Below are 55,494 nucleotides of genomic sequence, written 5' to 3' on the forward strand. Positions count from 1 at the left end.
ATCGGATGGCATAACCTCCCGCGGCGGCCGGAAACGGCTGCGGTAGCCGTTGCTCGGCCAAGACGGGAAAGAATGGAAATGGACCAAGGTTTCGATATCGCCGAACTGGATGCGGCCGAACTGGATGCGGCAAGACCGGACAGCCAGCCGGAAACTGGCCTGGCAATCGTTGATGCGCTCGTGGAGGCCGCTCACGGCTCCGGAAGGCGCGCGCACAGCCAGGTGCTGACGGGCGCCGACTTTGCCCGGCAGGGGCAACCCGGTGAGCGGCTCGATACCGTCTTCGAAGAGCTCGCCGAGACATTTGCCGCGTTGCCGGCGGTGATCTCCGACGGGCGTGTCTGGACCTATCAGGAGATCAATAACCGGGCCAACCAGTTCGCCCGCCTGCTGGTCAAGCGAGGCGTGCGAAGGGGTGACCGGGTCGGGCTCATTCTCGACCGGTCGGCGGAGACCTATGTTGCCGTGCTGGCCGTGATGAAGGCGGGCGCGGCCTTCGTGCCGCTGGCCACCGCGTTTCCCCAGGAGCGGATGACGCTCATCATCGAAGACGCCAGCGTCAGCCTGGTCGTCACCATCGCCGCATACGCGTCGCGAGCCGATCAACTGCCCGTTCCCCACCTGTTGATCGACAGCGCCGCCACCGAGATCTCCAAACAGTCGAGCGCGCCGCTGAAGCCGGACGCGAAGACCGCTGTATCGGACGACACCTGCTACATCCTCTACACCTCGGGCACCACCGGCAAACCCAAGGGCGTGGTCATCAAGCACCAGAGCTTCGTCAACTTCATTCGCGTCGCCGCCGCCTCCTACGGATACCGGCCGGGCGATCGTGTCTATCAGGGCATGACCATCGCCTTCGACTTTTCCTCCGAAGAGATCTGGGTGCCGTTTGTCGCCGGCGCGACGGTCGTGCCGGCGCCGGGCCAACTGCCTCTCGTCGGCGAGGAGCTGGCGGATTTCCTGCGGCTCCATGACATCACCTGCATGGCCTGCAGCCCGACCCTGTTGTCGTCCATGGCGAGCGACGTGCCCAGCCTGCGCACCCTGCTGGTGGGCGGCGAGGCCTGCCCGCACAATCTGGTGGTGCGCTGGTCGAAGCCGGGGCGGCAGATCCTCAACACCTATGGCCCGACCGAAGCGACCGTCACCGCAACCATGGGCGCGCTGACGCCCGACAGTCCGGTGACGATCGGCGCGCCGTTGCCGACCTACTCGATCGTCATTCTCGACGCTTCGCTGCCGCAGCTTGCCGAGCCGGGTGAACTGGGTGAGATCGGCATCGCCGGCATCGGGCTCGCGGTCGGCTATCTCAACCGGCCGGACCTGACGCACCAGAAATTCATCGCCGATTTCCTCGGCCTGCCCAACAACCCGTCGCAGCGCATCTACCGGACGGGCGATCTTGGCCGCATCAACGACAGGGGCGAGATCGAGTATAACGGGCGCATCGATACCCAGGTGAAGATCCGCGGCTACCGCATCGAACTCGGCGAGATCGAGGCGGTGCTGCTGGACCAGCCGGAGATCGCGCAGGCTGCCGTCACCACCTGGGAGATCGAGCCCGGCCGCGTCGAACTCGTTGCCTACTACGCGCCGAAACCCGGCCTGCCGGCGATCTCCCGCGCCGATCTCGCCCAGGTGATGAAGCGACGCCTGCCCGATTACATGGTGCCCTCCTATCTGGAGGAACTGCCGGCGATCCCGATGACGGTCTCCAACAAGGTCGACCTTCGCCAGCTGCCGAAACCGACAAGCCTTCGGCTGTCGGCCGATCGCACGCTGGTGCCGCCCGGCAATGACGACGAGCGTTTCCTGGCCGACGCGCTGGCCGCGGTGCTGAAATTCGACGAAGTGTCCGTCGAGGACAATTTCTTCGACGATCTCGGCGCCAACTCGCTGCTGATGGCCCATTTCTGCGCGCGCGTGCGCACCAGGAAGGAATGGGCGACGACGTCGATGCGCGACATCTATCTCTATCCGACCGTGGCGCGGCTGGCCAAGCACCTGAGCGTGGCGGAAGAGATGACCACGGCCACCAATGAGCGTGCCCTCACCCGCCAGGCATCGAATTTCGCCTATTGGACCTGTGGCGCCGCGCAGCTCGTGTTTTACGGGCTCTACAGCTATGTGGCGCTGTGGGCGATCAATGACGGCCTCAACTGGATGTATGACGCGCTCGACAATCCGCTGCAGCTCTATTTGCGCTGCGTGGCGCTGTCGGCCGCCGTGTTCTTCGGCATGTCGGGCTTTGCCGTCATCGCGAAATGGGTTCTCATCGGCCGCTGGAAGGCGGAGGCGTTTCCGATCTGGGGCCTGCGCTACTTCCGCTTCTGGGTCGTCAAGACATTGATCCGCACGGCACCCGTCGTGCTGTTCCGGGGCAGCCCGCTCTACAGCTTCTATTTGAAGCTGCTCGGCACCAAACTCGGGAAAAACGCCGTCATCGAATCGAAATCGGTGCCCGTCTGCACGGATCTCATTTCAATCGGCGCCAACACCATCCTGCGCAAGGAATCGATGATCCTCGGCTTCAGGGCCCAGTCCGGCTACATCCACACCGGCCCGCTGACCATCGGCCGCGATGCCTTCGTCGGCGTCGGCTCCACGCTCGACATCGACACCAGGATCGGCGACGGCGCCCAGCTCGGCCATTCGTCCTCTCTGCACCGTGGGCAAAGCATCCCGGACGGTGAGCGCTGGCATGGATCGCCAGCCGTGCCGACCACCGCGGACTATTGCAAGGTGCGCAACGTCGATCCTTCCAACATCCGGCGCTTCCTCTTCGAAGCGGTCCAGCTGATTGGCCTGTTTGCCATCGTCACTCCGCTTCCGCTGCTGTTCCACAGCTATTGGGAGAACGTCGGCGACGACTATCAGGAGACCATCGGCATTGTCGCGATCGGCACCACGGTCACGCTTTTCGGCTACATCGCCGTCGCCTTTCTCGCGGCAACGCTGGTGCCGCGCCTGTTCAGCCTGATCCTGAAGCCCGGCCGCACCTATACCCTTTACGGCTTCCGCTACTGGCTGCAGACCGTTGCAGAATTCTCGAGCAACTCCCGCGTGCTCGGCCTCCTGTTCGGCGACAGTTCGGCAATCGTGCACTACATGCGCGCCATCGGCTGGAACCTCAACAAGGTGGTACAGACCGGTTCCAATTTCGGCAGCAACCAGCAGCACGAAAACCCGTTGTTGTGCGAGATCGGCACCGAGACCATGGTGTCGGACGGACTTTTCATGATCAACATGCACAAGTCCGCCTCCGCATTCAGGCTCGAGCCGACGCGGATAGGCGAGCGCAACTATCTCGGCAACAACATCTATTACCCGCCGGATGGACGCACGGGCGACAACGTCCTGCTCGGCACCAAGGTGATGATCCCAATCGACGGGCCGTTGCGCGAGAATGTCGGCCTTCTCGGTTCGCCGTCCTTTGAAATCCCCCGCATGGTCAACCGCGACAAGGAACTCATCGCCGGCGTCGACGAGGACGACCGCCGCCGGCGCATCCCGCTCAAGAACCGCCACAACATGGTGACGATCCTGCTGTTCGTCGCAACACAATGGGTCATGCTGTTCGCCACCCTGGCGATCTGGGACCGCGCGCTGAACTACTATACCGAATGGGCCGAGGTCGCCCTCTTCGTCGCCGTGCTTTTGACATCCGCGATCACCATTCCGTTCTACATCCTTGTCGAGCGGGCAAGCCTTGGTTTTCGCAGGCTGAAGCCGCAGATGACGACGATCTACGACGTCGCCTTCTGGCGCCACGAACGCCACTGGAAGCTTGCGGATTCGCCGATCGTGCGCCTGTTTGCCGGCACGCCGTTCCGACCGATGATCCTGCGCATGCTGGGCGTCAAGGTCGGCAAGCGGGTCTATGACGGCGGTAGCAACCTGACCGAGCGTTCGCTGGTCGAGATCGGCGATGACGTCACGCTCAATGAAGGCTGCGTCATCCAGGCCCATTCGCTGGAAGAAGGCGCGTTCAAGTCCGATTACATCCGCATCGGCAACGGCTGCACGCTTGGACCTTCCGCATTCGTCCATTACGGCGTCGTCATGGGCGAAGGATCGGTGGTCGATGTCGACTCCTTCGTGATGAAGGGCGAAGAGCTGGAGCCCTACTCAATATGGCGGGGCAACCCGGCCAAGCTGCACCGGTTCGTGGAGCCGGTCACGGACGATGCCTCCACGGCATCGGCTTGAAGACCGGAGAAATCCGCCTCGCCTCCCTGACCAAGGCCAACCAGGCCTTGGTGGCGTCCCTGGAACTGGCCCCCGACCAGATGGATTTCGTTGCCAGCAATGCGGAGTCCCTGGACGAAGCCGCGTCTGACGGGGACGCGCGGCCGCGCGTCGTGATGGCTGGGGATCGTATGGTCGGTTTCCTGATGTACGAGGCGCCGCAGGATGACGACGAAGCACGGATCTACCGTTTCATGATCGACCGGACCTGGCAGGGCAGAGGCTACGGCAAGGCTGCGTTGCGCGAAGTGCTGGACGAAATCAGGAGGCTCGGCCACATCAGGCACGTTTCAATCTGCTACGAACCGCACAATGAAGCAGCACGACAGCTCTATCGTGCCGCTGGTTTCGTGGAACAAGGGCTCGACGAGGATGGAGAAATGATCGCCGACCTCGCCTTCGCGGCGGATGATCGTTGACGCGGCCGCCCTCCCCTGAAAGCGCGCTTGCGCAAGCGTCCCTGCTGCAGGCCATGGTCGCCATTGCGCCCAAAAGTGTCCGGGTCGGATGCCGGGTCATACAAGACGGCGACGAGGCTCATCTGCTGCCCGAGGAAGCACGCTCGATCCTCGCGCGCCAGCCGGCCATGCGGCGCGCAAGCGGAGCGGCGCGCTGGATCGCCCACGGGCTGCTGGCGGATGTCGGCGTCAACGATTTCGCCATCCTGCGCGCGCCATCCGGCACGCCGGTCTGGCCCGACGGGATAACCGGTTCGCTCGCTCATGACGACGAAATGGCCGTGGCGGCGGTTGCGCCCGTTGCCGACATCGGCTCCCTCGGCATCGACGTCGAGCCCGCCCAACCCTTGCCCGACGACATCCTCGCGCTCGTTGCAACCCGTTCGGATCGGACAGACGCGGCGGACCGGCGTCTTGCCGGTCGCGTGCTGTTTTGCGCCAAGGAAGCGGTCTACAAGGCGGTCTATCCGCTCGATCGCGAGATCCTGGGCTACGAGGACATTGAAGTGGACCTCAATGCAGGCCGAGCGATGACGAAAGGGGGCCGCAAGGTCAGCCTCGCCTACTGCGTTGCCCCGCGCGTGGTCGTCCTGGCGTTTGTTGACGGGGGGCGGTTTAGATCTCGTGCGGATGGTGGAAACGGGTGACGGCCGTGACCTACCGCCCCCTCAATGCCGCTTGAAATACTGCACCTCGCGCTCATGCTTTTCGGCCGCCTCGCGTGTATCGAAAGTCCCGAGATTCCGCCGCTTGCCGGTCTTTTCGTCCTTCTTGCCCGAATAGAGGCGGTATTTTCCGTCCTTGAGTTTCCGGATCATCTGGCTCTCCTGATCAGGACCGCCGCTTGCCCGTGAGGTTGCGCGCGGCCTGCTCGACCGCCGCGCGGTCGTGGCCCAGCCTGTCGATCAGTTCCTGCGCCTCGTCACCCGATATGCCGGTGCGCATTGCCAGCGCCTCGACCGCCAGGACATCGGAACTGGCGATCTCGCTTGTTTCCGGCAGCGCGTCGCCGGCCGTCAACGGCAGCGCCGCCTCCCTGTCGATCTCGGCCGCGGCCTGGTGCCAGTGCTGTTCGGGATCGCCGCCGCCTTCGCGTTCCCAGATCTCGTATGCGCGCTGCTGGATTTTTTCGTGCCGATCGTCGCCCATGGTCAGTTCCTCCGTTGCGTCAGGGAAGAACGCCGAACCGATCCGAACGATCCAAAAAAAATCTGCGCGATCGTTGGTCCGTTTCTGGGACTGCGCGAGGCGCTGGGTAGCCGCCCTGCGCAGGCCCCTACTGGCACTGCCGCCTCGGACCGCCGGCGTATGGTTGGTAGCTGTTGTCCTCCGGGCGGTAGGAGCGGTAACGGCTGAAGCAATAGTCGACATGGTCGGCGTCCGTGCTTGCTTGGATGCCCAACCCTGCGCCCTCGACATAGCTGGCCTCGACAGGTCCAGCGGTGCCGTCGGCGCCGCCATAGGGCGAGATGCAGGGGCGCTGCTGCCCGCTATAGGAGATGTAGCTGTTGTCGTCGGGCCGGTAGGAACGGTAGCGGCTCGCGCACCACGCCAGATGCGGAGGCGGCAGGTCGACAGCGCGCGCCGCGGGCGCAATGGCGCCGGTGACGGTGGCATCGCTCGCCTGGCGGACCCTTGGCGCACTGGTGCCGATATCGGGCGCCGCGGGTTGCTCACCTGGCACGCGCTCGAAGCTCTGCGCCGCCTTGTTCACCGGCTGCGCCTTCCTGGTCCACAGCTCCGCCACGCTGAGGGTGGCCCTTGCCTGCTGCGCCGGCTTGGCGGCGAGCAACCAGGCCGCGAAGGCCAGTCCACTGCCGAAAACCGCAAGGGTCAGCACGAAGCCGCAGACCAGTCCCATCACCGCTTTCATGCCACTCTCCTTAAGCCCCTGCTTGTAGAATGCAGAGCCTCGAGGCTGGTTCCAGCGAAACGCCCGCACGACGGGCCTGGTCAGCGAATTCCTCTCTGAACCCTACTCCCCAACCACTTCCTGATACCCCTTCACCTCGCCATCCAGGCCGCGAAGCCGCCAGCTCTCCCCGTCGCGTCCCTCGATATAGCAAGGCCCGATCGGCACCTTGCCGCCGCCTTCCGGCAGGTCGAGAACATAGACCGGGTTACAGATACCCGACAGGCGGGCGCGCAGCGCGGCGGCCAGCGCCTGGCCTTGCGCGATGGTTGTGCGGCGGTGCGCCATGCCGCGCGCGAGGTCGCCATGGTGCAGGTAATAGGGTTTGACGCCGAGCCGGTACATCAGCTCGCGGCAGAGCTCCTCCAGCACCTCGACCGTGTCGTTGACGCCTTTCAAGAGAACGCTCTGGTTGAGCAGCACGAAGCCGGCTTGCCGCAAGGTACGGCAGGCCGCTTCGGTGGCGTCGGTGATCTCCCGCGCGTGGTTGAAATGGGTGACGACCGTGACCATCAGCCGGCCCTGCAGGGCCGCGACCAGCCCCGGCGTGATCCGCGAAGGTAGCGCCACCGGCACGCGCGTGTGGATGCGCAACAGCCGCACATGCGCGATCGCCTCGATGCGGGCCCGGATTTCGGCCAGAGCCTTGTCCGGCAGCGAGAGCGGATCGCCGCCGGTCAGGATCACTTCACGGATTTCCGGGTGATCGGCGATATAGGCGAGCGCTGGCTCCAACGCCTCGCGCGTATAGCCGCGGCCGATCGAGGTCAGCGATTCCTTGCGAAAGCAGAACCGGCAATAGACCGCGCATTGATAGGTCGGGAACAACAGCACCCGGTCGGCATGGCGATGCGTCAGCCTCGGCGCCGGGCTGAACGCGTGGTCGGCGATCGGATCGTCGAGCTCGCCGTCCTGCTCCAGCAATTCGTCCGGCGACGGGATGACCTGCGCCCGGATCGGGTCGGCGGGATCGTTCCAGTCGATCAGGTCGAGATAGGCTTTCGGGATGCGCACCTTGTGGTTCGCGGCCGCGGCTTGCGCCGCCGCGCGCTCGCCCGGTGACAGCGGCAGGAACGCGAGATCGCGCACATGGCGCACGCCGGCGCGGACATCGGTCTGCCAAGTGGCGTCGGAGGTGTCGATGCGCTCGCTCGCATCGGAGAAGTTGGCGTCTGAAGTCATCTGATGTCTCGGGGGCAATTTCTGGCGGAGCTATCGGCCGGATGGCCAGGCGGGTCAACCACCTGCATGGCGCAGACCCGTCGACGCGAGCCCATAGGTATTTAAGCAAAATGGCACTATTCTGCGCAGTCCAGGAGTTTCAGGGAAAACGGATGGATTTCAGCACAGGCCATGGCTACCTGCTCATCGGCGGCCTCATCCTCGTTGGCGCCGGCCTGCTGATCCTTTCGCTGATCGTCAATCTGCGCGTCGCCCACAGCGTGCGCGACGATGTACGCCACCGCGAAAAACTGCTGGAATACTACCGCAACATCTTTTCGCAGCTGGGCGTGATCCTGATCGGCATAGGCGTGTCGCTGTTCATCTTCTTTTTCCAGCAGAACTACCAGGACCAGCGCAGACGCGAAGCGGAACTGCAGCAGGTCCTGGCCAAGCTGGCGGCGCGCATCGCCCACGGCGCCCCCATCGTCGGGTCGCTTGGCCAATTCGACGCACTGCTGGATGAAGGCGGGGCCTATGTCAGCCCCGAACTTGGTGGAACCAACGCCGCGATCGGCGCGCAGGGGGCGGAGCTCGGCAAGCAGGTCGGCGAGATCGCGCTGGTCGAGCGCGACATCGACGTCCGCGACTTCGACGTCCTCAACCTGTCGCGCGATTTCGAATCGTCATTCGTCGTCAACGAGCTCGATCCCACACTGTGGTTCGACATCGTGCGCGACGAGAGCGAGATCAAATATGCCACTACCCAGCTCGCCCTCGACTACAAGGACCTGCAGGATGCGATCGGCGGCCAGCCGGTCGAGCTTGCGATCGCCAATCCTGAAACGGGGCGCAAGATCAAGCACGAGGTGCTTGACGTCTTCTACGATGCCGATCTCCTGCGCCAGCGCAGCAGGCGGTTTCTCGGCCGTGCATGCTGGCTCTTCAGCCACGGGCGCAGCTTTGTCAGCCTTGCACCGGTCGATGCAATCGAAGCCGATGCGAGGTCGCATCAGGAATGGATCGACCGGTCGAAACCCTTCCTGACGCAGGCGAAGTCGGGCAACGGCGATTGCTTCAAACTGCTCCAGTACGGCCCGTCGCCTTGAGCTGCCGCCGGCACTGTTCGATTTGACGCTCAGTTGCCCACACGTTGCAGCGTGCCGAGATGATTGTCGTCGAGAAAACCTATGGTCATGGCCGACGCCTTGCCGTCCGGGCCGACGACGAAGCTCACGCCGGTTGGCCTGTCCGGGGTCTCGGCATCTGGAAAGGTCAGGAAAATGTCGCCGTCGAAATGGGTCAATGAATAGGACCGGGCTGCAGCCGGGCCTACCCTAAGCACGAGGTCGTCTCCCACTTTCGACACGATTGCGTCGCCGATGAAGTCGTTGGCGTAGCGGCCGGCATAGGCACTTGCCGGCCCGGCCGGCCTCGTCGGAGATGGTGGCGCTGCATAGGTAGCCTTGGCTGCCGCAACGGCCGGGCCGAACAGGCCTGCATAGATATCGTCCCACGCCTTGACCCAGTCCTTCTCGACCGTGCCGTCGAAGACGAGATCGGCGAAGCTGTCGGACAATCCCTCCGGCAGGCCCGTCGGAAAGGCGTTGGTGATGATGACGATGCCAAGCTTCTCCTTCGGGAAGACTGTCACCAGGGTGCGCGCACCGACGCTGAAGGCGCCGGCGTGGCCCCAGCTCAGGCCGTGCCGGCCGAATTCGACATTCCAGCCGAGGCCGTAGAACGAGGCACCGCCGGAGACGGGGTTGTTGCCGCGCGCCATCAGCGGAACATGCGTCTGGTCCCGCGCATCGGCGGCAATCAGTGTCTTGCCGGCGTAGACGCCGTTGCCGATGATGAGGCGCACCCATTGCGAAAGGTCACGCGCCGTGGAACTGACGCCGCCGGCAGGCGCCTGCGCATCCGGATCGCGCTCTATCTTCGCGGCCCAGGCGCCATCGACCCTGACGTGAAGCGCGGCGCGGTTGGTGTGCTTGACGAAGTCCGAATGGCGCGAACTGGTCGAGGTCATGCCAAGCGGACGGTAGAGCTTTTCCTCGGCCACCTCCTCCCATGGCTTGCCTGTCGGCGTCGCGGCCGCCACGGCACCCTCCGTCAATCCGAAATTGCTGTAGGAATACCCGGCGCGAAAGCTCGACGATGGCGGCACGAACCGCAGGCGATGCAGGATTTCGGCGCGGTCGTAGCCAATGTCCTCGAGGTCGTCGCCGGCGGTGCCGGGAAGCCCGCTGCGATGCGAAAACAGGTCGCGGACGGTGAGCTGGCTTGCCGGATAGGGATCGGCCAGCCGGAAGGCCGGATCGAGGTCGGCGATCTTCGAATCCCAGGACACGATGCCGTCGCTGACCAGCGCCGCCACGACGGTTGCGGAGACGGGCTTGGAAAGCGATGCGATCTGGAACACCGTGTCGGCGTCGACGACCTCGGGCTTGCCGGCCTCGCGATGCCCGAACCCCTTAAGGAAGATCACCTCGTCATCATGCACGACGGCGATGGCGAGACCGGGTACCGCACCCTCCGCGACGGCGGCTTCGGCGAGCGCTTCAAGCTTGGGCAGGGCAGCCGTGATCCGCTCCGGCGTGATGCCGTCGGCCGGCGCCGTCTGCGGCCAAAGCACCATGGTAGCGATGAGGGCCCAGATCCTCCAATGCCAAATTCTCCAATGACGGAGATTCCGATTCAGCCGCATGAGCGAGCCTCCTCTATGTGCATTCACCTTACGATCATACAGACCCGCGCGGGTGAGGCCAGCCCACGCGCCATCCGTCATGGGGCGAGTAATCGGGTCCTGCAGTCAACCCTCGGGGCCCATGCGGGCAAGGCAGCGGGCCTGGTCGCGCGGGCGGCCGAGCTCCTGATAGCGCGAGGCCGCCTCGTCGAAGGCGGCGAGCGCGCGGATCTCGTGGTTCTGCGCCCGCCGCTGCACACCGCGCGCTTCCCAAAGGGCGGCCGCCCAGGGGCCACCATGCCACATGCCGGCGATGCGCTCGGCGTCGTTCAGGCGGCGGTCGACCTGGTCCAGTTCGCCCGCCTCGGCAAGCGCGATCGCAGAGGCCGTGCGCAGCGCCATCGAACAGGGCTGGCAGGCGCCATGCGTCAACAGCCGGTCGCCGGCGAGGATCTCCTGCGCCACCATCTTGGGTGTCGCCGCCGCCCGCACGGCCAGCGCCTGCATGCGCATGATCAGGTGCGGCGACAGCCATGAGCGTTCGGCGTCGGTGAGACCGCGTTGGATGAGCCGGCTGGCGCGCCATTTCTGGCCGCGCTCCAGCGCGATCTCGGCCAGCCGCTCTATGGCGAGCACGCGGCCGGCCACCGCGTCCGCCTCAAGCAGCAGCCGCTCGGCCTCGGTCAGGTGGCGCTCGGCCTCGTCGAGGTCGCCCGAAAACAGCGCCGCCTCGCCCAGAAGCAGGCAGGCAAGTCCGCGACCGGCATTCGATCCGGCCTCCTCGGCCACGGTGAGCAGTTCGCGGGCAAGGCCTGCGACTTCGGCATGGCCCGAGGCGCTGCAGAGGCAAAATTCGGATAGGCAAAGGTGGCCATCGAAGACATGCTGCACGAAGGCCGGTTTGGCGCGAACCCATTCGATGAATTCGGAGCGGAACAGTTGCGGCCACTGCGCCCGCATCATCGAGGCGATGCCGAGCAGCGCGCTCGCCTCGCCGACTTCGCGCGGCAGGTCGGCGCCGAGCGCCAGGTCGCGGGTGTGCCTGGCGATCTCGCTTGCCTTGTCGAACTCGCCGCTTTGCAAATGCACCAGGCCCCAGGCGAGCGAGGTGCGGATGTGCTCCGACGGGTTGACGGTCGCGGCGCCGGAGAGTGCGAGCGCCTTCTCGTAAAGGGCAATGGTCGCCGCACTCGGCCCAACGCCGAGTTCGGCGTGCAGGTTGTCGCGCAGCTGGTTGAACTGGCGGATGGCCTCGACACGGTTGCCGGCATCGAGTGCCGCCTGCATCAGCGCGCACTGGGCCTGCTCGTCGGCAGGGTCGAGCGCGATCAGGCGCTGCCATAGGCCGCCGGCGCGCAAAAGATCGCTGTAGCGCTGCTGCAATTGCGCGCGCGGTGTGTCGAGCCACTCGACGAAAAGATCGTCCGGCAAAAGCCTGCCACCATAAAGGTCGGCGGCGCACTCATAGGCGCTCCGGTCACCACCGCGCAGCGCCGCCTTGGCGGCGGCCTCGAAGCTTTCGGCGTCGATCTCGAGCTCGGCATGCGGGGCAAGCGAGACGATGTCGTTGCTCACCTCGATCAGGTCGTGGGCCCCAAGTGCGCGGCGCGCGAAATGAATGGCCTTGCGCAGATTGGCGCCGGCCGCCTCGGGATCGGCGTCGGGCCAGAAAATTTCCATGGCCTGCTCGCGGTGGATACGGTGCGCAGACCTGAGCGCCAGCAGCTTGACCAGGGCCGAGGCGCGGTCGCGTCGCCAGTCGGCCGCCGGGATCGGGCGGCCATCGACGCTGACGGCGAAGCGGCCGAGCAGATGGATCGAAACGCGCATGCAGGCACCATCACGAAAGCCAGGCCCTGGGCGCGCTAGAGCCGTCACCAGCCAGGGAGCGTCGGGGAACGCTGGCGGAACATAGATTTCCTAATTTGCCCTCGCAATCGAATTCCAACAGGAAAGGAAAGCAACCATGTCACTCCGTATCGCAGACATCGCCCCCGACTTCACCGCCGAGACCACCGAAGGCACGATCAGCTTCCACGAATGGCTGGGCAAGGGCTGGGGCATCCTGTTCTCCCACCCCAAGGACTACACGCCCGTGTGCACGACCGAACTCGGCTATATGGCGCGCCTCAAGCCCGAGTTCGACAAGCGCGGCGTCAAGGTGATCGGCCTCTCCGTCGACCCGGTCGAGAAGCACGCCGGCTGGGCCAAGGACATCGCCGAGACGCAAGGCATGGCGCCGAACTTCCCGATGATCGGCGACCCGACGCTCGCCATCTCGCAGCTCTACGACATGTTGCCGGCGTCGGCCGGCAACAGCGCCGACGGACGCACCGCCGCCGACAACCAGACGGTGCGCAATGTCTATGTCATCGGCCCGGACAAGAAGATTAAGCTGGTGATATCCTACCCGATGACGACGGGCCGCAACTTCGACGAGGTGCTGCGCGTGATGGACTCCCTGCAACTGACTGCCAAGCACCGCCTGGCGACGCCGGTCAACTGGAAGCCAGGCGACGACGTCATCATCGCGGGATCGGTGTCGAACGACGAAGCGAAGCAACTCTACCCGCAAGGTTGGAAGGAGCCGAAGCCCTACATCCGCATCGTGCCGCAGCCAGTCCTGACCTGATATCGACCAGCCTACCTGGACTTGGACGGCCAACACTTTGGCGGCGAGGACAAGGGAAGTCCCGCCGCCACGACGGGAATGATCGATTAACTGGGAAACATTGGTGGGGAACAAAGATGAACACCGCAAGCAAACCGCGTATCGTCGTGCTGGGAGCTGGTTTCGGCGGCCTGGAACTGACGACGCTGCTTTCCGAAGCGATGGGCGACAGCATCGACGTGACGCTGATCGACCAGAGCGATTGCTTTGTATTCGGCTTTTCCAAGCTGGACGTGATGTTCGGCCTGAAGACGCCGCAGGCCGTGCGCCTCCCCTACAAAAACTACGCCAAGGCCGGCGTCAGGATGCTGAAGCGCACCATAACCTCGATCGACCCCGAAAGGCGCCGGGTGACCACCAATGACGGCGTGTTCGACGCCGACCACCTCGTCGTCGCGCTGGGGGCCGAATATGATTTCGACGCCACGCCAGGGCTTTCGGGAACCAACGAGTTCTACACCGTGGCCGGAGCGGAGCGGCTGCGCGACGTGCTGCCGACCTTCAGAAAAGGCAAGGCGATGGTCGCCGTCTGCGGGGCGCCCTACAAGTGCCCACCCGCGCCCAGCGAATGTGTGTTGATGCTGCACGACTATCTGGTCAGGCTGGGCGTGCGCGAGGCCTGCGAGATCGCCCTGGTGCTGCCGTTGGGCAGCCCGGTACCACCCTCGCCCGACACCTCGCGAGCGCTGCTGGTGGCCTTTGCCGAACGCGATATCAAGTTCGTCCCCGGCAGGCGCGTCGCCTCCGTCGACAATGCCCGCAATGTGGCGGTGCTCGACGACGGCACGGAAATGCCGTTCGATCTCTTCCTCGGTGTTCCCAAGCATCAGGTGCCGCCGGTGGTGCTGGAAAGCGGCATGGCCGAGAACGGCTGGATCCCGGTCAATCCGCGTACGCTCGAAACAAGATACGAGAACGTCTATGCCGTCGGCGACGGCGCCAACACCGGCACGCCCAAGGCCGGCGTGTTCGCCGAGGGTGCGGCGCGCGCCGTTGCTACCGGCCTCATCGCAAAACTGCGTCAGAGCGGCAGCGGCTCGCTCTATGACGGCTTCGGCACCTGCTATATCGAGTTCGGCGGCGGCCGCATCGGCAAGGTCGAGGTCGACTTCTTCTCAGGCCCAGCACCGACCGGCACCTACTACGAGCCCTCGGTGGCGCTGCGCGCTGACAAGGAGACTTTTGGATCGAGCCGCCGCTCGCGCTGGTTCGGCCTCTAAGGCCAGAGGATGAAGAGCGCTTGGGGGCCGGATACCCTCCGGCGCGGTCATGATGCCCGAAGCGTGCAGGCGAGCCCCTACGCCGATTTCACCAAGCCTCCCGGCGATCACCTCATCGACCATGAGTGCGATTTTGACTATCCTGTCGGCAATCACGATGGTCCACGAGGACGCCGCCACGGAGGGGTGCTGCAATGGTTGGAGCTTCGGCCGGCTTGCCGCGCTATGCGGATGCCGTTCAGCGCTTTCGCATCGAGGATGAAGTCGCGCGCCTTCGCGGCGACCCCTCGACCGGCATCAATGCCTGCGTCGAATGCTGCGATCGCCACGCCGGGCAAAACCGGCTGGCGTTGCGCGCCATCTCCGCCAATGGCGAGCTGCGGGAATTCAGCTTCGATGATCTTCGCGACATGTCGGCGCGCGTCGGCAATATGCTGAAGGTGGCCGGCGTCGGCCCAGGTGATGTCGTCGCCGGCATGCTGCCGCGCATCCCCGAACTGGTGGCGCTTATCCTCGGTACTTGGCGGATCGGCTCGGTCTACCAGCCGCTGTTCACCGCCTTTGGCCCGAAGGCCATCGAGCACCGGCTGAAGACCAGCGGTGCAAAACTCGTCGTCACCAACATGGCCAATCGCGGCAAGCTCACCGAGGTGGAGGATTGCCCCCGCGTGGCGACCATCCTTGCCCCTGCCGAGACCTTGCCGGCGGGCGACATCGATTTCCGCGCTGCGTTGGAAGCCGCCTCGACGTCCTGCGAGCCGGTCATGCGCAAGGGCGACGACCTGTTCATGATGATGTCGACCTCGGGCACGACAGGCCTGCCCAAGGGCGTGCCGGTACCGCTGCGAGCGCTGCTGGCCTTCGGCGCCTATATGCGCGATGCGATCGGGCTCACGCCCGACGACGTCTTCTGGAACATCGCCGATCCGGGCTGGGCCTATGGCCTCTACTACGCCATCACCGGCCCCTTGCTGCTCGGCATCGCCACGACCTTCTACGAGGGCGCCTTCACCGCCAAAAGCACCTACGACATAATCGAGCGCCTCGGCGTCACCAGCCTCGCGGGTTCGCCGACCGCCTTCCGCCTGCTGCTGGCCGAAGGCGCGGCGCCCGCCGCCCGCATCAAGGGTCGGCTGCGCGTCGTGAGCAGCGCCGGCGAGCCGCTCAACCCGGAAGTCATCCGCTGGTTCGACGCCCATCTTGGCGTACCGATCCATGACCATTACGGCCAGACCGAAAACGGCATGTTGGTCAACAACCATCACGGCCTGTCGCACCCGGTGCGCCCGGGCTCGGCCGGCTTTGCCATGCCGGGCTACCGCATCGTCGTGCTGGACGAGGCCGGCCAGGAGCTCGGCCCCAAGCAGCCCGGCATCCTCGCCGTCGACATCGCCAACTCGCCGCTGCGCTGGTTCGACGGTTATCACCAGGCGGAAACTCCGGCGATTTCGTGCGGCTATTACCGCAGCGGCGACACGGTCGAGTTCGAGCCGGACGGCTCGATCAGCTTCATCGGCCGCGCCGACGACGTCATCACCTCGTCGGGCTATCGCATCGGCCCGTTCGACGTCGAAAGCGCGCTCATCGAACACCCGGCGGTCAACGAGGCAGCGGTTGTCGGCGTGCCCGACCCGCAGCGCACCGAGATCGTCAAGGCTTTCGTCATCCTGGCATCTTCGTTTCGCGGCAGCCCGGAACTGGCCGAGGAACTGGCGCAGCACGTCCGCAAGCGGCTCTCGGCCCACGCCTATCCGCGCGAAATCGACTTCGTTAGCGAATTGCCGAAGACGCCGAGCGGCAAGATCCAGCGCTTCTTGCTGAGGAAGGCGGAGGTGGAGAAGCGGAAGGGGTAAGGCGTGCCGCGCAATAGCCGCAAAGCTGCTTGATGGCTCCCAATCTGTCGATCGCCATAAGGGGGGCTATGTCATGCGGTTGGTCTGGATGATCGTTTTCGCACTCGCGACCGGAGCGGCTTTCGCGGCCTCGCCGGAGGACGACTATATCGCCGCACGCGTTAAGGCGATTTCCGCTATCGCAGCGCTGGAAGGCGCGAACGAACCCGTGGAAACGCTCGATGCCGCCGGGACGAAAGCGCTGGCCGATCTCGAAAAGCGGCTTTCAGCCCTTCTCGGCCCCTTGGCGGTTTCAGGTTTTCCGGCAACCGGCACGATCAATCTCGAAAGCCTGAGCGATGCCGATATCGGGTTCGGCATGCTGGACGGGTTGCGCTACACCAATGGCGACGACGGCCCGAGCCTGGTGGCAACGACGCGGGGGCTTCTCGCGCGCTGGCTCCAGTCCAAAGCCGCCGAGATGGACGCGAGCTTCAGACTGCCCATAGGTATCGACGCGGCACTGAAGCTCGATGCCTTCTACACCCAGGCGATCAACAGCGATGCCGCGTTCACGGGGACGCTCGACTTTCCGCTGAAGAAGCCTGAAGGCGCCGACATCGCCTTTGCGCGGCTCGGCGGCTGGGCGCAGGACATAGGACCGAACCCCGACCAGCAGGTCATCGTCACGCTCGTCAGGGGCAACAGCGTCATGATCGCCTCGGCACCCGCGGCACCGCCTGTTCCAAAGATCGCGGCGTGCGACGCCTTGTGGGCCTCGGCGGACGCCGCCGCCCAGAAATTCCAGGAGGCCTACCAAGCCTCGGACCTCAAGGACCAAACGGCGTATGATGCCGCCAATGCCGCCTGGGAAAACGGTGACACCGACTATCGCGCCTGCATGGGCGAGCACCTGCCAAGCGAGCCGGTCTTCCCGGCGCTTCTCGCCCAGGCCCAGCAGCTTGCCGATCATATGGCCGGCAAGTAGGCCTGCCCCGGCGCGTAGGGGGCGCCGCGCTTCCTCAGCCCCGCCGGCCAAGGCAAGGCTCGGTTCGGACGCTACTCCTTGGCGCGATAGGCCTCCGGCACGACGAAGACTTCGTCGGCACGGCCATAGCCGCCGTCGGCGACCTCCTCCACCAGCACCATCGTGTAGGGCCGGACGCCTTCGCCGAAAAAGTCGACGAACATTGCCGTGGTTCGATGGATGAGGTCTTCCTTCTGCGCCTTGGAGAGAGCCGCTTGCGGCATCTTGATGTTGGCGAATGGCATGATCGTTTTCCTTGGTCTTTGAGGTTGGGTTCAGGCAGTCGGATGAAGCAGGTCGGCAAGGCCGATCCGTTCCATGAGTTGCGCGCGGACGCGATCGGCGACGCCATTGACGACCGCCGCACCATCGTCCGCGGGGTCGATGTGCACGCGCAGCGGACGCCTTCCGTGCGGCATCGCCACAAGGTCGACGATGGCCGCCGCGATATCAGCCGGGTCGGCATCCGCCGGCTCAAGTGCGGTCAGCCCCTTCAGCACCTGCTGATCGACGCCGGCGTATGGGCCAGACCAGTAGAGGGCGGTGCGTTCGACATCGGCAGGCGCTGCGGCATGGTGAAAATGCTCGGTGCCCTTGGTGAAAGCGCCCGGCACGACGATGGTCGTCTCGATGCCGAAGCGGGCAAGTTCCAGCGCATAGCTCTGCGCCAGCGCATCCATGCCGGCCTTGGCCGCGAAATAGGCCGCGAGGAAGGGCGGGGTGCCGCCGCGGGTGCTGCTCGAGCCGACCCAGATCATCTGGCCCCGGCCAAGAGAGCGCATATGTGGCAAGGCCGCACGGTTGACACGCTGCGTGCCGACGACGTTGACGTCATAGAGCTGAGCCAGCTGTTCGGGCGCGAAAGCCTCGGTCGGTCCGAACCCCATGTGCCCGGCATTGTGGATCAGCACGTCGAGCCGGCCGGCCTCGCTGACGATCAGCCGGACCGCCGCCTCGGCCGAGGCGTCCAAGGTCACATCGAGCGCAATGGGCTTGAGCGCCACGCCCTCGTCGCTCGCGAATTTTTCCATCTCGGTTGCCGCAGCACCGCCGCGCGCCGGCGGATCGCGCATCGAGGCATAAACCTTGTGGCCCGCCCTTGCGAGCGCCCGCGCCGTCATCGCGCCGAAGCCGCTGGAAGCGCCTGTGATCAAGATTGTCTGCTGCATGATTATCTCCTCAGACCACACCGCCATTGGCGCGGATGATTTGTCCGTTGACCCAACCGCTATCTGGCCCGGCCAGGAACGACACCAGCCCTGCAATGTCGTCGGGCTGGCCGAGGCGGCCGAGCGGGATCATTTTGCCGATGGCCTCGATTTGCGCCTGGCTCTTGCCGTCCGTGAACAGGGCGGTCTCGATCGGTCCGGGCGCCACGGCGTTGACTGTGACGCGGCGCGCGCCAAGTTCCTTGGCCAGGATGTGGGTCATCGCCTCGACGCCCGCCTTGGTGGCGGCGTAGACGCCGTAGCCCGGCTGGTAGAGGCCGACGACGCTGCTCGAGAAGTTGATGATGCGGCCACCATCGCGAAGCCGGCGCGCGCCTTCCCGCATGCCGCGGAACACACCACCGAGATTGATCGCAAGCTGCATGTCGAACGAGGCGTCATCGGTCTGCGCGATCGGCGAAAGCTTCATGATGCCGGCATTGTTGACGAGGATGTCGACGCCACCGAATGCCTTCTCGCCGGCATCGAAAAGCATGGCGAGGCCGGCCGGATCGGCGATATCGGCCTGCACGGCAATGGCCTTGCCGCCGCCGGTTTCGATCGCCCGGACAAGGTCTTCGGCCTCAGCGCGTCCCCGTGCGTAGTTGACGACGACGGCCACGCCGTCGCGGGCGAGCCGACGCGCGATGGCGGCGCCGATGCCCTTGGAGGCGCCGGTCACGATCGCCGTTCTGGTTTGAGTATCTGTCATGGACAGTGATCTCCGCTGGTTGGTGAAATGAATATAGGCCAAGCACCATTCCGGATAATCAGCCGTCTCTTGACATCACTATTCGGAAACTGCGAACAAAGAGAATGGACCGTCTAGACACCATGCGGCTCTTCGTTCGCATTCTGGAGCGGCGCAGCTTCACCGCCGCCGCGGCAGATCTCGGCCTCCCGCGCTCAACCGCGACGGAAGCGATCCGGCGGCTCGAAGAGCATCTCGGCGCGCGCCTGCTGGAGCGAACGACGCGGCAGGTCAACGCCACGCAGGATGGCGAAGCCTATTATCGGCGCTGCCTGTCCATCCTTGCCGAGATCGAGGATGCCGAGGCCGCCTTCCGCAATGCCGAGCCCTACGGGCTGCTGCGCATCGACGCCAGCACGCTGCTCACCCGCACATTCCTGTTGCCGCGACTGCCCGAGTTTCTCGCCCGCTATTCTCGCATCGACTTGCAGATCGGCCAGAGCGACCGGCTGGTCGATCTCGTGCGCGAGGGGGTCGACTGCGTGATACGCGTCGGCGAACCGCCCGACAGCGGCATGATCATGCGGCGCCTGGCGATGATCCGCGAGATCACCTGCGCCAGTCCCGCTTATCTCGAACGCCACGGCATGCCGATCTCCCCCGATGCATTGGATGGTCACCAGGCAGTGGGTTTCGTCTCGTCGCGCACCGGCGAGACCCTGCCCTTCGAATTCACCGTGGCCGGCAAGACCCGCGAGATCCGGTTGCCGGGCCGCGTTGCGGCCAACAATTCAGACACCGCCGCCGATCTGGCACGGCTTGGGCTTGGCCTCATCCAGGCGCCACGCTATCGCTTCGAGAAGGACCTTGCCGATGGGACGCTCGTCGAAGTGCTGGCCGACTACCCGCCCTCGCCGACGCCACTATCAGCGCTATACCCGCAGAATAGGCAGCTCTCGCCGCGGCTTCGCGTCTTCCTCGACTGGGCATCGCGCATCTTCGCAAAGGCGAACCTCTAGCCTTTAGCGGCCGGCAATTCAGCCTGCGAGCCGAAATGCCGGCATAGGCACGATGCTGAAACTTCAGGCTGGCTTGGAAGGTTAAATTTAAGCGTTTGGCAGTAGGATCGACCGACGAGCTATTGTCCAGGAAAGGTACCCGGGTCGAATTGGCCACTACGCGATACAGTCTCGGCCGCTTGAGACAAGCCGTTTTTTCTTCCGCCAACTTGCCGGCGGCGATAGCTTTTGTTGTGCTCATGGTCTGCGCCGTCGTTGCCGACCAGCAGAACAGAAGGGTCTCCGATCAGCTGGCGCGCGCCGATGTACTGGCCAAGGTCAACGTCATCCGCGCCAAGCTCGAAGGTAATGTAAACGGCAATCTCCAGCTTGTTCAGGGGCTCGTCTCAGCCATTGTTACGGAGCCCTATATGGGCCAGCAGAGATTTGCGTCGCTGGCAGGCAATCTGTTCGCGCAGAAATCGCAATTGCACAACATCGCCGGCGCGCCCGACCTGGTTATCTCGCTGATGTACCCGATGGAAGGCAACGAGAAGGCAATCGGGCTCGATTACCGCAAGAACGAGGAGCAGCGCCTGGCAGCGCTTCGGGCGCGCGACCAGCGCGTGCTGGTATTTGCCGGACCGGTCAAGCTGGCGCAAGGCGGGCGCGGCTTCATCGGTCGCATCCCGGTCTTCGTGCCGACGGCGGGAGGCGGCGACCGCTTCTGGGGCATTGTCTCGGCAGTCGTCGATGTCGACCGGCTCTACGCGGCGAGCGGATTGGCCGACCCCGATCTCGACATCGATGTCGCGCTCACCGGCAAGGATGCGTTGGGCGGCGGGGGCGAACGTTTTTTTGGCAACGCCACTGTCGTTGCCGGCAATCCCGTTGCGGCCGATGTGCAGCTGCCTTCGGGTTCCTGGGAGATTTCGGCAATCCCCAAGGGTGGCTGGCCAGCGGCTCCGAAAAATCAATGGACCTTGCGGGCGCTCATGGCACTTGCCGGCGCGCTGGTGGTGGTGCCGATCCTGGTGGCCGGGCGGCTGTTCGGCGAAAGGCAAAGGAACTACGCCGAGTTGAGGCGCCTGTCCGGCCGCCTGGAGCTGGCCCTGGAAGCCTCGGGCATCGGCGTTTGGGAGCATGATCTCGTCACCAACGAACTGCTGTGGGACGAACGCGTCAACGAAATCTATGGCAAGCCCGCCGACGGCAAGCCGCGCGGCTATAGCGATTGGGCGCTGGCGATCCACCCCGAGGACATCGAGCGGGCAAAGCAGGACTTCGATTCGGCAGCGGCGACAAAAGGCCCCTACTTCTCGCAATACCGGCTCCTTCGCCCCGACGGGGCCGTCCGTCATGTGCGCACGCGCGCAAGCTTCTTCCAGGACATCGGCGGCACGCCCAAGCTGATCGGCGCCGAATGGGACGTGACCAGCGACGTCCTGCTCAACGAGAACCTCATTCGCGAGCGCCAGCTGTCGGAATCGAAGAACGCCGAGCTGAAGCTCGCCAAGGCGCGTATCGAGCATGTGGCGCTGCACGATTCGCTCACCGGCCTGCCCAACCGCCGCTATCTCGACGAGATGCTGGCCGAAACCGGCCAACACGACCGCATGGCGCTGCTGCATCTCGACCTCGACCGCTTCAAGCAGATCAATGACACGCTCGGCCACGCAGCGGGCGACGCCATGCTGATGCATGCCTCGAGGGTCATCACAGCCAATGCCGGCTCTGCGGATTTCGTTGCGCGCATCGGCGGCGACGAGTTCATTGTGGTGAGCCATGGGCGTGACGATGACGAGCTCGCGGCACTCGCCGACCGCATCATCGAGGAGATGCGCCAGCCTGTGTATTATCGAGGCCATCAGTGCCGGTTCGGAGTCAGCATCGGCATTGCCGCCAACAGCGGCGTCGACGCAAAGCAGTTGCTCGTCAACGCCGATCTCGCGCTTTACCGGGCGAAGGGCCATGGCCGCAACCGTTACGAGTTCTTCAACGAGGAACTGCAGAGCGAGATCGTGCGGACCAAGCAGATCGCCGACGAGATCCTGGGCGGGCTGGAGCGGGATGAATTCATCGCCTACTACCAACCGCAATTCGACGCCAAGACGCTCGAGATCGTCGGTGTCGAAGCCTTGTCGCGCTGGAAGCATCCGCGACGCGGCATCCTGGCCCCCGACGCCTATCTCAAGGTGGCCGACGAGCTCAATGTCGTGGCGCTGATCGACCGCATCGTACTCAAAGATGCGCTGGAGAATTTCGAGCGCTGGTCGCACAGCCATCTCAACATCCCGCGCGTCTCGGTCAACGTCTCGGCCAGGCGCCTGGAGGACAAGGACCTGATCAAGGGTTTGCGCGAGCTCGCCATCAAGGAAGGAACCGTGTCGTTCGAGCTGGTGGAGTCCATCTTCCTTGACGAGAACGACGATCTGGTCACCTGGAACATCGAGCACATCAAGGAGCTCGGGATCGACATCGAGATCGACGATTTTGGCACCGGCTATGCCTCGATCGTCTCCCTGCTCAAGCTGCGGCCGCGTCGCCTCAAGATCGACCGCCAACTGGTCACGCCCATCACCGGCTCAATGGCGCAGCGACAGCTGGTGTCGTCGATCATCGAAATCGGCAAATCGCTAAGCATCGAAGTGGTTGCCGAGGGCGTCGAGACGATGGAGCATGCGCGCATCCTGAAGGAGCTTGGCTGCGATATCCTGCAAGGCTACTTTCTTGGCCGCCCGATGGAGGCGAAGGCCTTCAAGACCTTCGCCCAGTCGCGCAAATGGCTGGCCGTGGGGTAGTGCCCAGGGGCCCCTTAACCTCACAACCGCTCTGCGACCGCAGCCTCAGGCAGGCCTGCGAAAGCCGACCATCAGCCTCAAACGGGTGGTCTATTCACGACCAGCCTTTTGGCTGCATCGGCCGCGGCGGTGCAATAGTTTCGGTCGCCATGGATCAGGATCATGACCATCGCCCCCTCGACCAGCAAGAACAACTCGCGTGCCCGCTCGCGCGGCGATGCCACCTTCGCCTCAGCGAGAAGGGTTGCCAGATGCTGTTCCATCAAGGCTTTGTGCCGACGCGCCATCGAGCGTGCTGGATGCCCCGAGAGATCGGCAAGCTCGATTGCCAGCCGGGTAAATCCCGACCCCGCCCAGCGCGGCTTGGCCGACCATTTGGCCAGTCCACCGAAGAGCTTGTCGACCAGTTGCTCCGGCCCCCCCGACAGATCAATGCCGTAGGTCTGAAACTCGGCGAAGGCCCGTTCATGCTGTGATGCAAGCACCGCGGTCAGCAACGCGTCCTTGCTGTCGAAATGATAGTAGAGCGTGCGCTTGGTGACGCCTGCGGCACTCGAGATCTCATCCATGCCGACGCGAAAGAATCCCCGACGGCGAAACAGCTTGTAAGCCGCCTGCAATATGTCTGGCCGTGTCTGGTCGGACGATCTGGGCACGGAGCGACGCTCACACCGATGGATGAATGTATACTCGCTAGTGAATTTACATCCGCGCGGCGGCGACATTCAATCGATCAGTCACAATATTCATCAGGGAGCCGACGATGGACAGGCTGGTCTCCGCAGTACCTGATCTTGGACAATCCACCAATGCTGCGGCGTTTCGCGCCCAAGCCAAGGCTTCACCGGCGCTCTTGCGCCTGAAAAACATGACCTGCATCGAGGATCTTCGGCAGGCGGCCCGCCGCCGCGTTCCCAAACCCTTTTTCGACTATGTCGAGGCAGGCGCCTATTCCGAACAGACCTTGCGCGCCAACAGCGCGGATCTGGGGCGCATCACGTTTCGCCAGCGCGTACTGGTCGACGTTTCGCAACGCGACACCGGGACAACGATCCTCGGCGAGAAGGCCTCGCTTCCGATAGCACTGGCACCGATCGGCATTGGCGGGATGCAGTGGGCCGATGGGGAGATTCTCGCTTGCCGCGCCGCGCAGGCGGCCGGTGTCCCCTACACGCTCGCAACGATGTCGATCTGCTCGATCGAGGACGTTGCCCAGGCGGTTGAGAAGCCGTTCTGGTTCCAGCTCTACGTGATGAAGGACCGCGGCTTCGTGCGCTCGCTTGTCGAGCGCGCCGCGGCGGCCCGCTGCAGCGCATTGGTGCTCACCGTCGACCTGCAGGTGCTGGGACAGCGCCACGTCGACGTAAAGAACGGGCTCTCGGTTCCGCCGTCGCTGAACGCGCGCAACCTTCTCGCATTGGCGACCAAACCCGCCTGGGCCTGGCGGATGCTCACCGCCAAGCGCTGGACCTTCGGCAATCTCGCAGGCCATGTGAAAGGCGAGCAAGGCGTCAAGGAGCTCGCGGATTGGGTATCGCATCAGTTCGATCCCACGCTCAACTGGAACGACGTCGAGTGGATCAGGAGCATCTGGCCGGGCAAGCTCATCATCAAGGGAATTCTCGACGTGGACGATGCGCGCACCGCCAGCAACGCCGGCGCAACCGCGATCGTGGTGTCCAATCATGGCGGCCGGCAGCTGGATGGTGCGCCATCAACGATCTCCGTGCTGCCGAAAATCGTTGAAGCGGTGGGCTCCGAAACCGAAGTGCTGTTCGATGGCGGCGTGCGGTCCGGTCAGGATGTGATGCGTGCGCTGGCACTTGGCGCCAGAGGCTGCCTGGTCGGCCGGGCCTACATATACGGCCTTGGCGCCGGTGGAGAGGCCGGTGTGGCGACGGCCATTGAGATCCTTCGCAAGGAACTGTCCGTCACGATGGCGCTGACCGGCACAAGAAGCATCGACGAGGTCGGCGAGCGGGTGCTGAACTAGCCAAGGCTGGTTGGGCGCCGCTGTCCGATGTCGCAGCGCCGGTCGCTGACGGAAGGCACGGATGAGAAGGCCCGTGCCGTCCGAACAATTGCGCACGAGCCTACGCGCCGCGCGTCCGCTTGCCACCCGTCGTCCACGAGAAGAAGCGCGCGCTCTATATCGAGGGACTGCGGGTCGCCGGGCTCGACTAATCGACAAGCCGCCGGAACAGGAAAAAGCCTGAGCGCCGCCAGGCGCCCAGGCCGTTCACCTCGATCATGCGGGTTCAGTTCTTGCTGGTGGCCGCCTGTTCGATGAGCTTGGCGACGGCTCCCGGATTGGAGACGTAGACGGCGTGGCTGCCGGCCACTTCAACGACCGTCGCCTTGGCGCGCGTTGCCATCTGGCGCTGTGCCGGCGGTGGGATCATCTTGTCGTCGGTGGCGACAAGATACCAGCTGGGCTTCACCTTCCAGGCCGGAGCGGTGACCTTGCCTTCGAGCGCCGCCACACCCCACGGCACCTGCGAATCCGCCATGAAGGAGGCGAGCGAGGGACGAACGTCGGCCGCAAACGAGGCGGCGAACTTGTCCTTGTCGAGCATCAGGAAGCCGTCGACAGGCGGCAGGATCGGCGGCACCGCTGCTCCGGGAGGCGGGTTGGCGATCAGGGTCGAAACCGATTCGCCGGCATCCGCAGCGAAGGCCGCGATATAGACGACACCAGCCACCTTGGGATCCGTGCCGGCTTCCGACACCACGACGCCGCCATAGGAATGGCCGACCAGGATGACGTTGCCGGGGGCGGCGGCGATGGCGCGCTTGGTGACCGCTACATCGTCGGCCAGCGAGGTCGTCGGGTTCTGGACGATGGTCACGTCATAGCCGTCCTTCTTGAGGATCTGGTAGACCCCGTCCCAGCCGGAGCCATCGACGAAGCCGCCATGCACGAGGACGACGGACTTTGCTGAAGTGTTCGACATGTGAGTTCTCCTTCTCAAATCGTTGTTTGCCGTTGGTTGCAGGAGGACTATGCGACAGAGCCGGCGGGCGCGCTTTGAGGCGACCTTCAGGCCCCCTTGATTTTACCTTGAGATCACTTTGATTTTGAGTCCACGACGCGGCTAGAGTGTTCAAGGTCGTTGTTTCCCGCGGTCAGGAGCCAGCAATTTGCCGTATCTTTTCGAGGATTTCGCTCTGGACGGCGATCGGCGCGAATTGCGGCGTGGCGACGACCTGATCCCCGTAGAGCCGCAGGTGTTCGACCTCTTGCAATATCTGATCCGCAACCGCGAGCGGGTGGTCAGCAAGGACGATCTGGTCGATGCGGTCTGGCAGGGGCGTATTGTCTCCGACGCGACGCTCGCCAGCCGCATCAACGCCGCCCGCAATGCGCTCCAGGACAGCGGCGAGCAGCAGCGGCTCATCCGCACCATCCTGCGCAGGGGCCTTCGCTTCGTCGGCACCGTGCGCGAGGAGGTCGAGACGACGGCACCGTTGGAAAAGCCGAAGCCTGCCCTGGGCATTCCCGCCCGACCGTCCATCGCCGTGCTGCCCTTCGTGAACCTGAGCGGCGATCCGGATCAGGACTATTTCGCCGACGGCATGGTCGAGGACATCATTACCGGCCTGTCGCGCATCCGCTGGCTGTTCGTGATCGCGCGCAATTCCTCCTTCACCTACAAGGGCCGCGCAGTGGACGTGAAGCAGGTCGGCCATGAGCTCGGCGTGCGCTACGTGCTGGAAGGCAGCGTGCGCAAGGTGGGAAGCCGAGTGCGCATCAGCGGCCAGCTCATCGACGCCGAAGACGGCAGCCATTTGTGGGCCGAACGCTACGACCGCGAGCTGACCGACGTGTTCGCGCTGCAGGACGAGATCACCATCAGCGTGGTCGCGGCAATCGAGCCCAATCTGCGCCGGGCCGAGATCGAACGCGTCCGGCGCGATCGTCCCGACAGTCTAGACGCCTATGACCTGTTGCTGCGCTCACTGCCCGATGTCTACACCTTCATGCCGCAGGGTGCCGCCAAGGGTTTGCCGCTGCTTGACCAGGCGCTCGCCATCGAGCCGACCTATGCGCTTGCACACGGTTTTGCCGCCTGGGCGCACCAGACGCTGTTTGTGCGCGGCGGCATGCAGCCGGAGAACCGCGAGAAGTCGATCCGCCATGCCCATGCGGCGATCGAGAATGGTTCGGGCGACGCGATGGCGCTCGCTCTGGCCGGGTTCACTATTGGCCTGGTGGAGCATGACCGCAGGCTGGCGGACGAGGCGTTTGCGCAGGCTTTGGCGCTCAGTGCATCCTGCGCCTTCGTCTATACCTTCGGCTGCGTGCCGCTGGCTTATGGCGGCGACTGGGCGCGGGCAATCGACTGGTGCGAGCAGGCGATGCGGCTCAGCCCCCTCGACGCCATGAGCTGTGTGCCGCAAGGCATCATCGGCCTCGGTAATTTTCTCGCCGGCCGGCACGAGCAGGCCGTCGCGGCCGGCCGGCGGGCGGTAGAGATGAACCCCGGCTTCAGCATCCTGCACGGATGGCTGGCGGCGCCGCTTGCCAGGCTCGGGCGGCTCGACGAGGCAAAAGGAGCGGCGACTCGGCTCTTGTCGCTCGACCCGTACTTCAGCATCGGCCGCTGGTCCGCCGTCGTGGGACTTGCGCCAGAGATTGTCGACGACGTCACCGACGCGATGCGAATGGCGGGATTGCCGGAATAACGCTGCGCGCCCATTTGGCTTGGGCTAACCGGATGAGTGGCATGGGTCTCGATGTGGTAGTTTTCAAAAGTACTTCGACCATGGAGCGGGAATTCTCCGGCTATTGCTTTCAGCGGGAACCGGCAACGGGCGAATGCGAGGTGATCGATCCCGAGGGCGTGAATCTCACCTGGGAGGTTGTCACGGCGTGCGACCGGCGCGTCGGAAACATCGCCCACGTCGCCACGCTTCGCGAGACGACCGCCGGCTATCTCGGCGAAGGATCGGCTTTGGATTTGCTAATGGACTGTCGGAATTGATCGGCACGGCACGGCAGGATCGGAACCCGATCGTATTTGTGTAAGCCGAAGTGCGGTGGGCAGCCCTAGCTCCTTAGCCCCGGCGCCTCATGCCCCGTTCGTTCGACATACTCCGTATAGCCACCGCCATAGGTGTGGATGCCTTCGGGCGTCAGTTCCAGCACGCGGTTGGAAAGTGCCGCCAGGAAATGCCGGTCGTGCGACACGAACAGCATGGTGCCTTCGTACTGCGAGAGTGCCGTGATCAGCATCTCCTTGGTGGCGATGTCGAGGTGGTTGGTCGGCTCGTCCAGCACCAACAGATTGGGCGGATCGAACAGCATCAAAGCCATCACCAGCCGCGCCTTCTCGCCACCCGACAGCACCCGGCATTTCTTCTCGATCTCGTCGCCGGAAAAGCCGAAGCAGCCGGCGAGTGCCCTGAGCGGCGCCTGGCCGGCCTGCGGGAACGCGTCCTCCAGCGTCTGGAACACGGTGCGCTCGCCTTCCAGCAATTCCATGGCGTGCTGGGCGAAATAGCCCATCTTGACGCTTGGACCGCGCGCCACCGTGCCGGCGTCGGGCTCGGAGGCACCGGCGACCAGCTTCAGCAGGGTCGACTTGCCGGCACCGTTGACGCCCATGATGCACCAGCGCTCGCGGCGACGGACCTGGAAATCGAGCCCCTCATAGATGCTGCGGCTCCCATAGCCCTTGTGGACGTTCTTCAGCGTCACGACATCCTCGCCGCAACGCGGCGCCGGCTGGAAATCGAAGGACACCGTCTGGCGGCGCTTGGGTGGCTCGACGCGGTCGATCTTGTCGAGCTTCTTCACCCGGCTCTGCACCTGGGCGGCGTGCGAGGCGCGCGCCTTGAAGCGCTCGATGAAGGCGATTTCCTTTGCCAGCATCGCCTGTTGGCGCTCGAACTGCGCCTGCTGTTGCTTGTCGGCGATCGCCCGCTGCTGCTGGTAGAATTCGTAATTGCCGGAATAGGCGGTCAGCGAACCGGCGTCGATCTCGACCACCTTGTTGACGATGCGGTTCATGAACTCGCGGTCGTGCGAGGTCATCAGCAACGCGCCGTCATAGTTCTTCAGGAAGGACTCCAGCCAGATGAGACTTTCAAGGTCGAGATGGTTGCTCGGCTCGTCGAGCAGCATGGCGTCGGGCCGCATCAGAAGGATGCGGGCCAGCGCCACGCGCATCTTCCATCCGCCGGAGAGTTTTCCGACATCGCCGTCCATCATCTCCTGGCTGAAACCAAGGCCATCGAGGACCTCGCGCGCGCGGCCGTCCAGCGCATAGCCGTCGAGTTCCTCGAAACGGTGCTGAGCCTCGCCATATCTGGCGATGATCTCGTCCATCTGGTCGGCCTGGTCGGGGTCGGCCATGGCGGCCTCGAGTGCGGCCATCTCGGCCGCCACGTCGCTCACCGGCCCGGCGCCGTTCATCACTTCGGCCACCGCGCTGTGGCCTTCCATGTCGCCGACATCCTGGCTGAAATAGCCGATGGTGACGCCGCGATCGACCTGCACTTGGCCTTCGTCGGGCTGTTCCTGCCCGGTGATCATGCGAAACAGCGTCGTCTTGCCGGCGCCGTTGGGGCCGACGAGGCCGACCTTCTCGCCCTTCTGCAGCGCCGCCGACGCTTCGATGAAGACTAGCTGACGGCCATTCTGTTTGCTGATGCTTTCCAGTCTGATCATGCGATTTCCGGGGGGCTTGGAACTTGGAAGGATTTTCCCCGGGGCCAATACGCGATGGCGGGCGCCAGAGGAAGAGGCGCAAGCGCCGCAGCGGCAGCACTTCCCTCCTTCTTGTGGGAGAAACCAAGACCGTCCCCGGACACAATCCAGAAACAAGATTCAACAGTTCGGAAAAACTGGCGAAAAGATCGGCTGGCATAAGCATCCTCGCGGCGGCCGGAATGGTCGCGGCACAACGCCAACGGGATGTTACCGGCAATGCAACGAGGTTCGAACGGATGGACGGGTGCCCTGCTCGGCATGTCCCTTGCCGTCACCGTGATCGGACCGTCGGAAGCAAAAGCCGCCATCACCCGCAGCGAGCATTGCGACCGGCTCAGTCATCAACTCGACGAAGCCATCCAGACCAAAGCCGAGGCAGCCGAGGTCGCCGAGGCAACGACGCTGCAGAAGACGGCCATCCGCTTCTGTGCCGAGCGCAAGCAGGCGCAAGGCATCAGGACACTGGCCAACGCTCTGGAGCTGCTTGGGGTGACGCCGGACGATGACGCCCAATGAGATCAGATCTTTGAACCCAGTTTTTGAAGCCCGGACTTTCAACACCTCAAGGAGCACTCCCACAAGAAGCACGGCAACAAGCACGCCAAGGCTTATTGATCGCTCTTCTCTCTGACTTCCTCCCAGGGAAAGGCCGCCACTCGCAAAAGCGAGGGCGGCTTTTTTCTTGCGCGGTTCTTCGAAAGCGAGCATTCCGCCCGGAACTGCGTGAAATCAAGACCTTACAGCGGTTCAACGATTCAATAAGTGAACCGTCCGAAACCAGACAGCGGTTGAATCTGTGCTCCGCCGATCATGCCCGCGTCCGGGATCCTCACCACGGCAGTCTTTTGCCGTCGCGAAAGAAGCCGCCAGTCGGACCATCGCCCGGCAAGGTCGCCGCCCAGACGATGCCCGCTGCTCCTTGCGCCACCGGGCGCCCGCCCGGCCCGCCCATGTCGGTGGCGACCCAACCCGGGCAGACGGCGTTGACCAGCACCCCGGCGCCGCGCAGTTCGCCCGCCAGCACGCAGGTCAGCGCGTTGAGGGTCGCCTTCGAGGTCGAATAGGCCGGCGCCCCCGCCCCCATCGAGGCCAGCGAACCACCCTCGGAAGAAACGTTGACCAGCCTGCCATGGCCACCGCCCTTGAGCAGCGGCGCGAAGGCGGACGCGGCCCGCCAAGCGCCAAAGACATTGGTCTCGAACGCCTCGCGGATCACCTTCCAGTTCGGCAGCAAGGCCCGCGAACCGGTGTCGTAGTGGATCGCGGCGTTGTTGATCAGCACGTCGAGACGGCCGAACCGGCGCTCGACATCCGCCGCCGCCAGTGCCGCGGCGTCAGGCGCCGCGACATCGAACGCGATGGCCTCGACATGGCCGTCGAGGCCTCGTGCCGCCGCTTCGCCTCTGGCAAGGTCGCGCACGCCGAGCAGAACGGTGAAGCCGAGCTTCGCCAGTTGGCGCCCGGTCTCGAGCCCGATGCCGCGATTGGCGCCGGTAACCAGCGCGACCTTGCTGGATTGCGTGTTCATGTGCTGCTCCTGGGATGTCGATTGCTTCGGGAGAAAGATGGCACGAGCTGAGGTGATTTATTAGGTGGCGGGGATCGCAGTCTTCATGCGATGGCGTGCAGGAATCGGGTGGTGGCCGGGCGGCGCGCCATGCGATGGTTGATCCATCACGAGGACCGGCCATGCTCACGCTTCATGATTATCTGCCATCGCAGAATGGCTGGAAGGTCCGGGTTCTGCTCGGGCTGCTCGAGATCCCCTATGACAGTCGCATGGTCTCGATTTTCGAGGGCGAGAGTCACAGCGACGCCTTCCTTGAGCTCAATCCTGCCGGTGTCGTCCCCGTGCTCCAGCTCGAAGACGGCACCGCCATCGCCGAATCCAATGCGATCCTGACTTACCTCGCCGAAGGGACGCCCCTTCTGCCGGCTGACCGCTATCAGCGCGCCAAGGTTATGCAGTGGCTGTTCTTCGAACAATACAATGTCGAACCGGTCATCGGCTCGCTGCGCTTCTGGACCTTGACCGGACGCCTCGAGCGCAACCAGGGCATGGTTGCGGGCAAGCGCGAAGCCGGAGCCCGGACCCTCGCCGTCATGAACCGCAGCCTTGGCGACACCCCGTTTCTCATCGGAAACGATTTCACCATCGCCGATATCGCCGTGTATGCCTACAGCCATCGCGCCGAGGATTGCGGCTTCTCGCTGGCGGACTATCCGGCGGTCATGGCGTGGATCGGCCGCGTGCGCGACGCCATCGGCCCCGGCTACCCGGTCCATCCCTACAGCATTGACCCACATTCCGGGGCCTGAACGGCTTACTTCTTGCCCTGCGGACGATGCTGGAACCCCACTCAGGGCGGGGCCGGGAACCCGTCTGTTTACACCGCTGTAGAATAGGGATATTTTGTATCCTTAATAAGCTCGGTCAGTATCGACCCCGGAATTCATCGATGATCCTGAAAAGCCAAGTCGAATGGGCGCTGCACTGCTGCGCTATTCTCGCAGGCCTGCCTGCCGGGCGCTATCTCTCGACAAAAGCGCTTGCCGAGTTCCACGGCCTTCCCAAGGAGTATCTATCCAAGGCCCTGCAAAGCCTGTCGCAGTCGGGCCTGGTCCATACGACGCTGGGTCCATCAGGTGGATATCGATTGGCGCGGACACCGGCTGAACTGACCTTCCTGGATATTGTCGAAGCGGTCGAGGGCAAGTCGCCGACGTTCGTTTGCAACAATATCCGCGCAAACAACCCGTGTCGTCCGCAGGACTATTGCGAAAGCAGCCCTTGCGCGGTGTCACGCATCATGTGGGAAGCCGACGAGGCTTGGCGTGCAAAATTGCGCAGCGTCAAGCTTTCCGATCTCACCGAGGCCCTGGCGCAGGAGATTCCAGCCGAACTCTGGAAGAGCAGCTTTGAATGGGTGCTGGAGCGCGCCGGATGAATGGAACTGGCAGATCGTGGCGGATGGGCTACCAGACAACAGCTGGCCGTCGGACGCCCACCCGACATGGACTCGCCGACATGATTTCCGTCTACCAGAACGGCCGGACACCAGGAAGGATGCCGGCCTACTCGCCTCTTCGGCCTACTTCTTGACCGGATAGGTCAGTTCCTTCTGGTTGGTGTCGACCACGAAGACTGCCAGTAGTTTCGCCGGCTTGGTCTTGCTGCCGTTCTCGCTCACACTGTGGCGATCGCCTGGCAATTCCGAAAAGCTCTCGCCGGCCTTGTAGACCTTGACCGGGCCATCGTTGACCTGGCTGCGGATGGAGCCTTCCAGAACGGTTGCATAGATGAAGGCGGAGGTCGGATGGGTGTGCGCTTCCGAGTGACCGCCGGGACCATATTCGACCAGAATGCCCTTGATGCTCTTGCCCGGGACATTCGGCAGTTCATGCTCATAGACGAGCGTGACTTTGGCGGCTTTCCCGCCTGCGTCCTGGGCTGTGGCCGGGCCTGCCAGGGCTGCCGTGACGATGAGGGCGGCAAGGATTGACTTGATCATTTCGAAACTCCTTTTTTTGCATTGAGTGGAACGCTGCGGTTGAAGCTGCGGCGCATCATGACGGTCATTTGCGCGCCGAGGTGGCGAACCACTGCTCGAAGGTGATGCGGCCGAGACGCGGATTGTTGTCGGAGACGAGCGACGTGTCGTTCAACCTCGCGCCGAAGTAGCGCGCTTCCGGATCAGCCACGACCTTGCGAGGATCGCCGGCAGCCTTCAGGTAGCGGGCGACGAGCTCACTCATTCGCACACGCTCCGGACCGGAAATCTCGATCATGCCGTTGATCGGCGGGGCGAGCGCGACACCGGCCATGACGTCGGCGACGTCGTCGGAGGCGATGGGTTGTATATAGGCCGGCGACAGATGCACGGCGTCGCCGACCGTACCTGATTGGGCGATGCCAGCCAGGAACTCCATGAACTGCGTGGAATGAACGATGGTGTAGGGAATGCCGGACGCTTTGATCAGATTTTCCTGGGCGAGCTTGGCACGGAAATAGCCGACGTCCTGCAAGCGTTCGGTTCCGACAACCGAGAGCGCGATGTGGTGCTTGACGCCGGCAACCTTGTCCGCCGCGAGCAGGTTGTGGCCCGACGTCTCGAAGAATTCCATCGCGGCCTTGTCCTCGAAGGAGGGTGAGTTGGCGAGGTCGATCACGACCTCGGCGCCCGCGAGCGCTTCCTTCAGACCTTCGCCGGTGATGGTGTTGACACCGGTATTCGGGGAGGCGGCGATCACCTCGCAGCCCTGCTTGCGCAGGCGTTCGACTGTCTTGGAACCGATGAGGCCGGTGCCCCCGATGATGACGATTTTCATAAGATTTCTCCGTTAGCGGCCCCGCTGTCGCGCCGCATCGATTGATGGGTCTGCCAAAAGGAAGGGGTTAGTTCAGGCCAGCCTTGTCGAGGCCGTAAAGCTTGTCTGCAGAGCCGGGCACGGTCTTGAAGGCGACGTTAGCGCGGTTCCAGGCGTTGATGGCCATGATCGAGAAGGTCAGGTCGGAGATTTCCTTTTCCGAAAGCTGCCCACGCACCCGCTCATAGAGCTCGTCCGGAATGCCGCCTTCGGGCAGCTTCGTGACGGCTTCGGTCCAAGCAAGGGCGGCGCGTTCACGAGGAATGAAGAGGTTCGATTCGCGCCAGATGGCGACGTGGTAGAGCCGCAACTCGCTCTCGCCGTGGATCCTTGCTCCCTTGACATGCATGTCGAGGCAGAAGGCGCAGCCATTGATCTGGGACGCCCGGATATGGACCAGATCGCGGATCTTCTCTTCGATCACGCTGCGTGCCTCGGTCATGCTGAAGTCGAGAAACTTCTTGAATAGCTCAGGCGATTGTTGGGCGACGTTCAGGCGCTGTGTCACGGCTCTCTCCTTTTAAGGACATTTAATATCCTTAAGGATATATGATATCCATAATCTTGTAAAGCGCCTCCCGCCTGGGATGCGGGACATAAGGTTTATGTCGAAAAGTATGGGGTGGACATCGTATCGGGATTGCGAACGTTCCCGCGAGTGGCGGAGACGGGGTCCTTCTCGGCGGCGGCGAATCGACCTCGATCTGACGCAGCCGGCCGTCATCAGCGCCTTGATCGACTGCATGGCACCCGAAAGCCCGAGGCGGCCAATACCCACCGTGGCTGGAGCAATTCCAAGAAAAGTGTGAAACGGGCGCGGCTAAACGCAAAGAGCCGGCAGTCTGGCGCCTGAAAGGACTTACTTCTTGCCCTGCGGATGGATCGTCTCGCCGCGCTTCAGCATCGCGACGAAGGTCTCGATCTTCTTCTTGCGGCCAGCTTCGGTCTTCATGTTGTGGGTGCGGAAGGCAAGCGCGAAGCGGTTCTGTGCGCTGAGCGTTGCCAGCATCTCTTTCGCCTTGGGTTCGGCACCTATGGCTGCCTGCAGGTCATCGGGGATTTTCATCTCCTTGCCGCTGCCGTAGGCGCGCGCCCAACGACCGTCGGCCTTCGCTGCCTCGACCTGTCTCAGCCCGGTTTCGGTCATGCGGCCCTCCTCGACCAGCCGCGCGACATTGTCGATGTTGATCAGGCTCCAGATGCTCTTCTTGCCACGCGGCGTGTAGCGCTGCAGGAAACTGTTGTCGTCGAGCCCCTTGCGCACCGCGTCGATCCAGCCGAAACACAGCACCACGTCGATGGCCTCCTTCGGCGTGATCGACTTCAGCCCCGACCCCACCTTGTGAATCTTGATCCACACCTCGGTTTCCGCGGCGTGGTGCTTGCCGAGCCAGGCGTGGAAGCTGGCCGCGTCCGGGAACTCCCTGACCTTGTCGGGATCGACCCAGACCGGCGCCATCAGCCGGCCTGCCCGTTCTGTACTGTTGTCGCTGGCATCTTGCCTCCGTCGTCTCGCGATTTCCGGCATCATGGCATGGCTCACTGTCAATTTTCGTCAGCAGTGAGGCACGGTGCCACGAAGCCAGGGAACACACCATCAATCCCCGCGTGCGGGTTTCAGTGCAACCGCTCATGGAGAGACCTGATGGCGATCGAGACCATCTTCGCCCATGTCAGCTGCTCCAACCTCGAAGCCAGCATCGGCTGGTACGAAAAATTCTTCGGCAAGCCGCCGCTATAAGATCCGCAAGATCGAACTCTAACGCCACCGCGCCCGAACATGTTGACCTCGACACCGACGTTGGCTTGTTGGTAAGTATCATCACCTTAGCGACCTTCTTCTGCGGTTCTGCTGATCGTTTATTCTGTGCACCGCGCCCCTGGTCTATTGCCACCACGTGCCATGTTTGATTTTCTGTCGCAGGTTTGATTATTCTTCAAAGGGGGGAAGATGCCAGTGACATCAATTGGCTCGCAGCCATTTCGGCAGCGGGTATTGGAGACAGGTTCTTTCGTAACCCCTGTTACAGCAGATGAAGTAGAGATCTCGGTGCATGACCTCAGGTTCGTTTTCCGGTTTGTCACCGGTAGTACACCTAAGGTCCGAGCAGCCGAGGGCAGCAAACAAACTTTGATAATCACATTCGAGGGTTTCTCCGGGCCCTTGCCAACAGTATGGCAAGGTGAGGTTGGCACTTTTGCCGGCGAGAGCCTGTGGGTTGTTGTCTCGATCGCGGCATCAGGGGACGCCCCGCGCCAAAACCGGCAAGTCTCCTACACTTTCTCCACCGGCAGGCCTCGGCCATGAACGAGATCAAGCTTCCCGAAAATGAAAACCTCGCCATGGAGATGATAAAAGCTCAAGAGAGAGAGCGCGGCCTAGTCGGCCGATTGTTCGGCACCCGAGAGCATGCACCAACCAATATTGGCGCCACGGTTCTGATTTCTCTTTCAGTGCTGCTTTGTGTCGTATTGTTCGGAACGTTACCTACCGATGTGAATCGCGGTGGCCTGATCACATCGCTTCTGAGCGCTATCACTTTCGTTATTGGGCTCATCTTTGGCAGAGAAGTGAAGATGTAGCTCAGGAGCGGACTGGACCGCGCTTCCAACCCAGCTTGCCCTTTACCGGGGCTTGAGCGAAGCTCCCACAATGACATTGGGAGGATGGGCATGGTCCAAAACGAATTTGGTGTTGGAGACGTGGTTCAGCTGAAATCTGGCGGACCGCACATGACAATATCGACCATAGATAGACTCTCTTACGGCGGCGATGAGCTTCACGCATGGTGTGATTGGTTCATCCAGGACAAGGCACCATGGAAACGAGAGACGGCAACTTTCCCACTCACCTCCCTTAAGAAGCTTGGCGCCTGATGTCGCCGGAAGAGATTTACACCAATCTCGGCCAACTGCTGGCTTCCGCACCAAACTTTAGGGAAAGCGACCGTCTCCGTCCGGAGGAAACCGTCTGGATGGCGAAGGCGTATGCGCTGCTAACTGAAGCCGGCATGGTTCAAGAGGCTGCTACCGTCCAGCTTCAGATGGAGATGCTTACTGATGCCCTTCCCCATCTTCGTTCAAGTTATGCTGGCAAGCTGATGGGCGCTGTTCATCGCGCAATGGCAGTCTCGGAATTGCGGGCTCCGACGGCAGTCCGGGGGGCATTCATCAGCGCCGGCAACGCCTTTGATGCAATGGTGGCAGTAGGGCGTGTTCTTGCTGAGGCCGCAACCTCCGCTCGCATCGTGGACCCATATATGGACGAGAAGGCACTGACTGATTTTGCACTGCTAGCAGCCCCTACCGCCAAGATCGAGCTCCTAGCAGATAGCGCATCTGTCAAACCTAGTTTGAAGCCAGCAGTAACCAGATGGCAGGCGCAATATCCATCAGATCGCTCGCTGGAGCCCAGGCTTTCGACATCACGGGCTCTCCATGATCGCCTCATCATCATTGACAGGCTTCAAGTATATACTTTGACCCAATCACTGAATGCGTTCGCATCCCGCTCTCCAGCGTCTATTGTGCGTTTAGAGGGTGATGCAGTTCCATTGAAGATTGCCGCATACGATTCCTTTTGGCTTGCCGCTCAACCTATCTAGCGCGACCACTCGATCCGCTCTGGCAGAACCCTGCGCCGCACTGACGCTCGGCGTGTTGCCGCTGACGCCCGAGCGGCAGCGGCTGATGGATGCTGGCCTCGACCCTGGCCCGATCGAGGAAGCCGACGATTTCTACATCATGCGCATGCGCGACCCCGACGGGAACCTGGTGGTGTTTGCGAGTGCGCAACGCGACTAGGCCGCCCCTTTGCCGAAAATATTTCCTCCACCCCTATGTCGAAATCTCGCAGACCTGCGATGGTCCTGTTCCACACGCTTGGGGGACACATCATGAAATCTCTGCTCGTCGCTCTGGCGATGTTGCTGCCCACAGCTGCCCTCGGCGAACCGATCGACACCCGGAAAATCATCACGGCGGTGACCGGCGACTTCAACGGCGACGGCGCCGTCGACCTTGCCATGGTCGTCGAGACCCAGCCCGGCAATCCGATGGACATCCACTTCTTCCTCAGGGACAAGGAGCACAATTACCTCAAGCCCGTCGAAATCGTGCACGAGCAGATCCTCGGCGAATGGAACGGTTACGACCGGCCGGGCTACGAAAATTCAGACACCGAGCCGGAACTGACGATGCTGCCGAACGGGTCGATCAAGTTCTATCTGCCGGCGATGCCGATCGGCGGCCAGCGGACCAACATGACGCTGACCATCGCCTGGCGCAACGGTGCCTTCATCGTCGCCGGTTTTGCCTATGACTATGAGGACTTCCAGCAGGATAATGTCGCCAGCGCCTGTGAGTACAACGTGCTGACCGGCAAGGGCACCAGCAGCAAGACGCAGCCTGACGGCAGCTCGAAGCACAGGACCGTCTCGGTGGAAGGCCGGACCGTCGCCTTCAAGGACTGGAACCCGGGGGCTGATTTCAGCGCTTGCGACGGGTGACCGGCGTCTCTTCGACCGGCTTCAGGTCGGTGGCGGCGCCGCCGGCGTCAATCCGTGCCGGCGCATGATGTCCATCATTTTGAGCTTGTCCGGTGGGCCGCCGGCGGCGGCGTTGAGCACCGCAAAGGCCTCGCGAAAATAGTCCGGGCCGATCGCCGCCGGCGTGATGACGCAAAGCGCCTTGGCGTCCCTGGTGCCATTGTTGTCAAACCGGTGGACGGCGCCGCGTGGGATGCACAGCGCCTCCCCCGGCCCAACCTCGATCGGCTTGCCGTCCACGGTCCACGTCAGGACCCCATCAATGCCGTAGATCGTCTCTTCGTAGTGGTCGTGGCTGTGCGCCGGCGCCGGCAGCCGCTGCGCGCCGGGCACCATCAATTCGAAGGCGGCGACGCTGCCGTTCGAACTGTCGCCTGACACCAGGAAGCGAACCGACAGCCCCTTGGTACCGATGGTTTCGTTGGCTGGATTGACCTGAAGATCCAAGGCTGGCATTGCACAAGCTCCCCGAGTAAATTACATTTACCGCCTATGAGTAAACTCAATGTACCGGATCGTCAATGGCCACATCCACTGAAGTTCTGCAGACCAAGACCGAGGATCTGCTGATCGGCGCGCTGCTGCGCGTGCCGGCGCAAGCGATCCAGCGCCGGCTGATCAAGGAGCTCAACGCCGCCGGCTTCGACGAATTGCGCTTGCCGCATATGGCGGTGCTGCAGTTTCCCGGGCCGGACGGCGCGCGCCCGGGCACCATCGCCGAGCGCGCAGGCATGAGCAAGCAGGCCATCAACCAGCTGCTCAGCAGTCTCGAAGGTTACGGCTATCTCGTCCGCTCCGACATTCCGGGTGAAGGCAGCGCGCGCGTGGTGCGGTCCACCGAACGCGGACATGCCGCCTTCTGGAAAATGGTCGATATCCTGCACGACATCGAGGAAGAGTGGCGCGCGGAGCTCGGACCGGAACGCTTTGCCCAACTGAAAGCGCTGCTGTTTGTCGTCTGGGACAGCCCGCTGGCGCGCTGAGCTGCCCCCTGGGATGCAACGAAATGTCCTGGCAGGTGCCTACTGCAGCTGCGGCTTCTTGAGGAAACTGCCGCGGTCGGCCGATTTGACGCGCAGCCACGTTTCGCGGCCGTCGCGCAGCACCCGCATCGGGATCTCCGCGCCGGCCGAGCCGCTCTCCCACAGCTTGCGATAGAAATCGGCCAGCCCATCGACTGCGCCGTCACGAATGTCGGAGATGATGTCGCCCTGACGCAGGCCGGCCTTGGCGGCCGGGCCACCTTCGGTCACGCTCATCACCACCACCTTGCCGTCGCTTTCGGCCGACAAGGCGCCGAGCCACGGGCGCGGCGGCCTGGCCACATGGCCGCGCGTCAGGAGATCGTCGAGAATGGGCGGCAACAGGTCGATCGGCACCACCATGTTGATGTCGGCGACCTCGCCGTTGCGGCTCATCTGCAGGCGCAGCGAACCGATGCCGAGCAGCGAGCCGTCGGCGCCGAACAGTCCGGCACCACCCCAGGACGGGTGCGCGGGCGCGATGAAGATCGCCTCGTCGAGCAGATACTCCCAATAGCCGGCGAATTCCTGCTTGGTGACGATCCTGGCCTGCACCGACTGGCCAACGCCGTCGGCCAGCACCACGGCGTCGCCGATCCTGGCCTTGCCGGCATCGCCGAGCGCCACCGCCGGCAGGCCGAGCGGCGCCAGCGCCTGCACCAGGCCGAAGCCCGATTCCTGGTCATAGGCCAGCGCGTGCGCCGGGATGACGCGGCCGTCATGACTGGTCAGCCAGACCTCTTCCGCTTCGGTGATGAGATAGCCGATGGTCAGCACCAGCCCGTCGTTGCGGATGACGACGCCGCTGCCTTCCCTGAGCGTGCCCAGGGCACCCGCCGTAAAGGCATCCTCCGGAACGGTGGCCCGTACGGCAACGACCGAGCGCGGATTGGGATTGATGGTCATGCTGTCATTCCTGGATAGGTGATATTTCCATAGGTATGCCGCTAGCGAGATGGTGCAAGGGGTGAGAAGCGGTTCGCGTAGCCACTGGCACGATGAATTCGCTTCGCGAACCGGCTGACCACCCCACCAAGGGAAGGGAAACGGACCCTCCGTCAACAATAGTTCAACGCAAGTTGAACTTCCACATCTGAAACCCTAGTTGTAAGTCGACCTGCCCATTCTTCCCCACGAGGCCCTGAGATGACCGACTACACCCCGCCGAAAGTATGGACCTGGAACAAGCCGAATGGCGGCACCTTTGCCAGCATCAACCGGCCGATCGCCGGGCCGACGCACGACAAGGACCTGCCCGTCGGCAAGCACCCGCTGCAGCTCTATTCGCTGGCGACGCCGAACGGCGTCAAGGTGACCGTCATGCTGGAGGAACTTCTGGCGCGCGGCCACCAGGGCGTCGAATATGATGCCTGGCTGATCCGCATCAACGATGGCGACCAGTTCGGCAGCGGCTTCGTCGAGGTCAATCCCAATTCCAAGATTCCCGCCTTGATGGACCGCAGCGGCAAGACCCCGGTGCGCATCTTCGAATCCGGCTCGATCCTCGTCTATCTGGCCGAAAAATTCGGCGAATTCCTGCCGACCGAACAGCCGGCCCGCGCCGAGGTGCTGTCCTGGCTGTTCTGGCAGATGGGTTCTGCGCCGTATCTGGGCGGCGGCTTCGGCCATTTCTACGCTTATGCGCCGGAAAAATTCGAATATGCCATCGACCGCTTCTCGATGGAGGTGAAGCGCCAGATGGACGTGCTCGACCATCGGCTGGCCGAGACCGAATATCTCGGTGGCAAGGACTACAGCATCGCCGACATGGCGGTTTGGCCCTGGTATGGCGGGCTGGCGCTCGGCCGCATGTACAATGATTCCGGCGAGTTCCTGTCCGTGCAGGAGTATAAGCATGTGCAGCGCTGGGCCAAGGCGATCGACGCACGCCCGGCGGTCAAGCGCGGCCGCATGGTCAACCGCGCCTTCGGTGAACCCGCCATGCAGTTGCATGAGCGCCACGACGCCCGCGATTTTGAGACGAACACGCAGGACAAGCTGGCCGCCGAATAGGCCACGGCAATGCCTGCCTCAGAGGAAAGCCCGCCACCGACGCGAATGTTGGTGACGGGCTTCTTCCAAGGCAAGTCTGACGTGGGCAATCCCCTATCTCGGGGCCTCGCTCAGTTCAGAACCTCGACGATCTGATGGGTGTCGGGATCGACCAGGACAGTCTGGTCATTGATGACGGCGACGCGATACTTGACGTTGGGCACCTCGCGCAATTGAACCGTATCCGGCACCGGCGAGCCGAGCTTGAGCTCGACGCCCAGAAGTTTGACCGACGCCAGTGGCTCCTTCTTGATGTATTCGCGAACGATAGTTTTTTGCTCCGGCTGGACGACGATGACGTCTTGCGCCATCGCTGCACCAAAGCCGCTCATCAGGACGACCACAGCCGCCGCACTCGAAAGATAAAGTTTCATGACAATCTCCATAAGGGCTATCTGAAAATCCGCCCTGCATGAAAACTCCATGGATGCCTTGAAGTTCCATATCGAATTTCAGAATAAAGAGATAATGACATTGGCTTTTCCACCAGCACGTATACTTTTGTTTCTTTTCGAAAAATAGGTAAATATATTTGAAATAATTAGAATAAATTGCACGTCCGGCCGATCCCAGATTCGAATTTTCGGATCTGACAAAACGCACCAGCCAAGCCGACGGGTGATTGTCCCAACGGCAAGTTCACCCTCGTTTCGGACGACGACCACGAAAAGAGCCGCATCGGTTTCGCCCGCAATCCATCAAAGGGGCGATTTGTTGCATAGGAACGGCTAACGTAGAGAACGCAATGTCGTTCCCTCCGCCTTCATCAAGCGGCACGAAAAAGGCCCGCTTTGCCGGGAGCAAAGCGGGCCTCAGACGAAGTGGCCGGAGGTGGCAGTCCTCACAGGTCACACTCAAAACGCCAAGCGCCGCCTCTTGGTTCCAACCTTGGCATCCTGCGCCGCCGTGGCGGTGGTGGTGGCGGCCTTTGCCGCGCTGTGGCCATAACGTCAGGGCTGCCAGCGGGGGCCATTTTCGGTGCCGCGATCGCGGCGAAGACGCCTGGCCGGGTAGCGTTTTTCCCGATCCCGACCTCGCGAAACGACCGCGTCATTATATCGCGTTTGACTAAAATACCGGAACGTCCAATGCACATTGCCGGAACCGAACAGGGCCCCTCGGACCTTTGCGGCCGGCACCTAAGACCTTGGTCCTAGACGAAAACGCAAACGGCCGATGTGGCCCGGATTGAAGTCAGGAGAAGGGAACATCTCGCTTTGGCTGTCGTTTGTCGCGATGTCTACGGCGCCGCCGGATCCATGTCGGGAGGACAGAACAATGCCGCATCGATCCACCATCGTCAAAACAGGCAACGGCCCGGTCACGGCGATTGCCGTGCTGATGGTGGGATTGATGGCGGTGGGGATGGTGTTTCTCGTCCTGGGCGGCGCGCTCTACCTCAACGAACAGCCGTCGGATCAACGTGCGCTGTCGTCCCTTCCTGCCCGATCGATTCAGGCGACCGATAGCAGCGCGGCAAACTGATCGGGCTCCGCCCTCGGCGGAACATCCAGCCGCCTTTTCGAATCGACAGCGACCCGCCGGCCAAGTTTGGCGTTGAGGAAAATCGTCCGATGCGGCAAGAAAGAGAAACTGTTTCACGCCGTGATGACCACGACGCCGAATCTGCACTTTGGTCCCGGCCTATTCCGCTTTCGCGGAAGTGTCGGCCGGCGGGCGATGTGCAATGGTGTCGATGCGGCGGTACGAGCCGCCCTGGTTGACGCGGGCGCCCGAGCCATCCCAACAATGCGCCCCCCCGCCCGCGTCGACCACGGCATCCGCTTGGCATCGTCCGATCCGCACCAGCCGACATGCCGTCGCGCGAAGCGACGATCAGCCTGCCGCGAAATTCGTTGCAGCTTCAGCCGCCGACCAGCGCCTTCGTCGTCACCAGATTGACGCCGGCCTCGGCGAATTCATCATTGTGGCGAGTGATGATCTGCCGGGCGCTCTCGCTGGCGCTGTCCAATGTGCTGTGCGCATCGGAGACCACGGTGACGCCGAGCCCTCTGGCCATCGCGCCCTTGACGGTCGCAGCCACGCAAAAATCGGTCTGCGCGCCCAGCAGCACGACAGCACCGGCGCCCTGCCCGGCTACCCAGTCGCCAAGGGCTGCATTGCTGAAGGCATTGCCGACGCTCTTGGCGAAAGTCGGCTCGTCTACGGCCTGGCCGAGAGCGGGCCACACCGGCCAACCCGGCTCACCCGGCGCCAGCGGATCGCCCGCCGGTCCGTCATGCCTGACAAAGGCGACCTTGCGCCCGCCGCGCCGCGCCCAGTCGATCACCGCCCGGGCACGGTCGGCAATGGCTGACGCCTCGTGGATCGGCGGCTCGTGCACGCCGTCGAACATGCCGGTCTGCAGGTCGATCACGATGAGCGGCGCGTTGTCCGCAAGGCTGGGTGCTGGCATGGTTTTTACATAGCACGACGGGCAAGGTGATCAAGATTGCATTCACCCCGGCGCGCCCGCAAACAGCACCACGCCGTCGCCGCCCGCGGCCGGCCAGTCGCGGATGGTGCGGTCGTAGCCGCCGGTCAGCACCGTGCCGTCGGCGGCGAAGGCCACCGCATAGATCGGGCCGGTCTGGCTGTCGAACATGGCGACCTGATTGCCGGTTTCCATGTCCCACAGGCGCGCCGTGCCGTCGAGCGAACCGGAGACCAGGCGCTTGCCGTCGGCCGACAGTGCCAGCGTGTAGACGGTGCCCTCATGGCCCTCGAAGCGGCGCACTTCGCGGCCGCTGTCGAGATCCCAGAGCTTGATCGTGTAGTCGCCGCTGCCGGTGATCAGATGGTGGCCGTCGGCGGCGAACACCGCGCCATAGGTGCCTTGCTCATGCCCGTGCCAGCTGCGCAGTTGCTTGCCGCTGTCGATGTCCCAAAGTTTGAGCGTGCCATCGATGCTGCCTGAGACGGCCCGAGTGCCGTCGGGCGAGACGGCGACAGCGCTGACCGACCAGTCGTGCCCGCTCATCACATGCAGCACGGTGCCCTTCTCCAGGTCCCAGACGATGACATTGCCGGTCTCGTGGCCGGTCACGGCGCGCTTGCCGTCGGGGCTGATCGCCAGCTTGTTGACACCGCCATTCTCGCCCGCCGAAAAGACATGCAGCACCGCGCCATCGGAAAGTTTCCGCTGCACGATCTCGCCGTCGTCGCCGGCGGTCAGCGCGCTGACGCCATCGGGCATGAACAGCGCGGTGCGCACCATGTCCTTGTGGGCGCCGAGGGTGCGGATCAGGTGCTTGCCGGCAATGTCCCAGAGCTTGATCGTGTGGTCGGTGCTGGCGCTCATAATCGAGTGCCCGTCGGGCGCCACCGCAAGCCAGACGACAGCGTCGCGATGACCCTCGGGTTCAGTCGGCAGCGGTGGCGGAGCCGGGGGCAGCGGTGCGACGGTCGGTGGCGGGATGACCGCGACCTCCGGCGGTGTCGGAACGGTGGGCGTCGGCGGCGTTGGCGGTGGCGGAGGCGCGAGCGCAGGCGGAGTCGGCGGTAGGTTGGCCGCTTCCGGTGGTGGCGGGGGTGGAGATGGCGCGGGCGCCGCCGCTGGCGGTGGAACTGCCGGCTCTTGGGCCGGCGGCGCGCTGGCGACGTCCTGCCCCTTCGGCTCGTCAGCCTTGGGTTCATTCTGCTTGGGCTCGACGGACTTGGGTTCGCCGGGCTGGCTGGCAATCTCGCCACCGCGATCATGCCAGGGGCCGAACCTGTCGACAGCCAGCGCCGCAAGCACAACCAATGGCAGGGCGAGACATACCTTGCGTAGGCCGGACCTGCTGGTGTCTTGCACCTCCGCCGCGCGGCCGAACAGCGGGGCGCCGGCCTGATGGTTCGGGCGCCCCGGCAGAAGACCTGCCCAGAACAGCAGCGCGCCAAGCAGGCAAGCGAGGGCCGCCACCACCAATCCGGCCAACCGCATCAAGGCGGAATCCCCGGCGAAAGACGAGACACCGCGCCAGGCGACGACTGCATCGCCAAGCACCAGCCAGGCGCGCCAGACGCAAGCTACGGCCATCACCAGCAGGATGATTGCAATCAGCCTGTCGACGACTCTGTTCATCGGCCCCCCTCGGCGCCATCGCAGCTTTCGCCCTGCGTGGCACGCGGCACAGTTCAGTTTATGAGATTACCAGTGGAAAAGGTGTTCGCAAAATGGCGCATGCGAAAGGGGCGGCATCGAGGCTCCCGACAAGTTTACGCCACGCTCACCTGAGCTCCACCCAGACCGGCGCGTGGTCGCTGGCGCCGTCCCCGCCGCGCACTTCGCGGTCGATGCCGGCGGCGATGAGACGGCGCGGCAGCGCCTTCGACAGCAGGATGTGGTCGAGCCGGAGCCCTGCGTCGCGCGGCCAGCGGTTGCGGCGATAATCCCAGAATGTGTAGAGTGTCTCCTTCGGGTGCTTCTTGCGCAGCGCGTCGGTCCAGCCCTGCTCGATCAGGCGGGCGAAGGACGCCCGGCTTTCTGGCTGGACCAGCGCATTGTCGTCATAGGAGCGGGTGGCATAGATGTCGCGCGGCTCGGGCACGATGTTGTAGTCGCCGGCCAGCACCACCGGCAGGCCAGTGTCCAACAACTGCTCGGCGTGTGTTTCCAGCCGTTCATGCCAGGCGAGCTTGTAGGCGAATTTCGGGCCAGGCTGGGGGTTGCCATTCGGCGCATAGAGGCAAGCGATGACGATGCCGTTCACCGCCGCTTCGATGTAGCGGCTCTGCTTGTCGGCGTCGTCGCCGGGCAGCACGTCGCGGGTCAGCACCGGTTCCGAACCTCGCGCCAGGATGGCGACGCCGTTCCAGGTCGGCTCGCCCTTCCACACCGCGCCATAGCCCGCCGCGGCCAATGCCGAGCGCGGAAACTGCGTGTCGCGCGCCTTCAGCTCCTGCAGGCACACGACATCCGGCTTTGCCGTCGCCAGCCATGCCAGCAGGTTCTCCAGCCGGCTGTTGATGTTGTTGATGTTGAAGGAGGCGATTTTCATCGGCTCAGGAAACGACCCGGCCCGTCCACGCCTTCACTGCCTCGGCCAGCGTCTTCAAATGATCGGCAGTCGAAAATCCTGAAACGCTCTTGCGCGGTTTGAGATCATGGTCGCCATCCTTCAGCCAGACGATTTCGATCTGGTCGGAAAGCGCGTAAGTCGCCACCTCCTCCCTGGTCCCGAACTCGTCGCGCGTACCCTGGAAGATCAGCGTCGGCGTCTTCAGGTCGGCGAGATGCTTGGTCCGCAACTGCTCAGGCTTGGCCGGCGGATGAAAGGGATAGCCGAGGCACAACAGGCCCGATATCTCGCCCTTGGCAAACATCTCGTCGGCGACCATCGAGGCGACGCGCCCGCCCATCGACTTGCCGCCGATGATGAGCGGGCCGGTCACGCCCTTCGCCCTGAGGTCGGCGATCGCCTTGACATATTCCGGGTTCACCGTCTCGGCCCGCGGCGGCGGCTTGCGGTGCCCGTAGCGGCGGGCGGCCATGTAGTGGAATTCGAAGCGCGCGACCTGGAAGCCAGTCGCCGCCAGCGATTTGGCGGTGGCCGTCATCGAGGGAGAATCCATTGACGCGACGGCGCCATGAGCGAGCAGGATGGTGACGGGGGCGGTGTCGGGGCCGTCGAAGAGGAACGTGGTCATCGGAACTCCAACGTTGGCGACACCTTCTCCCCTTGTGGGAGAAGGGAAAATCAGCGCACCCTCACCCTGCCGTCCGCGCCAGTTGCAAATCGACGAACTGCACCCCCTTGGCCGCCACGCGCGCCCATTCCGAATCCGTATCGAGTTCGAGATAGCGCGCCCAGTTGCGGCGGGCCTCTAGCAGATTGCCGGCGTCGAATTCCAGCCGGGCGAGGTTGAACACCGGATCGGCATAGGTCTTGTCGAGCGCGATCGCCTTCTGCAAATGCCTTCGCGCCGAAGCGTCGCGGCCTTGCTCGCTCATCAGCCCGGCGAGGTTGAACCACGCCTCGACGAAGGCCGGGTCGAGTTTTATCGCGCGCGCATAGTCGTGCGCGGCATCTGCCGCGTGGCCGCCGGCGCGCAGGCAATTGGCGCGGTTGAAGGCGGCAATCGCATCGCTCGGGTCGATGGCCAGACAGCGCTGGTAGAGCGCGGCTGCCCCATCATGGTCGCCGCCCTCCTCCGCCGCTTCCGCCTCCGCGAACAACTCTTCCAGCGTGTCGTCGGCCTCTGAACCCGCCGAGCCCAGATCGAACAGCAATTGCCCGTCAAGCTCGCTCTGGCCGCCCTCGAGATAGATCGCGTCGGGCCGCCCATGCTGCGAACCGACATTGAGCGACTTGGCGGTCAGCGAAGCCACCGGCCCGGAGCGATGGACGGAGCGTGCAATCGCGCCCCAGGTCGCACCCCCGGCCACCAGCCCGGCATATTTGCGCGCCAGGATGAGGTCGCGGAAAGAATAGGGTTCGCCGTCATGCTCGAAAGCATCGAACAGCGACAACAGGTCGAGGTCGGCGCCGGACAGCCGCGACTGTTCGATCAGTGATTGCCTGGAGAGCGAGGACGCCTCCGGGGCCTTCATCAGCCCGAGCAGGCGCAGGAACCCGTTCTCGCTGATCAGCGAGCGCCCGGCGGCGCGCTCGGCGGCGACGCGGCGCTCGATCTCGGCATCGCCGGCCTTTGTCAGACGGGTCCGCCCGAACACGACATGCGTGGTGCGCCTGGTGACCCCGCGCTGCAACTGGCCGTGCTGGCGCTCGACCTCGCGTGCCGCCAGCCTGAGCGGAAATGCCGCCAGCGCACCGATCGTGCCGAAGACGACCCCCGGGACCAAACCGGCCTGTGCCGTCATTTCTTGCTCTTGCCGACCGCCTTCAGCAGATTGGCCTTCAGCGGATTTTCAGCCGCACCGCCCGCTGCCGCCTTGGCCTTGGCCGCGGGCTTGGCGACCTCGTCGGCCTTGCTCTTCGACTTGGCCGGCGGCTTCGACTGCGACAGGCTGGCCTTCAGCGCGTCCATCAAATTGATGACATTGCCGCGCTCGGGGGCGGCTGCAATGATCGGCTTGTGGCCCTTCAGCTTCTCGCGGATCATCGCCATCAGCGCGATCTCGTAGCGATCCTCGTAGTTCTTCGGATCGAAGGTGGTTTCCTTCTGCTTGATCAGCGCTTCGGCCAGTTGCAGCATTTCCGCATCTGGCTTGCCGGCCGGGATGTTGCCGAAATACTCTGCTGTTCCACGCACTTCGTTTGGATTCCTCAAGGTACACACGAACATGCCGTTCTCGCGCGCGCCGATCGTCACCACGCGCTCGCGGCTGGACAGCACAAGCCGGGCGATCGCCAGCTTGCCGGATTTGCGCATCGCTTCGCGCAGCACGGCGAAGGTTTCCTCCGCCATCGCGCCATCGGGCGCGAGGTAATAGGGCGCGTCCTGATAGATGACGTCGACCTCGCCCTCGTCGACGAAGGCCTCGATGTTCATCGTGTGGTTGGACTCGATGCGCACCGCGTCGAGGTCGGCATCATCGATGATGATGTACTGCTTGTCCTCGTATTCGTAGCCCTTGACCAGATCCGAACGCTCGACCAGCCCCAGTTCGGGGTCGACCGGCTTCATGTTGATGCGGTTGTGGGTCTTCTTGTGCAGCTGGTTGAAGCTGATGCGCTCGCTCGCGCTGGTGGCGGGGTATAGCCGCACCGGACAGCTGACGAGGCTGAGCTTGAGGTAACCTTTCCAACTTGCCCTGGGCGCCATGAAACACTCCTACGCGGCCATGCACTGTCACACCGGTGCAGCGCTGTTCGTCCGAAGGACGAGCGACGCCACTGAAATCCTACATCGACCCAGCACAATACAGGCAAATCCCTGACGAAATGTTTTAGGTCGGCACGATGTCGAAGATGGAAGAATAATTCAAATTGTCGGGACCGTCGATGGACTTGGGTGCCTCACCCCATTCATCGGCGCGAGGAACCCAACTTATGAAGGGGCAAATCCCGCGCGAACTCATCGATCTCCGCCCATGGATCGCCGGATGTCGCCAGGAGCCCCGGCAGCGAGGAATAGTTCAAATCCTGCGGTGCATCGATCGACTCCAGATCCGCCCAGCTCACCGGTGTCGAGGCCGGCAGATTGGTGCGGGCACGCAGCGAATAAGGGGCGGCCGAGGTGTGGCCGCGCGCGTTGCGATGATAGTCGATGAAAATGCGCTTCTTGCGGTTGTCCTTGCCCATGGTGGTGGTGAAGGTGTCGGGCGCGGTTGCCGCAAGATGCCTGGCCATGGCGCTGGTCGCCTGATGCAGCTTCTTCCAGTTCTGCTTGCCCGTCACCGGCACGGTGATGTGGATGCCGCTGCCGCCCGAGGTCTTGGCGAAGGGCACCAGCCCGAGCCCCTCGAGCTCGCCCTTGATATGCACCGCCGCCTCGACCACCTCTCGCCACGAAATCCCCTCGCCCGGGTCGAGGTCGAAGACGATCTGGTCGGGCTTGTCGAGACTGGTGCGATGCGTGCCCCAGGTGTGGAATTCGACGACGCCGAACTGCGCCAGCGCCAGATAGCCCTTGGCGCCTTCGACCGAGAGATAGGATTTGGTCTCGCCCTCGGAATTGGTCGCCTCGAAGGTCACCACCGAAGGCGGCATGCCGGTGAAGGCATGGCGCTGGAAGAAACAGTCCTTAGGCAGGCCGGTCGGGCAGCGCACCAGCGACACCGGCCGTCCCAGAATGTGCGGCAGCATGAAGTCGCCGACCAGCGCGTAGTAGACGGCGATGTCGAGCTTGGTCGGCCCGGTCTTGCCGAACAGCCGCCGCGTCGGGTTGGTCACCCAGATGGCGGCGAGGTCGGCCTCCGAGATCAATCGCTTGCGTTTGGCCGATACCGGCGTCGACAGGCCGACATCCCTCAAGCCGCGAAACACTGCGTGGCGCAGCGCATTGTCCGCGGTGCGGTTGGCATAGTGGATATGGGCCGAGAACAGCGGCCGCACCCAGTGCATCTCGCGCATAATCTCGCGCGGCACCCCTTCGGGAGCCGTCGCGCCTGATGTGAGCGGCTCCAGCCTGGCGAGCAATTCGGCAGCGGTCCCGGTATCGAAGCCGGTGCCGACCTTGCCGCGATAATGCAGTTCTCCGTCCTCGAATTCCGCAAGCCCTAGGGCTGCCAGCCCCTCGGCGGCATTCGAGACGGTGTAGCCGGCAATGACGAAGTCGTCGGTCTGGAGCGCCTTGGTCTTGGTCCAGCTTTTGGTGCGGCCGCTCTTGTAGGTCGCGGAGGCGCGTTTGGAGACGACGCCTTCCAATCCGAGTTCCGACGCCTGGTCGTAGAGTCCCTGCCCCGAGCCTTCGACATGGTCGGAGAACTGGATGGCGGAATTGGCGCCGAGGCCCGACAGCAGCTGTGCCAGCAGCGCCTTGCGCCGGACCAGCGGCGCCTTGGTCAGATCCCAGCCGTCGAGATTGAGCAGATCGAAGGCATAGAAATGCAGCCTGTTGCCGGCGCCTCCGGCCAGCGCTTCCTGCAACAGCGCGAAACGGCTGATGCCCTTGGCATCGAGCACGACGATCTCGCCGTCGATGATGGCGTCGCGGCACGGCAGTTTGGCGAAGGCATGCGGCAGGTCGCCATAGCGCTTCGTCCAGTCGATGCCGCCGCGCGTGATCAACCTGACCACACCGTCCGTGAGATGCGCCATGGTGCGGTAGCCGTCGAATTTGATCTCGTGCAGCCAGACCTCTCTGGTGTCCTCGCCATCGGGCGGCTTTGGCACCTGCGTCGCCAGTTGCGGCTCGATGCGGCTGAGTGCCGGCGCCTTGAATGCGCCTGGCAGCGTGCCCGGCTTCAGTGCGCCCGGCTTGGGCTTGGCCGCCGGCTTCGCGGGCGCCACCAGCTCCTCGATACGCTTGCCTGACTTCACGCTTTCCGGCCGCGCTTCCAGGATGTCGAGCGCGGTGTCGGCGGCAAGGTCGCGCTCCTTGAACAGCAGCCAGTTCTTCTTGTTCTGGTCCTCGCCGGGTTTTGGTTTGAGCCTGGTCAGCATCCAGCCGCCATTGAGCTTGTCGCCGGCCAGCCGAAACTTGAAGGCGCCGGTTCGCAGGCTCTTCTCGACATCGTCCATCGGCGCCCAGATGCCGGTGTCCCAGACGATCATCGGCCCGCCGCCATATTCGCCCTCGGGGATGACGCCCTCGAAGTCGATATATTCCAGCGGATGATCCTCGGTCTCGACCGCCAGCCGCTTGTCGGCCGGATTGAGCGACGGCCCGCGCGGCACCGCCCAGCTCTTCAGCACGTCGCCGACCTGCAGCCGGAGATCATAGTGATCGGCGGTGGCATGATGCTTGTGGACGACAAAGCGGTTGCCTTCGCCGGCAACGAGCCCGCCGGCGGGCTCCGGCGTTTTCGAGAATTCGCGCTTGGCGCGATAGGCTTTGAGCTTGGGTGGGATTGTCATGGCATGGATCGAAGCGCGGCAGCCAGGTGCAAGCGTCCCGACAGAGCGCTGCTCTTGAGCCTCACGCTCTCAATCGTCGGTGGCTGGCGTCAACTCGAGCTCGGCCGGCGACAGGCCTTGCTGCAGTTGGGCGAGCCGGAATTCGTCGACCCAGTAGGCTTCGCCGTCGACCAGTACGCGCGCCTGGTATGCGCCGGCCGAAAAACTCTGCGCGGTGATGTAGACCTTATGACGGTCGAGCGCCTTGCGCACCGCGGAGCGCTTTGCATTCTGGCCGATGACGGGACTGAACATGACGCTGCCCTCGGTCGCCCCGACACACAGATGGCCGCGGTCCGCAGCCTGGCGACTGGAGTTAAGGATGACCGAGACCCGCCGTCCTGTCAATTTCGCGGAGACGGCCTGGGCCCGAGGCTTACGACCCGCTGCTGTTGACCGCGTTGCCGATCACCTTGAACTTGGTGTTGACCGCATTGCCGAGCGCGCCGGCGCCGGCGATGATGGCGAGTGCGATCAAGGCGGCGATCAGGCCATACTCGATGGCGGTCGCGCCGGATTCGTCGCGGATGAAACGGGAAAATAACTTTTGCATATTATTCCTGTCTTCCAATCCCTCCCGCATCTAATAAACCCCACAGATTGCAGTTCGGTTAAAATTTGACCAAGCTAATGAAGGTGCTCGGACCCCGGCTTGAATCAAAACATCAAGTCGCGCGGCTGCCTGCTGCCGGTGGCGGGACCGCTCGAACCCTCGCCTCGGAGAACTGGCTTTAGTCCTTCAATCGCCGCAGGCGGCGCGCCACGCCCTGGATGGCCTTGAGCAGCCGCGGTCTCATGCGCACGTAACGCTCGGCCCGGCTGCGAAACAGGATGGCGGCATTCGCCCCCCTGCCCCGCAGCGTCATCGGTTCGCAGATCTCGGACAGGACCGAATTCGCGGCACCGATATGCTCCTTGTAGCCTTGACCGCCGACCGACAAGTCGAAGTAGTCGAATCCTCGCTCGCGCCCCCACATCATCAGCTTGCCGATCGTCGTCAGGCCGGGTGACACATTGGCGACCGCATCCTTGTCGATCGCGAGCAGGATGCCATGAAGCGTGCCTTTTCTGGCCAGCACGAGCATGGAAGCAAGCCAGGCTTGCCCGACGCGCAGTCCAAAGAGCCGCACCGATCCGTCGGACAGGCCCTCGAGGGCCGCGTTCCGGTAGAAGTCGACGGCCGATTGCTGCGTCAGGAGATCGAAACGCGCAAGCTCGCGAAAGCGCTTCAGCCGCAGCTCAAGCAGCGTACCGAAGAGCTCCTCCGTCAGGGCGGGCGTGTCGGCCTCTACCAGGCTGAGGCCGCCAAGTTGTTCAAAGCGCCGGCAGTGCTTGCGGAAGTCCTTGGCGAAGGACGGCCTGCAGATGCGCTTGATGAGATCCTCGGGCTCTCCGTGCAAGACCAGGCCCGAGGTGACCTGGATGGAATCGCGCGTCGCCGAAAGCAGAGCCAGCGGATTGGTCACGCCAAAGACCTGTTGCGGGATACCGGCGATGTGGATGCGATCCACCGGCGGCAGCACCGAACAGACCGCCGCCCAGGCGGCCTCAGCGCCCTGCCTGGTCCACGGGCTGGCATCCGCCAGCAGCGGCGCGGAATAGTCGCAGACGCCGCAGCTCAGCCATTCGACCACATAGTGGCGGTAGGCGCGGCGCCGCATCAGCGGCACCAGCACTCTGGGCTCGCCGGTCGCGGCGTCGCCCACCTCGACGATGAGCAGCTCCGCGCCCTTGGGCATCAGCCGCGTGGCGATCCCTTCGGCCCAGGCATAATGCTGATGGGCAGTGCAGATGCCATTGGCCTGCCACTCCAGCCAAAGCGGCTTGACCGCCTCGAGGCTGGTGTGCAGCCGCGCCGTATAGGCGCGTTCGGTGGCGTCAGTGCTGGCGGCGGGAGCAGAAGCCTGCGCCGCCGATATCGGTGCCATCCGCATTGCCTGGCTCGACATATCTGCCTCCTGCCTTTCTCCCGCGACGACCGGATGCGGTCGCCGGCGATCCTGTTTTCAGCCGCTTGGACCGCCCACCAGCGTTCTTCCAGACCAGACAGGCGCATCGACGCGAGCCTCTTTGATATGGAACAAGCGCGAAATTCGGCCGCCCTCAGCCCTTCGACCTTCGCAAGCCACGCACCACGCCCTGGGCGGTCTTGAGCAGCCGCGGATGAGACCGCACGAAAAGCTCGGCCCGGTCGCGAAGCGAAGCGACCGCTGCTACGCCCTTGCCGAGCGGCGTCGGCGTTTCGTCGATCTTGGCCAAAACCGAACTCACGGCGCCGAACTGTTCCTTGTAAGGCTGGCTGCCCACCGACAGGTCGAAATAGTCGAACCCCTGCCGCAGTCCCCAGACCATTAGCTCGCCCATCAGCCCCAGGCCCGGTGAGGCGTTGGGCACCACCTCCAGGTCCATGCCGATCAGCAGGGCATGCAATGTGCCTTGCCGGACCAGCATGTACTGGACAGAGACCCAATCCTCGCCGACGCGCAGTCCGAAGATCCGCACCGATCCGTCGGACAGGCCCCGGAGTGCTGCGTTTCGGTAGAACTCGACAACCGCCGGCTGCGCCAGGAGATCGAAGCGCCCCAGTTGGCGAAACCGCTTGAGCCGCATTTCGACGAGGGCGCCGAAGACGAGCTCTATCAAGGCCGGCGTGTTGGCCTCGATCATATCCACGGTGCCGTGCCGTTCGAGCCGGCGCCAGTCCTTGTAGTAGGTTTTGACGAAGGACGGTCTGCCATGGCGCTTGATCAGGGTCTCCGGGTCGCCATCCAGCACGAGGCCGGACGTGATCAGGCTGGACTCTTGCGCGATCGCCAGGAGCGCGAGGGGATTGGCCACCTCATAGACCTGCCGTGGAATTCCCGTGATGTGGATGCGGTCCGCGCGCGGCAGGACGGATCGGACCGCCGCCCACGCGGCTTCGGCAGCCTGCGGGGTCCACTGGCTCCTGTCCGACAGAAGCGGCGCTGAATAATCGCAGACCCCGCAGCTCAGCCATTCGATCACGCGATGTCCGAACCTCGACCGCCGCATCAGCGGCACCAGCATCTTGAATTCGCCGGTTCCGGCGTCGGCCACTTCGACGATGAGCAGCTCGGCGCCCTCGGGCATCAGCCGTTTGACGATCCCCTCGACCCATGCATGGAGCTGATGGGCGGAGCACGTCCCATTCGCCTGGCATTGAAGCCAGAGCGGCAGAACGGCTTCGAGACTGGTGTGCAGCCGCGCCGTGTAGGCTCCAGCAATGCTTCGGGAAGCATCGATGGCTTTCCCGGCCGGTGCTGGCACTCCAGCTATCGGCGCATCGGGCGGTACAGTCGTCAACGTCCGGATCGACACGTCCATCTCCTACCTTTTTCCCGTGGCGAGCGGTGCGGGTTCGGTCCGTCGCCACGATTTCGGCTTGCTGTCATGCCGGCTGTCCGC

The 55,494-nt window shown here is 63.7% G+C and carries 57 protein-coding genes (1 of these 57 only partly in view); 25 read left to right on the forward strand and 32 right to left on the reverse strand.

From position 1 onward, the window contains the following. Positions 1-72: 72 nt before the first annotated feature. The 3 genes from HNQ71_RS24695 to HNQ71_RS24705 are packed head-to-tail and all read left to right on the forward strand — an operon-like array spanning position 73 to position 5,356. Positions 73-4,212, forward strand: coding sequence for a Pls/PosA family non-ribosomal peptide synthetase (locus HNQ71_RS24695; protein ID WP_184875299.1), 4,140 nt, complete (start codon positions 73-75; stop codon positions 4,210-4,212). Between the two features lie 26 nt (positions 4,213-4,238). Then, positions 4,239-4,670, forward strand: coding sequence for a GNAT family N-acetyltransferase (locus HNQ71_RS24700; protein ID WP_246462115.1), 432 nt, complete (start codon positions 4,239-4,241; stop codon positions 4,668-4,670). Beyond that, a complete protein-coding gene (locus HNQ71_RS24705) occupies positions 4,667-5,356 on the forward strand; it encodes a 4'-phosphopantetheinyl transferase family protein (protein ID WP_246461996.1) in 690 nt (229 codons plus the stop codon). Before HNQ71_RS24700 ends, HNQ71_RS24705 begins: the two co-directional genes overlap by 4 nt. Before the next feature lie 21 nt (positions 5,357-5,377). Here the strand turns inward: HNQ71_RS24705 and HNQ71_RS24710 are convergent, their stop codons facing one another. From HNQ71_RS24710 to HNQ71_RS24725, 4 genes are all read right to left on the reverse strand, one after another. Next, the gene (locus HNQ71_RS24710; RefSeq protein ID WP_184875301.1) at positions 5,378-5,527 is read right to left on the reverse strand and encodes a hypothetical protein; all 150 of its coding nucleotides are present in this window, start codon (positions 5,525-5,527) and stop codon (positions 5,378-5,380) included. Between the two features lie 13 nt (positions 5,528-5,540). Then, the gene (locus tag HNQ71_RS24715) at positions 5,541-5,858 is read right to left on the reverse strand and encodes a DUF2934 domain-containing protein (protein WP_184875303.1); all 318 of its coding nucleotides are present in this window, start codon (positions 5,856-5,858) and stop codon (positions 5,541-5,543) included. Between the two features lie 127 nt (positions 5,859-5,985). After that, positions 5,986-6,582, reverse strand: a complete 597-nt coding sequence (locus tag HNQ71_RS24720; RefSeq protein ID WP_184875305.1) for a BA14K family protein — start codon at positions 6,580-6,582, stop codon at positions 5,986-5,988. A 102-nt stretch (positions 6,583-6,684) separates the two neighbouring features. Beyond that, complete coding sequence (locus tag HNQ71_RS24725; protein ID WP_184875307.1) at positions 6,685-7,803, reverse strand: KamA family radical SAM protein; 1,119 nt, start codon at positions 7,801-7,803, stop codon at positions 6,685-6,687. A gap of 152 nt (positions 7,804-7,955) precedes the next feature. On the opposite strand from HNQ71_RS24725, the gene HNQ71_RS24730 reads away from it, so the two are divergent. Beyond that, on the forward strand, positions 7,956-8,891 hold the full coding sequence (locus HNQ71_RS24730; RefSeq protein WP_184875309.1) for a hypothetical protein: 936 nt from the start codon (positions 7,956-7,958) through the stop codon (positions 8,889-8,891). A 29-nt stretch (positions 8,892-8,920) separates the two neighbouring features. Here the strand turns inward: HNQ71_RS24730 and HNQ71_RS24735 are convergent, their stop codons facing one another. After that, complete coding sequence (locus HNQ71_RS24735) at positions 8,921-10,492, reverse strand: serine hydrolase (RefSeq protein WP_184875310.1); 1,572 nt, start codon at positions 10,490-10,492, stop codon at positions 8,921-8,923. A gap of 105 nt (positions 10,493-10,597) precedes the next feature. Next, complete coding sequence (locus tag HNQ71_RS24740) at positions 10,598-12,301, reverse strand: AfsR/SARP family transcriptional regulator (protein ID WP_184875311.1); 1,704 nt, start codon at positions 12,299-12,301, stop codon at positions 10,598-10,600. A 136-nt stretch (positions 12,302-12,437) separates the two neighbouring features. Here HNQ71_RS24740 and HNQ71_RS24745 point away from each other — a divergent pair, with 136 nt between their 5' ends. The 4 genes from HNQ71_RS24745 (at position 12,438) to HNQ71_RS24760 (ending at position 17,182) form a co-directional block, all read left to right on the forward strand. Continuing rightward, positions 12,438-13,103: a peroxiredoxin gene (locus tag HNQ71_RS24745; protein ID WP_184875312.1), complete on the forward strand. Its 666-nt coding sequence runs from the start codon at positions 12,438-12,440 to the stop codon at positions 13,101-13,103. A 116-nt stretch (positions 13,104-13,219) separates the two neighbouring features. Continuing rightward, entirely contained in the window at positions 13,220-14,362 is a 1,143-nt protein-coding gene (locus HNQ71_RS24750; RefSeq protein WP_184875313.1) for an NAD(P)/FAD-dependent oxidoreductase, read from the forward strand. A gap of 194 nt (positions 14,363-14,556) precedes the next feature. Continuing rightward, a complete protein-coding gene (locus HNQ71_RS24755; RefSeq protein WP_184875314.1) occupies positions 14,557-16,215 on the forward strand; it encodes an acyl-CoA synthetase in 1,659 nt (552 codons plus the stop codon). 73 nt (positions 16,216-16,288) lie between these two features. Further along, positions 16,289-17,182 carry a hypothetical protein gene (locus tag HNQ71_RS24760; protein WP_184875315.1) on the forward strand — a complete coding sequence of 298 codons (894 nt, stop codon included), beginning with the start codon at positions 16,289-16,291 and terminating at the stop codon, positions 17,180-17,182. A 71-nt stretch (positions 17,183-17,253) separates the two neighbouring features. On the opposite strand, the gene HNQ71_RS24765 is transcribed toward HNQ71_RS24760, so the two are convergent. From HNQ71_RS24765 to HNQ71_RS24775, 3 genes are read right to left on the reverse strand one after another with little or no spacing between them, the layout of a single operon-like run. Then, positions 17,254-17,466 (reverse strand): tautomerase family protein, encoded by a 213-nt coding sequence (locus HNQ71_RS24765; protein ID WP_127263805.1) that lies wholly within the window; start codon positions 17,464-17,466, stop codon positions 17,254-17,256. A 30-nt stretch (positions 17,467-17,496) separates the two neighbouring features. Further along, positions 17,497-18,390, reverse strand: a complete 894-nt coding sequence (locus HNQ71_RS24770; protein WP_210334023.1) for an SDR family oxidoreductase — start codon at positions 18,388-18,390, stop codon at positions 17,497-17,499. Positions 18,391-18,400: 10 nt separating this feature from the next. Continuing rightward, positions 18,401-19,141, reverse strand: a complete 741-nt coding sequence (locus HNQ71_RS24775; RefSeq protein ID WP_184875316.1) for an SDR family oxidoreductase — start codon at positions 19,139-19,141, stop codon at positions 18,401-18,403. Positions 19,142-19,245: 104 nt separating this feature from the next. On the opposite strand from HNQ71_RS24775, the gene HNQ71_RS24780 reads away from it, so the two are divergent. Together HNQ71_RS24780 and HNQ71_RS24785 are read left to right on the forward strand one after the other, a co-directional pair. Then, on the forward strand, positions 19,246-20,139 hold the full coding sequence (locus HNQ71_RS24780; RefSeq protein WP_184875318.1) for a LysR family transcriptional regulator: 894 nt from the start codon (positions 19,246-19,248) through the stop codon (positions 20,137-20,139). A gap of 239 nt (positions 20,140-20,378) precedes the next feature. Then, a complete protein-coding gene (locus HNQ71_RS24785; protein WP_246462117.1) occupies positions 20,379-22,919 on the forward strand; it encodes a bifunctional diguanylate cyclase/phosphodiesterase in 2,541 nt (846 codons plus the stop codon). A gap of 77 nt (positions 22,920-22,996) precedes the next feature. Here the strand turns inward: HNQ71_RS24785 and HNQ71_RS24790 are convergent, their stop codons facing one another. Continuing rightward, complete coding sequence (locus tag HNQ71_RS24790) at positions 22,997-23,575, reverse strand: TetR family transcriptional regulator (protein WP_184875322.1); 579 nt, start codon at positions 23,573-23,575, stop codon at positions 22,997-22,999. Positions 23,576-23,778: 203 nt separating this feature from the next. Here HNQ71_RS24790 and HNQ71_RS24795 point away from each other — a divergent pair, with 203 nt between their 5' ends. Next, positions 23,779-24,912, forward strand: a complete 1,134-nt coding sequence (locus HNQ71_RS24795; protein WP_184875603.1) for an alpha-hydroxy acid oxidase — start codon at positions 23,779-23,781, stop codon at positions 24,910-24,912. Positions 24,913-25,177: 265 nt separating this feature from the next. Here the strand turns inward: HNQ71_RS24795 and HNQ71_RS24800 are convergent, their stop codons facing one another. Further along, positions 25,178-25,873, reverse strand: a complete 696-nt coding sequence (locus HNQ71_RS24800) for an alpha/beta fold hydrolase (protein WP_184875324.1) — start codon at positions 25,871-25,873, stop codon at positions 25,178-25,180. Positions 25,874-26,060: 187 nt separating this feature from the next. Here HNQ71_RS24800 and HNQ71_RS24805 point away from each other — a divergent pair, with 187 nt between their 5' ends. Continuing rightward, the gene (locus HNQ71_RS24805) at positions 26,061-27,605 is read left to right on the forward strand and encodes a winged helix-turn-helix domain-containing protein (protein ID WP_184875326.1); all 1,545 of its coding nucleotides are present in this window, start codon (positions 26,061-26,063) and stop codon (positions 27,603-27,605) included. A gap of 41 nt (positions 27,606-27,646) precedes the next feature. After that, positions 27,647-27,904 carry a hypothetical protein gene (locus HNQ71_RS24810; protein ID WP_184875327.1) on the forward strand — a complete coding sequence of 86 codons (258 nt, stop codon included), beginning with the start codon at positions 27,647-27,649 and terminating at the stop codon, positions 27,902-27,904. Between the two features lie 65 nt (positions 27,905-27,969). Here the strand turns inward: HNQ71_RS24810 and HNQ71_RS24815 are convergent, their stop codons facing one another. Continuing rightward, positions 27,970-29,592, reverse strand: coding sequence for an ABC-F family ATP-binding cassette domain-containing protein (locus tag HNQ71_RS24815; protein WP_184875329.1), 1,623 nt, complete (start codon positions 29,590-29,592; stop codon positions 27,970-27,972). 258 nt (positions 29,593-29,850) lie between these two features. Between HNQ71_RS24815 and HNQ71_RS24820 the strand changes: the two genes are divergently transcribed. Beyond that, positions 29,851-30,150 carry a hypothetical protein gene (locus HNQ71_RS24820; RefSeq protein WP_184875331.1) on the forward strand — a complete coding sequence of 100 codons (300 nt, stop codon included), beginning with the start codon at positions 29,851-29,853 and terminating at the stop codon, positions 30,148-30,150. Positions 30,151-30,463: 313 nt separating this feature from the next. Here the strand turns inward: HNQ71_RS24820 and HNQ71_RS24825 are convergent, their stop codons facing one another. After that, complete coding sequence (locus tag HNQ71_RS24825) at positions 30,464-31,162, reverse strand: SDR family NAD(P)-dependent oxidoreductase (protein ID WP_184875332.1); 699 nt, start codon at positions 31,160-31,162, stop codon at positions 30,464-30,466. A gap of 161 nt (positions 31,163-31,323) precedes the next feature. Between HNQ71_RS24825 and HNQ71_RS24830 the strand changes: the two genes are divergently transcribed. Together HNQ71_RS24830 and HNQ71_RS24835 are read left to right on the forward strand one after the other, a co-directional pair. Beyond that, on the forward strand, positions 31,324-31,953 hold the full coding sequence (locus HNQ71_RS24830; protein WP_184875334.1) for a glutathione S-transferase family protein: 630 nt from the start codon (positions 31,324-31,326) through the stop codon (positions 31,951-31,953). 140 nt (positions 31,954-32,093) lie between these two features. After that, positions 32,094-32,582 carry an RrF2 family transcriptional regulator gene (locus HNQ71_RS24835; RefSeq protein ID WP_184875336.1) on the forward strand — a complete coding sequence of 163 codons (489 nt, stop codon included), beginning with the start codon at positions 32,094-32,096 and terminating at the stop codon, positions 32,580-32,582. 144 nt (positions 32,583-32,726) lie between these two features. Here the strand turns inward: HNQ71_RS24835 and HNQ71_RS24840 are convergent, their stop codons facing one another. The 4 genes from HNQ71_RS24840 to HNQ71_RS24860 form a co-directional block, all read right to left on the reverse strand. Beyond that, the gene (locus HNQ71_RS24840; RefSeq protein ID WP_184875338.1) at positions 32,727-33,146 is read right to left on the reverse strand and encodes a cupin domain-containing protein; all 420 of its coding nucleotides are present in this window, start codon (positions 33,144-33,146) and stop codon (positions 32,727-32,729) included. 64 nt (positions 33,147-33,210) lie between these two features. Continuing rightward, positions 33,211-33,963 carry an SDR family oxidoreductase gene (locus HNQ71_RS24845; protein WP_184875339.1) on the reverse strand — a complete coding sequence of 251 codons (753 nt, stop codon included), beginning with the start codon at positions 33,961-33,963 and terminating at the stop codon, positions 33,211-33,213. Positions 33,964-34,030: 67 nt separating this feature from the next. After that, positions 34,031-34,510: a carboxymuconolactone decarboxylase family protein gene (locus HNQ71_RS24850; RefSeq protein ID WP_184875341.1), complete on the reverse strand. Its 480-nt coding sequence runs from the start codon at positions 34,508-34,510 to the stop codon at positions 34,031-34,033. 351 nt (positions 34,511-34,861) lie between these two features. Then, the gene (locus HNQ71_RS24860; protein ID WP_184875343.1) at positions 34,862-35,461 is read right to left on the reverse strand and encodes a YdeI/OmpD-associated family protein; all 600 of its coding nucleotides are present in this window, start codon (positions 35,459-35,461) and stop codon (positions 34,862-34,864) included. 492 nt (positions 35,462-35,953) lie between these two features. On the opposite strand from HNQ71_RS24860, the gene HNQ71_RS35880 reads away from it, so the two are divergent. From HNQ71_RS35880 to HNQ71_RS24885, 6 genes are all read left to right on the forward strand, one after another. Continuing rightward, positions 35,954-36,310: a DUF6864 domain-containing function gene (locus HNQ71_RS35880; RefSeq protein WP_425492264.1), complete on the forward strand. Its 357-nt coding sequence runs from the start codon at positions 35,954-35,956 to the stop codon at positions 36,308-36,310. Beyond that, positions 36,307-36,585 carry a hypothetical protein gene (locus HNQ71_RS24865; protein WP_184875345.1) on the forward strand — a complete coding sequence of 93 codons (279 nt, stop codon included), beginning with the start codon at positions 36,307-36,309 and terminating at the stop codon, positions 36,583-36,585. Before HNQ71_RS35880 ends, HNQ71_RS24865 begins: the two co-directional genes overlap by 4 nt. 90 nt (positions 36,586-36,675) lie before the next feature. Beyond that, positions 36,676-36,879 (forward strand): YodC family protein, encoded by a 204-nt coding sequence (locus tag HNQ71_RS35885; RefSeq protein ID WP_184875346.1) that lies wholly within the window; start codon positions 36,676-36,678, stop codon positions 36,877-36,879. After that, complete coding sequence (locus HNQ71_RS24875; protein WP_184875348.1) at positions 36,879-37,607, forward strand: phosphatidylserine/phosphatidylglycerophosphate/cardiolipin synthase family protein; 729 nt, start codon at positions 36,879-36,881, stop codon at positions 37,605-37,607. Before HNQ71_RS35885 ends, HNQ71_RS24875 begins: the two co-directional genes overlap by 1 nt. Further along, a complete protein-coding gene (locus HNQ71_RS24880; protein WP_184875350.1) occupies positions 37,588-37,806 on the forward strand; it encodes a VOC family protein in 219 nt (72 codons plus the stop codon). The genes HNQ71_RS24875 and HNQ71_RS24880 overlap by 20 nt, the downstream gene beginning before the upstream one ends. A gap of 92 nt (positions 37,807-37,898) precedes the next feature. Beyond that, positions 37,899-38,510 carry a hypothetical protein gene (locus tag HNQ71_RS24885; RefSeq protein WP_184875352.1) on the forward strand — a complete coding sequence of 204 codons (612 nt, stop codon included), beginning with the start codon at positions 37,899-37,901 and terminating at the stop codon, positions 38,508-38,510. Between the two features lie 21 nt (positions 38,511-38,531). Here the strand turns inward: HNQ71_RS24885 and HNQ71_RS24890 are convergent, their stop codons facing one another. Beyond that, positions 38,532-39,005 (reverse strand): cupin domain-containing protein, encoded by a 474-nt coding sequence (locus HNQ71_RS24890; protein WP_184875353.1) that lies wholly within the window; start codon positions 39,003-39,005, stop codon positions 38,532-38,534. Between the two features lie 65 nt (positions 39,006-39,070). On the opposite strand from HNQ71_RS24890, the gene HNQ71_RS24895 reads away from it, so the two are divergent. Continuing rightward, on the forward strand, positions 39,071-39,532 hold the full coding sequence (locus HNQ71_RS24895) for a MarR family winged helix-turn-helix transcriptional regulator (protein WP_184875355.1): 462 nt from the start codon (positions 39,071-39,073) through the stop codon (positions 39,530-39,532). Between the two features lie 39 nt (positions 39,533-39,571). On the opposite strand, the gene HNQ71_RS24900 is transcribed toward HNQ71_RS24895, so the two are convergent. Further along, entirely contained in the window at positions 39,572-40,477 is a 906-nt protein-coding gene (locus tag HNQ71_RS24900) for a S1C family serine protease (RefSeq protein ID WP_095091217.1), read from the reverse strand. A 240-nt stretch (positions 40,478-40,717) separates the two neighbouring features. Between HNQ71_RS24900 and yghU the strand changes: the two genes are divergently transcribed. Next, entirely contained in the window at positions 40,718-41,584 is an 867-nt protein-coding gene (gene yghU, locus HNQ71_RS24905) for a glutathione-dependent disulfide-bond oxidoreductase (protein ID WP_184875357.1), read from the forward strand. Between the two features lie 110 nt (positions 41,585-41,694). Here the strand turns inward: yghU and HNQ71_RS24910 are convergent, their stop codons facing one another. Then, positions 41,695-41,997 carry a DUF1236 domain-containing protein gene (locus tag HNQ71_RS24910; RefSeq protein WP_184875359.1) on the reverse strand — a complete coding sequence of 101 codons (303 nt, stop codon included), beginning with the start codon at positions 41,995-41,997 and terminating at the stop codon, positions 41,695-41,697. A gap of 904 nt (positions 41,998-42,901) precedes the next feature. On the opposite strand from HNQ71_RS24910, the gene HNQ71_RS24915 reads away from it, so the two are divergent. After that, the gene (locus HNQ71_RS24915; RefSeq protein ID WP_184875361.1) at positions 42,902-43,108 is read left to right on the forward strand and encodes a hypothetical protein; all 207 of its coding nucleotides are present in this window, start codon (positions 42,902-42,904) and stop codon (positions 43,106-43,108) included. Positions 43,109-43,487: 379 nt separating this feature from the next. Here HNQ71_RS24915 and HNQ71_RS24920 read toward each other — a convergent pair whose 3' ends face one another. The 12 genes from HNQ71_RS24920 to HNQ71_RS24975 all read right to left on the reverse strand — a co-directional run. Then, the gene (locus HNQ71_RS24920; protein WP_184875363.1) at positions 43,488-44,039 is read right to left on the reverse strand and encodes an isochorismatase family protein; all 552 of its coding nucleotides are present in this window, start codon (positions 44,037-44,039) and stop codon (positions 43,488-43,490) included. A gap of 42 nt (positions 44,040-44,081) precedes the next feature. Next, positions 44,082-45,689 carry a WD40 repeat domain-containing protein gene (locus HNQ71_RS24925; protein WP_184875364.1) on the reverse strand — a complete coding sequence of 536 codons (1,608 nt, stop codon included), beginning with the start codon at positions 45,687-45,689 and terminating at the stop codon, positions 44,082-44,084. Positions 45,690-45,834: 145 nt separating this feature from the next. Beyond that, positions 45,835-46,605: an exodeoxyribonuclease III gene (locus HNQ71_RS24930; RefSeq protein ID WP_184875366.1), complete on the reverse strand. Its 771-nt coding sequence runs from the start codon at positions 46,603-46,605 to the stop codon at positions 45,835-45,837. A gap of 4 nt (positions 46,606-46,609) precedes the next feature. Beyond that, positions 46,610-47,254 (reverse strand): alpha/beta hydrolase family protein, encoded by a 645-nt coding sequence (locus HNQ71_RS24935; RefSeq protein WP_184875368.1) that lies wholly within the window; start codon positions 47,252-47,254, stop codon positions 46,610-46,612. A 61-nt stretch (positions 47,255-47,315) separates the two neighbouring features. Next, a complete protein-coding gene (locus HNQ71_RS24940) occupies positions 47,316-48,428 on the reverse strand; it encodes a tetratricopeptide repeat protein (RefSeq protein ID WP_184875370.1) in 1,113 nt (370 codons plus the stop codon). Then, a complete protein-coding gene (gene ku / locus HNQ71_RS24945) occupies positions 48,425-49,333 on the reverse strand; it encodes a non-homologous end joining protein Ku (protein WP_184875372.1) in 909 nt (302 codons plus the stop codon). Before ku ends, HNQ71_RS24940 begins: the two co-directional genes overlap by 4 nt. Positions 49,334-49,536: 203 nt before the next feature. Beyond that, positions 49,537-52,029 (reverse strand): DNA ligase D, encoded by a 2,493-nt coding sequence (gene ligD, locus HNQ71_RS24950; RefSeq protein ID WP_184875374.1) that lies wholly within the window; start codon positions 52,027-52,029, stop codon positions 49,537-49,539. 69 nt (positions 52,030-52,098) lie between these two features. After that, positions 52,099-52,323, reverse strand: coding sequence for a hypothetical protein (locus HNQ71_RS24955; protein WP_184875376.1), 225 nt, complete (start codon positions 52,321-52,323; stop codon positions 52,099-52,101). A gap of 121 nt (positions 52,324-52,444) precedes the next feature. Next, positions 52,445-52,621 carry a Flp family type IVb pilin gene (locus HNQ71_RS24960; RefSeq protein WP_184875378.1) on the reverse strand — a complete coding sequence of 59 codons (177 nt, stop codon included), beginning with the start codon at positions 52,619-52,621 and terminating at the stop codon, positions 52,445-52,447. 178 nt (positions 52,622-52,799) lie between these two features. Beyond that, positions 52,800-54,017, reverse strand: coding sequence for a GNAT family N-acetyltransferase (locus HNQ71_RS24965; protein ID WP_184875380.1), 1,218 nt, complete (start codon positions 54,015-54,017; stop codon positions 52,800-52,802). 154 nt (positions 54,018-54,171) lie between these two features. Next, on the reverse strand, positions 54,172-55,356 hold the full coding sequence (locus HNQ71_RS24970; RefSeq protein ID WP_343068241.1) for a GNAT family N-acetyltransferase: 1,185 nt from the start codon (positions 55,354-55,356) through the stop codon (positions 54,172-54,174). Between the two features lie 60 nt (positions 55,357-55,416). Continuing rightward, positions 55,417-55,494: the 3' end of an MATE family efflux transporter gene (locus HNQ71_RS24975; protein WP_343068235.1), read on the reverse strand. 1,236 nt of this gene lie beyond the right edge of the window; the window shows 78 of its 1,314 coding nt (coding positions 1,237-1,314); the start codon falls outside the window, past its right edge; its stop codon occupies positions 55,417-55,419.

The sequence above is a fragment of the Mesorhizobium sangaii genome (assembly GCF_014207355.1).
Lineage (GTDB): Bacteria > Pseudomonadota > Alphaproteobacteria > Rhizobiales > Rhizobiaceae > Mesorhizobium > Mesorhizobium sangaii.

Excerpts from the sequence above, each read along its gene's own strand:
- HNQ71_RS24960 (WP_184875378.1), bottom strand. The coding sequence starts at position 52,621 with ATGCAAAAGTTATTTTCCCGTTTCATCCGCGACGAATCCGGCGCGACC.
- ligD (WP_184875374.1), bottom strand. The coding sequence starts at position 52,029 with ATGACAATCCCACCCAAGCTCAAAGCCTATCGCGCCAAGCGCGAATTC.
- HNQ71_RS24835 (WP_184875336.1), top strand. The coding sequence starts at position 32,094 with ATGATCCTGAAAAGCCAAGTCGAATGGGCGCTGCACTGCTGCGCTATT.
- HNQ71_RS24860 (WP_184875343.1), bottom strand. The coding sequence starts at position 35,461 with ATGGCGCCGGTCTGGGTCGATCCCGACAAGGTCAGGGAGTTCCCGGAC.
- HNQ71_RS24735 (WP_184875310.1), bottom strand. The coding sequence starts at position 10,492 with ATGCGGCTGAATCGGAATCTCCGTCATTGGAGAATTTGGCATTGGAGG.
- HNQ71_RS24800 (WP_184875324.1), bottom strand. The coding sequence starts at position 25,873 with ATGTCGAACACTTCAGCAAAGTCCGTCGTCCTCGTGCATGGCGGCTTC.
- HNQ71_RS24755 (WP_184875314.1), top strand. The coding sequence starts at position 14,557 with ATGGTTGGAGCTTCGGCCGGCTTGCCGCGCTATGCGGATGCCGTTCAG.
- HNQ71_RS24725 (WP_184875307.1), bottom strand. The coding sequence starts at position 7,803 with ATGACTTCAGACGCCAACTTCTCCGATGCGAGCGAGCGCATCGACACC.
- HNQ71_RS24810 (WP_184875327.1), top strand. The coding sequence starts at position 27,647 with ATGGGTCTCGATGTGGTAGTTTTCAAAAGTACTTCGACCATGGAGCGG.
- HNQ71_RS24875 (WP_184875348.1), top strand. The coding sequence starts at position 36,879 with ATGTCGCCGGAAGAGATTTACACCAATCTCGGCCAACTGCTGGCTTCC.
- HNQ71_RS24745 (WP_184875312.1), top strand. The coding sequence starts at position 12,438 with ATGTCACTCCGTATCGCAGACATCGCCCCCGACTTCACCGCCGAGACC.
- HNQ71_RS24845 (WP_184875339.1), bottom strand. The coding sequence starts at position 33,963 with ATGAAAATCGTCATCATCGGGGGCACCGGCCTCATCGGTTCCAAGACA.
- HNQ71_RS24910 (WP_184875359.1), bottom strand. The coding sequence starts at position 41,997 with ATGAAACTTTATCTTTCGAGTGCGGCGGCTGTGGTCGTCCTGATGAGC.
- HNQ71_RS24940 (WP_184875370.1), bottom strand. The coding sequence starts at position 48,428 with ATGACGGCACAGGCCGGTTTGGTCCCGGGGGTCGTCTTCGGCACGATC.
- HNQ71_RS24890 (WP_184875353.1), bottom strand. The coding sequence starts at position 39,005 with ATGCCAGCCTTGGATCTTCAGGTCAATCCAGCCAACGAAACCATCGGT.
- HNQ71_RS24695 (WP_184875299.1), top strand. The coding sequence starts at position 73 with ATGGAAATGGACCAAGGTTTCGATATCGCCGAACTGGATGCGGCCGAA.
- HNQ71_RS24775 (WP_184875316.1), bottom strand. The coding sequence starts at position 19,141 with ATGACAGATACTCAAACCAGAACGGCGATCGTGACCGGCGCCTCCAAG.
- HNQ71_RS24820 (WP_184875331.1), top strand. The coding sequence starts at position 29,851 with ATGCAACGAGGTTCGAACGGATGGACGGGTGCCCTGCTCGGCATGTCC.
- HNQ71_RS24865 (WP_184875345.1), top strand. The coding sequence starts at position 36,307 with ATGAACGAGATCAAGCTTCCCGAAAATGAAAACCTCGCCATGGAGATG.
- HNQ71_RS24765 (WP_127263805.1), bottom strand. The coding sequence starts at position 17,466 with ATGCCATTCGCCAACATCAAGATGCCGCAAGCGGCTCTCTCCAAGGCG.
- HNQ71_RS24770 (WP_210334023.1), bottom strand. The coding sequence starts at position 18,390 with ATGCAGCAGACAATCTTGATCACAGGCGCTTCCAGCGGCTTCGGCGCG.
- yghU (WP_184875357.1), top strand. The coding sequence starts at position 40,718 with ATGACCGACTACACCCCGCCGAAAGTATGGACCTGGAACAAGCCGAAT.
- HNQ71_RS24740 (WP_184875311.1), bottom strand. The coding sequence starts at position 12,301 with ATGCGCGTTTCGATCCATCTGCTCGGCCGCTTCGCCGTCAGCGTCGAT.
- HNQ71_RS24840 (WP_184875338.1), bottom strand. The coding sequence starts at position 33,146 with ATGATCAAGTCAATCCTTGCCGCCCTCATCGTCACGGCAGCCCTGGCA.
- HNQ71_RS24780 (WP_184875318.1), top strand. The coding sequence starts at position 19,246 with ATGGACCGTCTAGACACCATGCGGCTCTTCGTTCGCATTCTGGAGCGG.
- HNQ71_RS24830 (WP_184875334.1), top strand. The coding sequence starts at position 31,324 with ATGCTCACGCTTCATGATTATCTGCCATCGCAGAATGGCTGGAAGGTC.
- HNQ71_RS24935 (WP_184875368.1), bottom strand. The coding sequence starts at position 47,254 with ATGACCACGTTCCTCTTCGACGGCCCCGACACCGCCCCCGTCACCATC.
- HNQ71_RS24925 (WP_184875364.1), bottom strand. The coding sequence starts at position 45,689 with ATGAACAGAGTCGTCGACAGGCTGATTGCAATCATCCTGCTGGTGATG.
- HNQ71_RS24955 (WP_184875376.1), bottom strand. The coding sequence starts at position 52,323 with ATGTTCAGTCCCGTCATCGGCCAGAATGCAAAGCGCTCCGCGGTGCGC.
- HNQ71_RS35880 (WP_425492264.1), top strand. The coding sequence starts at position 35,954 with ATGCCAGTGACATCAATTGGCTCGCAGCCATTTCGGCAGCGGGTATTG.
- ku (WP_184875372.1), bottom strand. The coding sequence starts at position 49,333 with ATGGCGCCCAGGGCAAGTTGGAAAGGTTACCTCAAGCTCAGCCTCGTC.
- HNQ71_RS35885 (WP_184875346.1), top strand. The coding sequence starts at position 36,676 with ATGGTCCAAAACGAATTTGGTGTTGGAGACGTGGTTCAGCTGAAATCT.
- HNQ71_RS24715 (WP_184875303.1), bottom strand. The coding sequence starts at position 5,858 with ATGGGCGACGATCGGCACGAAAAAATCCAGCAGCGCGCATACGAGATC.
- HNQ71_RS24730 (WP_184875309.1), top strand. The coding sequence starts at position 7,956 with ATGGATTTCAGCACAGGCCATGGCTACCTGCTCATCGGCGGCCTCATC.
- HNQ71_RS24900 (WP_095091217.1), bottom strand. The coding sequence starts at position 40,477 with ATGACCATCAATCCCAATCCGCGCTCGGTCGTTGCCGTACGGGCCACC.
- HNQ71_RS24760 (WP_184875315.1), top strand. The coding sequence starts at position 16,289 with ATGCGGTTGGTCTGGATGATCGTTTTCGCACTCGCGACCGGAGCGGCT.
- HNQ71_RS24825 (WP_184875332.1), bottom strand. The coding sequence starts at position 31,162 with ATGAACACGCAATCCAGCAAGGTCGCGCTGGTTACCGGCGCCAATCGC.
- HNQ71_RS24720 (WP_184875305.1), bottom strand. The coding sequence starts at position 6,582 with ATGAAAGCGGTGATGGGACTGGTCTGCGGCTTCGTGCTGACCCTTGCG.
- HNQ71_RS24965 (WP_184875380.1), bottom strand. The coding sequence starts at position 54,017 with ATGTCGAGCCAGGCAATGCGGATGGCACCGATATCGGCGGCGCAGGCT.
- HNQ71_RS24885 (WP_184875352.1), top strand. The coding sequence starts at position 37,899 with ATGAAATCTCTGCTCGTCGCTCTGGCGATGTTGCTGCCCACAGCTGCC.
- HNQ71_RS24930 (WP_184875366.1), bottom strand. The coding sequence starts at position 46,605 with ATGAAAATCGCCTCCTTCAACATCAACAACATCAACAGCCGGCTGGAG.
- HNQ71_RS24710 (WP_184875301.1), bottom strand. The coding sequence starts at position 5,527 with ATGATCCGGAAACTCAAGGACGGAAAATACCGCCTCTATTCGGGCAAG.
- HNQ71_RS24815 (WP_184875329.1), bottom strand. The coding sequence starts at position 29,592 with ATGATCAGACTGGAAAGCATCAGCAAACAGAATGGCCGTCAGCTAGTC.
- HNQ71_RS24785 (WP_246462117.1), top strand. The coding sequence starts at position 20,379 with ATGGTCTGCGCCGTCGTTGCCGACCAGCAGAACAGAAGGGTCTCCGAT.
- HNQ71_RS24895 (WP_184875355.1), top strand. The coding sequence starts at position 39,071 with ATGGCCACATCCACTGAAGTTCTGCAGACCAAGACCGAGGATCTGCTG.
- HNQ71_RS24915 (WP_184875361.1), top strand. The coding sequence starts at position 42,902 with ATGCCGCATCGATCCACCATCGTCAAAACAGGCAACGGCCCGGTCACG.
- HNQ71_RS24920 (WP_184875363.1), bottom strand. The coding sequence starts at position 44,039 with ATGCCAGCACCCAGCCTTGCGGACAACGCGCCGCTCATCGTGATCGAC.
- HNQ71_RS24750 (WP_184875313.1), top strand. The coding sequence starts at position 13,220 with ATGAACACCGCAAGCAAACCGCGTATCGTCGTGCTGGGAGCTGGTTTC.